Below are 57,671 nucleotides of genomic sequence, written 5' to 3' on the forward strand. Positions count from 1 at the left end.
TTAAAAAGTGCGAACTCAACCCAATGGGTTATCTCTCAAATGTCACTCATCCCTGAATATTTCTATTCATTTCGAGTGAACAAATCGCACAGCCGCCCTAGAAGTGCGGGGCTTTAAACCCAAATTTCCGGTAAAATATGACGGTTGTATTCTGTGCCAAACTGTGATTGAGCGTTATACTTTGCCCGAAATGGCTAATCTGTGGAGTGAAGCCTATAAACTAAAAACTTGGCTGCAAGTCGAAATTGCTGTTTGCGAGGCTCAAGCTGAACTGGGTTACATTCCATCTGAGGCGGTTGAGGAAATTAAGGCCAAGGCAGATTTTGATCCAAAGCGGGTGTTGGAAATTGAGGCTGTAGTCCGCCACGATGTTATTGCTTTCTTGACAAATGTCAACGAATATGTTGGGGATGCCGGACGCTATATTCACCTTGGTTTAACTAGTTCGGATGTTTTGGATACAGCTTTAGCACTGCAATTGGTTGCCAGCCTGGATATATTATTGCAACGTCTGGAAGATTTGATTCAGGTAATTCGCCAAAAAGCAGGGGAACATCGTCATACAGTGATGGCTGGCCGATCGCATGGTATTCATGCTGAACCGATTACTTTTGGGTTCAAGCTAGCTGGCTGGTTAGCAGAAGTGTTGCGACACCAAGAACGCCTGAAAATTCTCCACGAAACGATCGCTGTGGGTAAAATGTCTGGTGCGGTAGGAACTTATGCTAACGTTGAACCGCGTGTAGAAGCGATCGCTTGCCAAAAACTCGGACTCAAACCCGATACAGCCTCAACTCAAGTTATTTCCCGCGATCGCCACGCCGACTATGTGCAACAATTAGCTTTAGTAGCAGCATCCATCGAACGTTTTGCTGTAGAAATTCGCAACCTACAAAAAACAGACGTTCTCGAAGTTGAAGAATTTTTCTCCAAAGGTCAAAAAGGCTCATCGGCAATGCCACACAAGCGCAATCCCATTCGTTCAGAACGGCTGACGGGAATGGCGCGACTCGTCAGAAGCCATGCAGGTGCAGCTTTAGAAAACGTCGCTCTTTGGCATGAGCGGGATATTTCCCATAGTTCTGTAGAACGGGTGATTTTGCCAGATGCTTGCACTTTGACGCATTTTATGTTAATAGAAATAACCGACTTGGTGAAAAACCTGTTGGTTTATCCTGAAAACATGGAAAGAAATCTCAACTGCTACGGCGGCGTTGTGTTCAGTCAAAAAGTCTTGCTTGCCTTGATAGACAAAGGAAGCAACAGAGAAGATGCGTATGCGATCGTTCAAGAAAGCGCTCACGCCGCTTGGAACAAGCCAGAAGGTAATTTCCAAGGCTTGATTAGCAAAGATCCTCGCGTTACCGAAAAGTTGTCCCCAGCAGAACTAGAAGTCTGTTTTGACCCCCAGCAGCATCTGAGCCATTTAGAAGAGGTTTATCAACGGTTGGGAATTTAGGATTAATTTGCTTGGGGACTTCCAAATAAAAAAATACCCAAAAAACAGACGAAAAAACTCTCTCCTCCTCATTCCTCTGTGTCGCGCCAGTTGCTTCTCCCAAGGGGAGACGCGCAAGGGACAAGTCTCTTAACCCGCAAGGGCGCACTGGCTCCTCTGTGCGGCAGTCGCTCATGGGGGAAACCCCCAAGACCGCGCTGCCTTGCCTCTGTGGTTCGTTTCTTTGGGTAATTTATTTCTTGGAAGTCCCTTGTAGTCAGCGCTTAAGCGCTCACTAATAACCTGTTATTCAAAAAATATGCAAACTTTTTCAAAAAGAATATATAAAAATACCAAAAATCTTTAGTATTGCATTGCTGAAAACTGTTAATTTGGTGCTGGAATTTTTGATAACACTGGGTAGTATAAATAACACATATTTATTTATTTATTAGTGCTTCGAGTGCTTTCATGATTGAAATCCTAGCCACACTTTCAGCTTCGGCGGCGGCAGGAATGAGAATAGCTACACCTTTGTTGCTCGTTGGATTGTTGCAAGGTACTAGCTTGTGGTCGCAAGTTCCAATTTTATCTCACATTTCTCCACCAATATTATTAGCCTGCCTCATCTGTTGGTCTTTAGTTGAATTATTAGGCTCAAAAAAGCTATGGGGGCAAAGATTACTACAACTAGTTCAATTATTCATGTCTCCCATCGTGGGGGCAATTATGGGGTTAGCAGTAGCCAATGCAACAGCAACGCCAAGCTGGATTATTGCCTGTATTGGGGGTTCGTTAGCTTTAGTACTCCAGCTAGTTCAAGTTGGTTGGTTTTATCGGTTACGCGGCTTACCGTTGTGGGCAGTCTTTCTTCAAGATACCTTATGTGTTGCTCTAGTACTTTTTGCCTTTGGCGCTCCCTGGCAAGGAGGATTAATTGCTTTAATATTGCTCTGGTTTGCAGTTCGTAGTGCCAAGCAGTGGTATGACTGGTATCACAGGGGAATAGGGAATAGGGCAAAAAAGTGCTGAGTACTAAGTGCTGTTAGCGGATAGCTATGGTTTAGCTCATGCTGAGTTAATAGCTAGGAATTTAAATAATTCGTAATAGAGCCTCCGGCACGCTCCGCGGTTTTCATGCCCAAAGGGCTGTACGTAATTCGTAATAGAGCCTCCGGCACGCTGCGCGGTTTTCATGGCCCAAAAGGCCATACGTAAATTTTGTTTTGTAATGAAGAGTGCTTTTGTGGGGACGATTTGGGACTCGCATTACAACGTGGGATTTAGCGCAAAGTGCGGTCTTGGGGTTTCCCCCGCCGCAGGATGCGCGGAGCGCACTACAGGAGCAACTTTGCATTCGCAGTCCCCAATCGCATTACTTGCTTATTTTTAGAACCGGGGGACTTAAACCCACGGAACTAGTTAAAAAAAGTGCAAAACTAGTGACATGGTAAAATATTATTTGCTAGTCAAATAACTAATTAACTCAATGAATGAATTATTGACTCGTATTACGCAAATTCCGGGTCAATGTGGGGGTCGTCCTTGCATTCGAGGTATGAGAATTAGAGTTAGTGACATTTTAGAAATGTTAGCGGAAAATGTCACGGTTAGCGAAATTTTAGAAGACTTTCCCGATTCAGAACCAGAAGATATTCAAGCTTGTCTTCTGTTTGCTGCACGACGGACTTATTTTGTGCGGTTGACAGCCTTAAGAGTGAGGAGTTTTGTTTCTCTCCTCATCTCCCTCATCTCCCTGCCACTCTCCTCCAATACTTTTTATTGCAAAAGCCCAATCATGTGCAAGAATCCGTGACCGGTAATCAACTCGATGATTAATGCAATAAAGCCCAGCATGGCAATTCGACCATTCCATACTTCAGCACTAGTAGTCAGTCCCCATTCCCAACGCTCTTGTGGATACATTTTCACCATTTTTTTCATTTGGGCAGCTTGCGAAAGCTTGAAACTGGGGTTTCTCAGCGCATCAATGACTAATTTTGCCAGTGCATTAATAAATACTGGATGGGTATTAGGAGCAGGTACGCGGCGGAAATTATGAATTCCTGCTTCTTCTGCTACTTCTCGATATTCAATATCAATTTCTTGCAGAGTCTCGATGTGTTCTGAGACAAAACTGATAGGCACGACAACCAAATCTTTCACGCCCTTTGCACCTAGTTCTTTGAGGGCATCCTCAGTATAAGGTTGGAGCCATTCTACTGGGCCGACGCGACTTTGGTAAGCTAAGGTGTGGACATTGGGTCGATTGAGGGTCTGCATAATTAGAGCAGTACATTCCTCAATTTCTTGCTGGTAAGGGTCGCCAGCCTCTTCAACGTAGCTTTTCGGAACGCCGTGAGCGCTGAAGAAGATATGAACCTCATCCGGGTTAGGAAACTGTTGTAGTTCTTGGGCTATGAGTTCCGCCATTGCTTGCAGGTAGCCTGGTTCTTTGTACCAGGAAGGAATGACGGTGTAATCAATGGGTTGAAGCTTTGGGTCTTCTTGCCAAAGTTTTTCTAAAAGCCGGAAGCTAGAACCACTGGTACTGATAGAAAACTGGGGATATAGTGGTAATATTACCAGGTGTTCTATATTATCTTGAGTAATCTGTGCGATCGCCTCTTCTGTATAGGGATTCCAATAACGCATTCCGACGTAAATCTTGGCTTCTTGTCCTAAATAACCCAACTGTTTTTTTAAAGCTTCCCCTTGGGCTTCTGTGATCCGCCGCAGTGGAGAACCACCACCGATTTGCTTATAATTCTCTTGAGATGTTCTGGTTCGGCGTGAGGCAATAAACCAGGCTAGGGGCTTTTGCAACCAGCGAAATGGTAGGCGAATAATTTCCGGATCGGAAAATAGGTTGTACAAAAAGGGCCCCACATCCTCTAGCTTATCGGGGCCACCGAGATTGAGTAATAAGACGCCTACACGACCCATAGCAGTTAATTTCCCCCAATCTTTTCAGGTTTTTTACTAATGTTAACAATATATCTTTATTAAATATAAAGCTTAATAGCAAGGAAATATGCAATGGCAACAATTTTAAGAGATTGGAGTTACCGTTATCAGTGGCTGTATGATGGTATCTCTCGTTTAGCAGCCTTAAGTGTAGGTGGTGAAGCCCGTTTTCGACAACTTGCTTTACAAGGCTTAATAATTCACTCAGATACTCAGGTTTTAGATTTATGTTGCGGCAGTGGCCAAACAACGCAATTTTTGGTAAAATTATCACAAAATGTAACAGGATTGGATGCCTCACCCAAGTCTTTGCAACGGGCGCGGCAAAATGTACCATTAGCAGTCTATCTCGAAGCTTTTGCCGAGAAGATGCCATTTGCAGATAATCTATTTGATGTGGTGCATACCAGCGTTGCTTTACACGAGATGCAGCCTGAGCAATTGCGAAAAATTATTAGTGAAGTTTATCGGGTGTTGAAGCCAGGAGGGATATTTACACTGGTGGATTTTCATACTCCTACAAATCCGATATTTTGGCCTGGGGTATCAGTGTTTTTGTTGTTGTTTGAAACTGAAACAGCTTGGCAATTGTTGAAAACTGATTTGCCTGGATTGTTAACTGAGACTGGATTTAATGTGAATGAGCCAACTTTATATGCAGGTGGTAGTTTGCAAGTGATACAGGCTAAAAAGTGAACAATACTGCTTTATTAATGGCAGCTAAGATAACCTGCTATTAATAAAGTATAGGTAATTGTTAAGTAGGTAGACGTAATTAAATATAATAAACCTCACCCTCAATCCCTCTCCTTATTAAGGAGAGGGAAGCTGGAGGTAGAGTGAGGTTTTTTATTTAATTTGACGCACTTACTTGTATAGCACTTAAGCAGGTAGGAAGTGAAAAAATGACGCAGGAACTAATAGACCTCAAAAAGAGTATTTTGGAAGGACGTTATGCAGATGCCTTGGCAATTGTTGATGAATTAGAAGGCATGAGTAAACAAGCTATTCTGCGGAATATCCAAGCTTATTTAAGGATTTTGCTGATTCATTTGATTAAGAACCAATTAGAACAGCGATTAACAAATTCTTGGGCGGCTTCTATTCGTAATTCAATCCGAGAAATTAAAAAGCTAAATATCAAAGATAATAAAACATCTTACTACATTAATTTAGATGATTGGGAGAATTTCATAAATGAGGAAGTAATTGAGGATGCGATCGCAGATGCGAGTGATGAAGTAATGGATGGAGTATATAATCAATTTCAACTTGCTAAAATGTTAGATATAAACCAGATAATTCAGACTGCTTTGAAGTTTTTAGCGCTAACTTATTCTTATTCAGCTAAGGAGTTACCCGCAGTTGTCGCTGAAAATTTAACTCAGCTAGTCGGTGGCGAAGATTGGAAAGCAGGTAGGCGGTAAAAAAATGACACAGGAATTAATAGACCTTAAAAAGAGTATTTTGCAAGGACGTTATGCAGATGCCTTGGCAATTGTAGATGAATTAGAGGGGATGAGTAAAAAGGCAATTTTGCGGCAGATTAAATCGTTTTTAAGAATTTTATTAATTCATTTGATTAAAAATCAAGTAGAAAAACGATTAACAAATTCTTGGGCTGCTTCTATTCGCAATGCAATCCGTGAAATTAAAGAAGTCAATCTAAAAGACAATCAAACATCTTATTATATCAATTCAAATGAATGGGAAAAATTCATAGAAGAGGAAGTAATTGAGGATGCGATCGCAGATGCTAGCGATGAAGTAATGAACGGTAAATTTACTCGCTCTCAGTTGTGTGCAATGCTAGATAAAAGCCAGATATTGACTACAGCTATTAGTTTACTGGCTTTAACATATACTTATTCGTCAAAGGAATTACCAGCGATTATGGATGATTATCTCAGTCAGTTAGCTGGTGGTGAAAATTGGATAAATCGGGAAAAATAAGGCGATCGCTCTTTATATATATATTACTGAAAATGTAGCAAAGGCACTTAATATCACGGTAAACTGATCGGTAGTATTTACATTTTAGTACTGTACGGTTAACCAACAATTAAGTTTTTGCTTTCTTCAAGGTAGAGATGATGCAAGAAATAACACGCCGCAAATTTATTGCAACAGCCACCGTGGCGACAGGTTTTGCCCTCGCAGTGCAACCCATTTCTGCCGGAGTTATTACCACCGATGCTAAGGGGTTGGTAGCTGGTGCGGTGAAAATTCCTGTTAAAGATGGCGAAATTCCTGCTTATAGAGCAGCACCTGCGACTGGTGAAAATTTTCCAATTGTTCTGGTAATTCAGGAAATCTTTGGAGTACACGAGCATATTCAGGATATCACCCGTCGCTTTGCTCGGTTGGGGTATTTAGCGATCGCACCGGAATTATTTATCCGTCAAGGTGATGTCTCGAAATTAAGCAGCATAGACGAAATTCGCCCAATTGTCGCCAAAGTGCCAGATGTCCAAGTGTTATCCGATCTTGATGCTACCGTAAACTGGGCTGTGAAATCAGCTAAAGGTAATGTTGATAAATTGGCAATTACAGGCTTCTGCTGGGGTGGTCGCATTACCTGGTTATATGCCGCACATAATCCCAAGGTGAAGGCTGGTGTGGCTTGGTATGGACGACTTGTGGGCGATGCTACCGAACTTCAACCCAAATATCCTATCGATATTGCATCAAAACTGACAGTCCCCATTCTCGGACTCTATGGTGGGAAAGATACAAGTATTCCCCTTGATACAATAGAGCAGATGCGCGTTCGCCTTGCGTCTCGGAAAAGCAAATCTGAAATCATCGTTTACCCCGATGCAGGCCACGCTTTTTTTGCCGATTATCGCCCTTCCTACCACGAGAAAGATGCTAAGGACGGTTGGAAACGTCTTTTGGCGTGGTTTAAGCAAAATGGTGTTTAACAAAGTTTCGGTTTAGGAACTGTGAGATTCAAAAAAGTTCCAAATTGTTTCACTGGCGTTTAGCCCCAGCTTTGCATTGAATTTATTTAGGCTTTTGTCAGTTGAGGAACCACCAGGCCAGAAATGTCCGCCGTTTACTACCGCTAGCTGCCATACTTCTGAGTTGCCACTACAACCAGTGTAGATAGCGGTTTTCACTTTATCTTTAGAAAAGTTAGGAGATTGATTTGATGAAGTACATTGATCGTGCGATCGCCAAAAATCTACCATATCTGAGATAGAAAGCAGCGCTCCTCGTCGAGTGCGATCGTCTCCTTCATAAAGGACATCGCGATCGTTTGTACCGTTGATCGTTAACATCGATATAGAAGTTCGAGGCTGGCAATTAGATTTTAGTCTAACTGGGAGCGAACCAGCTACTGATGCAAAACCAGAAATTTTATCAGGTAACTTACAAGCCAGTGCTTGGGTAAGTATGGCACCTCTAGAAAAACCGGTGGCATAAATTTTATGGCTATCAATATTGATTTGCTGCTGAAGATGATTAATCAAAACATTGACAAACGAAACATCATCTACCCTTCCTTGAGTGTTACCTCTCAGGCTCCATTTTTGGTCAATTCCATCTGGATAAACAACAATAAATCCTTTTTTATCTGCTAATTCATTGAAGCGAGTCACATTACTGATAGACCGACCATTCCCATCATCTCCATGAAACACTAAAACTAATGGCATTGGGCGGTCTGGATTATAAGATTTTGGAGTGTACAAATAGTAAGTGCGTAACTTTCCTTGGTCATATAGTTCTCCATAATTATCACCATTCAAGATTTTTGCTTTAGTTATACTTTTTTCTTCAGCCTGAATGGAATCGCACGCTGTCAATAAACTAATTCCAAGTAGAACTATTAGAAGTTTTTTTAAAAGCCGAGAATTTTGATAGATTTTCATATTAATTAAATTGATTTATGAACAAATCTTCTTAATTATCAGTTTTCCAGTAAGTTTCGTTTGTTACACGAAACAGTTGATTTGCTGTGTTGCTCTCAGTTTAAGATACTAAAAAATAATACACAGTGGAATAAAGTCATAATTTCAGCATGACTTTATTCACATTTTGGATTTTAGCTAAGTAAGTGGGTCAAATTAAATATAAAACCTCACCCTGCCTCCGGCTTCCCTCTCCTTAATAAGGAGAGGGATTGAGGGTGAGGTTTTTCTTATGTTTAATTACGTCTACCTACTTAAAACAATTTTGCCATTGCTGTCACGGAAGGTTTGATCAACTATAGCGGTTCTCAGTTGAGTGGTGCTAATCTTTTCCCTCACCCCCAGCCCCTCTCCCAAAGTTGGGAGAGGGGAGACATGAATTCTAGTTCCCCGAATCCCATTTTTGGGAGAGGGGTTAGGGGATGAGGGCTATCAAGGTTTTTACACCTGACGGGATGCTTCCAGTTGAGTAGGTAACTGAACTGCACCCACAACCCCCTAAGAGGAAGCGAGGAGCTTGCAATTATGGGGCGCTCTATTGAGAATAGGCTAATGCAAATTATCTAATAATATTAAAGCATTAAAAAAATCTATCTCCACCTATCTAATTGCTGAAATTAAAGTAATAAAGGATATTCCTATATGACTATATTGAAAGGCATAGTTATACCATGTCCGCTTGATTAGTTATTAAACCTGAATAACCCTCAATGACCTGAATTGTCAGATGGTATGATACCCAAACAAAAAAAAGCCTCCTACTATGGGAGGCTTAAAAGTTAGCGGAGAAAACTTGTTAAACTACTGCGTAACTACAGCGATGACTCCTCCTAATGCAGAGAAAACCGCAGATACGGATGCTGTGGCAAACAGCCACCAAGCTGCTGTTGCTGCGGCTTTGCGGGTTTCTTCCGCTTGACGCTGTGCTTGATGTTTCACCTGTTCTAGGCGGCGTTGGGCTTCATGCTGTATGCGTTCTGCACGTTGTAATACTGTGTTGCGGGCCCGTTCAATTTGGTCAATGATCCGGTTGGCATCTTCCTCAGAGATGTCCTCACGCGAACTCATTATAGCCACTAGGGTATCACGGTCGAAAGAGGAGAGGCGATCGCGCAGGGCATCAAATCCCGCTTGCGGATCGTCAAAAAATGTGCGGACATCGCGCTTGATACTATCATAGTTAAGTTCCGGGCGATCCAAGGAGTTGAGATAGTTACGAATGCGGCCAAAAACGCCGTCAATTGCATCTTGAATGCCTCGTTGGATATTCCGCACTTGTTCTACAAATTGATCCCTTACGGATACAATGCTATCGGCAATCCGCGCCGCTTCTTCATCGGACATATCTTCCCGAATTTTCAGCAGGGCGATGATTGTAGAACGGTCAAAATGGGAAAGGCGATCGCTAAAAGTTTCTACCCCAACTCGCGGATCGTGTAACAGTAGTTGTAAGTCGCGTTTAATACCTTCAGGATTAAGTTCTTCCTTGCCAGTTTGGCGGAGATACTCTTCTAGATAAGCTTTGAATGTTTCAGCTCTTTGCTGTGTGCGGGTTGCTAGGCGACGAGGCGCACGCACAAAGTTACGAATCGAAGTTTGCGTGGAATCAATGATTTCATTGACTTGTTCTTCGCTCAAGTCTTTACGTTGACTAAGTAACTTCACTAGTGTATCTCGGTCTACCTGCGACAACCGACGGCGCAGTGCTACGGCTCCCTCTTGAGGATTTTCAAACAATTTGGTCAAATCTCGCCCGATACCTTCAGGGTTCAATTCTTGTTTACCAGTATTCCGCAGATAATCTGCGATCGTGGTAGTAACAGAGTCGTATTGCTCTTTGGCTTTATCTACTACAGCTTGGGGTGTGTGGCGAATGTTATACCACGACTCCTCAGCAGCATTGATGGTTTGATTAACTTGATCTTCACTCAAATCTTGGCGCTGACTCAACAATTGCACCAAGGTATCGCGGTCAAAGCGAGACAACCGCGCCCGAATTGAGCTAATTCCAGCTTGGGGATCTTCTAGTAGCTTTTTGAACTCTGCACGGATGGCATCAGGATTCAGTTCTGATTTCCCTGTATTACGCAGATATGATTCTACATTCAGCCACAGGGTTTCTGCTTGATATTGCGCCTGTTCTGCTAATCCTTTGGATTCTACCAAGACGCGATCGCGTTGTTTTTCCAACTCTTCGATAATGCTGTCTACTTCATATAGCTGGACATCATTCCGTTGCAGCAATATCGCCCGCATTTCCTGACGATCGAGGTGGGCTAGTCGCAATGTCAGGGTTTCATAATCTGCATCTGGGTCTTGCACCAGTGGTTTGAAATTCTGCTCAATACCTTCTGCTGTCAAATCGGCTTTTGGAGTAACTAGCAGATAACTTTCCACAGCCCGTTGCAAGTCTTGGACTATCTCTCTTTCTTCAATACCTGTAACTATCACTAGCACATCGCGGCGGACAGCTTCTAACTGATCTGCAATGCGCTGAATTTGGGCTTGGGTAAGCAGTCCGCGTTGTTGCAAAATATTGGCGAAATCGTTGCGCGATAGTCGTTCTAGTTCCCTGCGGACTATTCCTGGGTCAGCTGCTGGGTCGTAGAGAACATCACGAAATTCCTGGGCGATTTTTTCCTGGCTCATTTGCCAAGCATAAGTGTTATGCAGGTAGTTTTCGACATCAGCCCGAATTGGGCTATAGGGTTGTGATGGTGTTGGCAAACCTAGCTTATCTGCTTGTTGGCTGACTTTATCTTTGGCGGTGGTGAGACTACGCAAGATTTTTTCCACATCCAAATCAGGCAAATCTGCCCGTCCCATCACAGTGGCGGTTAAAGCCGATAGTGCTTGCTGGATTGTACTTTGCACTGGCCCTTGGGCTGCCTTTTGGTTTTGGTCACCTTCTTTGGAACCACCCTTTTCTGCTAATAACCGATCCAGTTTGGCATTGAGTTCATCTGTTTTGTTTTGTCCTGCTGGAAGTGATTTGAGATAATCCATTAACTCACCCAGGCGGTCTTCGGTGGGTGATTGCTGGCTCAATAACTGTTGCCAAACTTTATACAAGGTATCAGCAATCCGGCTAACGTCTTTTTTGGAAAGGTCGGTGCGACTGCTGACTAACTCGATAAACTTTTCGCGGTCGATGTTGCGAATATCTGGAGTCCCTGCGATCGCTTTTAATTGTGGATCGTTGAGTAAATTTTCAAAGTCACTCCGAATCTTTGACAAATCTAGCTCTGGAGGACGCAACTTGTCTAAGTAATCTTCTATATTCTCACGGATACTTGTAGGGTCAATGGCGCTTCCTAGTTCCCGGCGGACGGCGGCGGCGGCGGCTTCAGCTGTTGCGACAACTTGGTTATTGATAGCTTTTGCGCCCAGTGCGGCTGTGGCTGTCCCCATAATCGCCTGAAAACCGGAAGTTGCCGTATTGACGACTGAACCAATTAAGGAACCCACGGTGGTGGAACTTACCCAGACGAGGAGTAAAAAGTAAGCGCCCCAAATCACCAAGCCGAGAATCGCTCCCAATCCTGGGCTAAAGATTTCCTGGCTCAATTTTACTGCCAGAAAACAGGCAATTAATAAGGCGATCGTCACAGTGACTAATGTCCAAATCCCTACTGCTGTGCCAATTTTGCGAATGTTACCGCCCAAACTTCCGGCTTCCCCACTATCCCCACTATTTGAATCCGAGTCAGATGACTGCCCCAGGTAGGAAATACCGGCTGCAAGGGAAAGATTAGTTAGAACTAATTGAAAAGCAAAGGCTAAAATCACGCCGGAGATTAAAGCCACAAAAAAGTGCGGCCCGGAAATGAGAGCCGATGCCTGTGCTCGCGTGACGTTTGAGGTATCTAAATGCGATCCAGTCTGTGCTACCCACAATAGTGGTTTATAGAGTCCCAGCATGATTTCCGTACTTTGGAACATTGTATTTCCTTCTTCTAAGGTTTAAATTTGGGGAATTAAGATTTTCTTGAGAAGCAACTCTTAGTATTTATCTATGTTTGTACGTATGGCAATACCTAAATCATTAGCTCAGAATCGTGGAATTTGGTTATTTAAAGCATCTCTCTAAAGATTGAAAAGTGTATCCAGCGAAAGATATAACTTTTTTTATCTCTCGGTGAGAATCTTAATTAAATTACCACCTTATCTTAATCATGTATAGCTAATTTTTACTTTTTAATTGCTTATTTGTAGCGATTGATTCTATTTGAATTGTAATTTTTTCTAACTTCTTTACATTTATTTACATATTGGTTTTTGGTCACCCTCTCAAGGTGGATTTGTCTAAAAAAATACCTTTCTAATAATCGTCCAGAAGAAGTGGTTGTGGTTTGTACCCAGAGACAGAAATAAGTCTAGTTACAAACAGTTACATTAAAGTTAACAAATGAATCGTTGAGGATAAAAAAATGGCAACTCGTTATTCTAGAGATTTGCCACTATTTCCAACAGAATGGAATCGCAAATATCGCAATTAAATTCTGTTTGGCTAGACTCCTCAAGCCGAAATTCGGAACGGTCATTTTGCAATGATTGGCTTTTTTGCCTATTTATTTGGGGATTTAGCTGGCTATAGCGTTGTTCGTGACGTTTTGGGCTTAGTTGGCTATTAGAAGATTAAACACTTGAAACATTACTAGATATCGGAGAAAAAAAATGGCAACTCAAGAGACTCGTCCATCTACAGATTTACCACCTGTTGCAGTAGAATACAACGGGCGCGATCGCAATGAATTTCTCTTTGGCTGGACTCCCCAAGCCGAAATTTGGAATGGTCGCTTTGCAGCAATTGGTTTTCTAGCCTATTTACTTTGGGATTTAGCTGGTTATAGTGTTCTGCGTGACGTTTTACGCATAGTTGGCTACTAGAACATTAAACATTTGAAATTTGCACAATCGAGTTAAATATAACTCTTGTGGGGTGGGCAGGAAAGCCCGCCCAGCTTATGCAAGTTGATTTGTAAAACAGTTTACTAGATATCGGAGAAAAAAAATGGCAACTCAAGGAAATCGTCCATCTACAGATTTACCACCTGTTGCAGTAGAATACAACGGGCGCGATCGCAATGAATTTCTGTTTGGCTGGACACCTCAAGCCGAAATTTGGAATGGTCGCTTGGCAGCAATTGGTTTTCTAGCCTATTTATTGTGGGATTTAGCTGGTTATAGCGTTCTGCGTGACGTGCTACACATCATTAGTTATTAGCAGCAATAGCTAAAAAGTTAGGAGGAGCCACTGCGTTGCAGTGGCTCCTCCTTTGATAAGTAAATGGGTCAAATTAAATATAAAACCTCGCCCTACCTCCGGCTTCCCTCTCCTTAATTCCGGCTTCCCTCTCCTTAATTCCGGCTTCCCTCTCCAAAATATCGGAGAGGGATTGAGGGTGAGGTTTGATCTTAATTACGTCTACCTATTTAGTAGCAAAAAAAGCCACCCAGTTATAGGTGACTTATCTATGATTGCAATCGGATAAAAATCACTGAAATTCTTAACAGTGATTATTCATCAATACAACTGGGAATACCCAAAACAGCGCAGGGGAAATTAGAACCTAGTGCCTCAATCATTGGATGATTAACAGAGTTGCAACCCAGAAACAGAATATCAGCAGCTTCTGATTCAACAACTTTTTGAAGTTCTCTAGAAATGCAGCCAAACCGTAAATGAGATTTGAAGCAACCTTGCCATTCTTCAGCCAGACTTCGGGCTTGCCAGAGAATTATATCTGCAAGTTGTAGGGGAGTTACCACTGTCTGCAATTTGGGGTGAGTTAATACCTGTGTGGCAGACTTTGATATTTGACTGATTTGGCACTCAAATGCAGGCTGTTGTATTGGTAAGCTCAAGACATTTGAATACTGGCTTTTTGAATTGTCTTCTAGCACATAAACGGCTTGAACTGTGACTTCTGCATTAGTAGCTAAACGCGTTTGATGGGCAATCCAGAAGGCAATATCTAGTGCCGTATGACTGTTAGGAGATGCGTCATAAGCAACGATTAAATTAACTGCTTTTGTTTTTTGAGGTTTTTTAGAAAAAGGTTTTTTTGGTTCTGGCAATAGTACCATTTGTTCAATTAAGTCATCTCGGCCTGTGGCACTTTGCAGACGTGCTAACATTGGCTTAATTTGCACAGTTTTACTTCTCCCAATTAAATGAGTTAACAATGAGAAGCAGGGCGATCAATTTGAGATTTTGGACTTCGGCTACGCTCAGTCGAACGATTTTGGATTTTAGATTGAGTGACGATAACCAAAATTAAAAATCTTAAATCAATCAAGGAAACCCCAATAATAACTGTATTACAGCCAAAGTGTTGGGGGTTCCTTCCATTGCCTACGGAGTTAGCTGACGGGCTAAGACTGGAAGGTGTCTCTCTCTTAGGAGTGGTGAGTGCTGAGTTAAAGATTAATTATTCTTTACTTTTTACTCTGAAATTGCCGCTCTCTGCAAGATACGCCCCACAATATGGTTCCTCCGTTCCAAATGCAGCTTTCATGAATTTGAATTAGGCTACCCACTAGAAAAAATGATAATCTAATTTACTCGTCTTGGGCAAAATATCGATCGAGGAAATTTAGAGCGTGGTTGCGAAGTTCAAAATATTCTTTTGAGTTTCGCATGGCCGCGCGATCTCGTGGATGTTCAAAAGGAACTTCTAATATCTCTCCTATACTAGCAGCTGGGCCATTGGTCATCAAGACGATGCGATCGGACATATAAATTGCTTCGTCTACATCGTGGGTAATCATCATCACTGCCTGACGATTATTTTCCCAAATATCCAATACCTGGCGCTGCAATTTGCCACGAGTTAGTGCATCTAGCGCCCCAAAAGGTTCATCCATCAGCAACATTTTCGGACGAATTGCTAAAGCTCTGGCAATACCTACTCGTTGTTTCATCCCTCCAGAGATTTCATCAGGATATTTGTCAGCCGCTGCCGTCAAGTTTACCATTGCCAAGTGTTGATTTACAATGCTAATTTTCTCGGCACGATTAGCATTTTTTAACACTTCATCCACGGCTAAACGGATATTTTCTCGCACTGTTAACCAAGGTAACAACGAATAGTTCTGAAATACCATCATCCGCTCGGCTCCTGGCTGACGAATTTCTTGTCCATCTAGCCTGACTGAGCCGGAAGTGGCTTTTTCTAAACCAGCTACTATCTTTAGTAGAGTTGATTTCCCACAACCAGAGTGACCAATTACAGAAATATATTCATCTTCACCAATCGTCAGATTAACTCCATCTAAAACGACAAAGTTTTCTTTATCAGGTGTCGGATAAGACTTGACTAAATTTTCAATTTCTAAAAATCCAGGGCGGGGTAGAACTTCGGTCTGGGTATTAATAGGTAATGGGGTATACTCCATCATCAAAATGCTCCGGGAATAATTTAGTCAATCAATTTTGGATTTTAGATTTGCAATTTTAGATTGTTCCCGATCAAAAGGATGCTGGGCTGCTGAGGCAGAGCATAAACCAAGGAACCAAAATTCAAAATCCAAAATCCAAAATTGGCAGGGATTTAAGACATGAAAAAGTTAGTGGGAGCATTAGCCCTGATGGCAAAACTATTCAAATAGCCTACAGGATCGCTGGGGTCGAAGCCTTTCTTATCTATAAATACTTCTGGTGGTTCGACCTTGTAATCATCCTTGGGACATTTGATGCCCATTTCAGATGCTATCTCCCGATATAAATCTGTTCGCCAGCCAAGTTCGGCTAGTTTCTCGGCATTTTTGGGGAATTTCTTAATTTGTCCCCACCGTGCGGCTTGTGTCATCAACCAGATACTTCTCGATCTCCATAAGAATGTGGAGTGTTCTCCTAGCTGTTTGGGAAGGTTGTCAGGAATATCGAAGAAAATCGTGGTGTCAGCGGCTTTGATGGTGCGGTCTTTGCCGTCAAAGCCGCCATAGTTGTAATTGCCGAGAATTCCCGGACTTGTGAATTTCGTAATTGGGGCATTTTTCTTTTTGGGTCTAGCACCTGTAAAGGAACGGTCTGTAATCAGTTCGGCTACTTCTTGGCGGTTTTCTGCTTTGCTGCAATATTGACAGGCTTCAATCATCGCCTTGACTAGGGAACGATAGGTTTTGGGATATTGGTCAATGAAAGATTGCATCACCCCCAAAAGCCGATCTGGGTGTCCCAACCAGACTTCTTTACCTTGTGCGAAGGTAAAGCCGATGTTTTCATTACCTGTTATTGCTCGTGTATTCCAAGGTTCTGCAACCATGTAAGCTTGCATTGCACCAATCCGCACATTTGTTACCATTTGGGGTGGCGGAACGATGATAACGCGAAACTCTTTAAGCGGATCAACACCTGCGGCGGCGCATAAGTAACGGACAAAGTATTCATAAATGGCGGAACTTAATACTACCGCCCAAACTCTGTTTTCTGGCGGCTGCTTGTCAAAGTAGCCTCTAAAATCGCGCCCAAAGGCTTCTAAAGCACCATCGCCATATTTTTCTTGATACTCGTACCACGGACGCAGACCAAAGTCCCACATGGCTTTGTTCATTGTCATGGCGTTACCGTGGCGGTGAATGGTCATCGCTGCACATAAGGGGGCGTGGCGTGCGCCTTCAGCACCAATTCTGGCGTTGGTGACAGCACCAGATACTACGGGTGAAGCATCCAGGCGACCAAAAATTAAACCGTCGCGGGAGGTAGCCCAACTGGCTTCGCGGTTGAGTGTGACGTTCAAACCATATTTGCGGAAGAAGCCTTTTTTCCAGGCGATCGCAAATGGCGCACAATCATTAACAGGAACGTAACCAACTGTAATATCGGCTTTTTCTAGGTCTTGGGATCTAACTACTGGTTGTACAGCTAAGGCTTCTGGAGTTAGTCCTTTGGCGGATCTATCTCCTGAAATCGCACAAGAAGATAGTGCTATTCCCGCCGTTGTTGCTCCTATTCCCTTGATAATATCTCGTCGAGTCCAGTTAATATCACCCATTTTTGTAGCTCCATTGGTGATTAATTACTCAGGCTTCAGGCGCAGAGTGTCTGCTGTTTTGATAGCAGCCAAATTTTGTTAGTTGGAAGTTTTAGGGCGATGGGTTACTAATTCTTGGATTTTGCCCACGCCGTAATCTAGGATTAACCCAGTTAAGCCAATTATAAATACAGCTAAAAAGACTGAACTCAGGTTTAAACGACTCCATTCATCCCAGACAAAAAAGCCGATACCAATACCGCCTGTGAGCATTTCTACGGCAACAATTACTAGCCAAGCTATCCCTAAACTAATTCGCAAACCTGTAAAAATATACGGCAAACTTGCAGGCCAAATTATTTTTGTAATCCGTCGCCAACGCGGCATTTCTAGCACTCGTGCAACATCTAAATAATCTTTGGGAACGCTAGAAACTCCTAATGCGGTATTAATAATTGTCGGCCACAAGGAGGTAATAAAGATGACAAAAATCGCGGAAGGTTCTGCTAAATTGAAAATTGCTAAGGCGATGGGTAGCCAAGCTAAGGGCGATACAGGTTTAAAAATTTGAATGATCGGATTGAGTGCTAGCATTGCCGGTCTAGACATGCCAATTAAAAACCCCAAAGGAATCGCCACTAGCGCACCTAACAAAAAGCCTATTAATACCCTTCGCAGACTTGCAATCAACAGCCAACCAATTCCCAAGTTACCTGGGCCTCGCTGGTAGAAGGGATTTAAGATGTAGTCTAAATTAGCAATGAACGCTTCTGGTGGGGTGGGCATCAATTCATGGTTGGCAAGTGCAATAATCCACCACAACACAATTATTCCCAAAAACCCTAACACAGGTAGAATGAAGACATCTTTGAGGATAACAGGTTTTGTTTTTTTCCAAGCAGCTTGTCCGGCGATCGCTGCGATCGCGGCCAAATTTAATTGAAATATCATTTACGACCTCAACAGATTTAAGTGCAGGTACAAAGAATCCGAGCAGTACCAGCCTTGGACACCGATGAGATCGGAACATTATAAAAATGTCGTCTCTTCAGTCTCCTCTCAATGCCTACGAAGTTAGCTGACGGGCTAGGGCTGAGAGATGCCCTTCACAAGAAAGTTATGAGTTATGAGTTATGAGTTATGAGTTAAATATTAGTAACTTCTAACTTCTGACTTTCTATGAGATACGCCCCACAATTTGGTTCCTCCGCTCCAGCGTTATGCACTGTGACACGCTGGATTAGGCTGACTTACTCTATATGGATACTAAATTATGCACAATATACCATCGATCCTCAGTAAAATCCATCTATCTTATGATAATTATTGTTAATTTTAATACTAATATTAAGTGTTTAGTTTTAATTATTTGTAGTAAATAAAACTTATTATTTTAGTTGTGTTGTGGTCAACTCCTTGCACAGACCGCTAAATAATCTAGTCGAGCCAACTATCAAGAATGTTATTTGCTTGATTAATATTTTTTAATCCAAAATAGATTATGCTGAAAAAATTTTATATCCGGTTAATTAATCAGCAAACAAAATAGTATGTATAATATATTTCTTTTGGTAGGTGAAGAAAATCGGTTAATGTGGTAGATACGCGCTGTACTCGCTAAACTAATTGGATATGGAAGTTTACTCATCTATCTTCTAGCTGATATTAAACATAATGGATTTTAGTCAAGTACTGGCTGAAAAAAGGGACAACATCATCGATAAATGGATTCTAGCAGTTCTCCGGGATAGACGGATTGAAAGTGCTGATGACGTATCTTACACAGCAGTCAAGGATCACATCCCTGATGTTTTGAAAGCAATGGTGACAGTGCTTTCAAAATCTCAGGATAATGATATTCAGTCAATAGTTACTGCCAGTTTTCAGCATGGAGCTATTCGAGCGGAACAAGGCTTTGATTCAGCAGAAATTGCTAGAGAATATCATCTGCTGCGAACAGTAATATTTGATGCTCTACAACCAGATTTATTGGGGGGAACACCTGTAGAGATAATTCGTTCTATGCGTTTGATTGACGCTATCATAGACGAAGCGATCGCTCGCTGTTTCAAAAGTTATGTTGAGGAGCGGTTGCGAGAATTACAGCAGTTGCAGGCATCACTAACACTCCATAATGATGAACTCACGCGCTTGATTAGCGCCAATCAAGAGTATGTTTCACAACTAGCCCACGAATTGAAACATCCCCTAACTTCCATTATTGGTTACTCGGATCTTTTTTTACGCCAACAACGACGAAAGACTGAGATAAAAGACACTTCTGCCAATCTCGAACATATTGAGCGGGTACTACGCAATGGTAGACAATTACTCCACCTGATCGACGATGTATTAGAACTTTCGCGGTATGAGGCAGGGCAGATAAAACTCCACCTAGCACCCACCGATGTGCAAGAATTAATCAATAATGTCTGTGAAATGTTGCAACCTTTAGCAGGTGTTAAAAATTTAAAAGTCGTAGTAGATTGCGATCGCGCTCCCAAAGACTTAATCACAGATCCTTTTCAGTGCCAACAAATTGTCACAAATCTTATTAGTAATGCGATTCGTTATACAGAGTCGGGGACTGTTATTATAATGTGTCAGGTGTTGGAGAATCAAAGATGGGCGATCGCAGTTTCTGATAGTGGAATTGGCATTGCACCAGAAAACCAAGCCCAGATATTTGAACCTTACTTTCGCGTCAGTTTTAGCGATCGCCCCTATCTGCCTGATAGTACAGGATTGGGATTAGCAATAGTATCTCGCTTAGTAAAACTACTCGAAGGTGAAATTAAGCTAGTCTCTGAAGTGGGCGTTGGTTCTACCTTCACTGTAATTTTGCCCTTAGAAGTCAAGATATGAGAAAGTTTATAGTATATTTTAAAATTTATGAAACTGCATATCCCGTATGTGGCCTGACATTTTGCGGGTGAAATCCTAAAACAATTTTATTTTTAGGAATTCCTGCTGTTAGTAATTCGTAAGTCACACCATCTTCTGTGTCATCTCGTTGTACCCAGATTTTGCCATCAATAATGTCAATATGAACTAAGCAACCGTGAATTCGCTTGACACCATCCCAGCCTAGAGTTATCAGTAAATAGGTGTCATTTTCACTATCAAAGACTGCTTTACATTCAATAGCTGCATGGGAATAAGGAATTTGTGTGTAAGGTACTAATACCTCTTTAATCATGCGTCGATAATTATCTAAGGTATCCATTGGATAATCCTCTCAGTTTCTGGATTAAAAACAACTAACTTTAGATTCTCAGTTTCTATTAAAGTACGTTCATTAAAATAAGATAAAAATTATCTCTATAACAATCCTTGTTTTTTCAACTTATCTAGCGCATCTTCAGCAGCAGCTTTTTCTGCGTCTTTCTTATTGCGTCCCTTACCTTCGCCGTAAATTTTTTCATCTACCAATACTTTTGCTATGAATTCTGGCGCGTGAGAAGGCCCTCCTATTTGTTCTGTAAAATATTTGGGAGGATTTGGAGTAACGTTGCGTTGTACCCATTCTTGAAAGCGATTTTTTGAGTCTACATTAGAACGAGACACAACTATATGCTTAGAATCTACAGAATCAAATAGCGGTTGTATAATTGCGCGAACTGCTTCAATATTAGAATCATTATCTAAATAGTAAGCACCAAGGACAGCTTCAAAGGTGCTACTGATCAAATTAGGATTTTGGAAGCCTCCGTCTCGAATAGCGCCTTTTCCTAACCGCATTCTAAAGTCTAAACCTACCTCCTTTGCGAACTTTGCCAATTGCTTTTCATCTACCAGCCCCGAACGCCGCCGGGTTAATTCATCTTCTCCCATTTCTGGGTGACACTTATATAGATACTCGCCACTTAAGAAATTCAGCAAAGCATCACCGAGAAACTCTAGACGTTCATTATGTTCACCTTCTCCGGGGTTTTCATGGACATAAGAACGGTGGGTAAGCGCACGGCGCAGAAGTTTTTCATTATGGAATATTAGAACTTTGTGCATTTTTATCTTGTGTTTTGTTGTGGAAATTAACTGTTGCCAAACTGTTACAAGTTTAGACATGAAAAAACTTTTAGTAAAAGCGCAGACGCGTAGCGACTTGTCGGAAGACCTCACCTAACATCCATCAAGTTTAAAAATTATCTATGGTATTGTCTCAAAATTATAATTTATTTAAATAATATTTTAGCTAATAAATAATTTACAGTTTACTTTGCGCGATCGCATCATACAAAATACCTAAAATTTTTTTAATATCCTTAATATAATATTCACTCAAATAAATCGAAACTACATTACCTTCAAGTTTCATAAATTGCCATATCGTACCGATAGTAACAGCACCATATATCGCTTTGATTTGATTTCCACCTCTCTCGTTAAATAACTGAGCCGCTACCATTTCGGCAATACATTGGGCTAAACCAGACCTCAAATTCTCATTTTTACTTTCTACTAAAACAATCACTGGGCTACGCACAAGTAACTGCTCCGTAGAAAGACTCAAAATAAAATCACAAAGGCCATTTAGTCCTCGTTGACTATCAACACTAAAATCAACTCCAGAAAAAAAGCTTATTTCATAATTAAATTTACGTCTAATTTCTAATAAAATTGGACTAATTATCATTTCACTCCGAGCCTTTTCTGTACTTATCGCTACTGCTAAATCAATATTTTCCTTAAGAATAGTAGATAATAAATCACTACATTCATGCTCTTGCACATTTGCGAATAGTCCAGATGACTCGTTGATAACTAATTCAAAAGAATCAATAACTTCAATAAGTTTAAAATCACTATAAGCCATAAAACTTACTCTTTTGTCTTATGAATTAATTCTATAACAAAGTTTAAAAATTTAGCTTTGGCGGAAACACCCTAGCTAAATCAAGAGATAAATCAGGAAAGCAGGGAAAATTTATTACCTGATTTGACAAGAAAATTCGCTTACTTGAATAACCATATCTGCCTTGATTATCCTGATATGGTTCACTGTAAGCTTCCAAATAATTATCGAATAAATTGAATATCCAATAATCAGTAATACCCGCTTTAGCATAGAGAGGTATTTTCACATCTTGGTCATAAGCTAAAGAAGAATCTGAAACCTCCATCACCAATAACACATCAGCCGCTTTAGGGTGAGCCGACAGATAATCATCAGAACGGTTTTGAACAATTGCAAAATCCGGTTCAGGTTCGCTTTTAGGTGGTAAAGTAATGGGAGCTTGAGATTGCAAAGTAGCCTTGTCTCCCAGGATTTTGGGGAGTTCTTTCCACAGTTTTCTTAAACAAGTTTCATGAGCTTTACCTTTGGATGCCATCTCAATAATTTCCCCGTTGATTAATTCAATGTGGTCATCTTCATGAAAAAAGCCCAATTCTCCAAGCCTGTGGTATTCATCTAGTGTGAAGCGTTTAGCCTGAGCAATACTCATAACCTTACCTTTCTCTCATTGCCATAATACTTATTTTAAATGTGCCAGAAATTGGTATGCTAAAGGCCAAGACTCGCTATGAACAGCAAACAATGTCCGCGCCTACTATCAATCCCAGCATCACTGCCTTTCCTTTGAGTGCCGTAGTCGGTCAAGAAGCAATTAAATTAGCGTTGCTGTTAGCCGCAGTTGATCCTGGTTTGGGAGGAGTGGCGATCGCAGGTCGTCGCGGTACGGCAAAATCTGTGATGGCTCGTGCTATCCACGCTCTACTACCGCCGATTGAAGTTGTCAAAGGCTCAATCAGCAATTGCGACCCCAACCACCCCGAAGAATGGGACGATCAACTTTTGGCGGAGTATGCAGACAAAGACATTCAAGATGTTCCAGTCCAAATCATCCCCGCGCCTTTTTTACAAATTCCTCTAGGTATCACCGAAGACCGACTATTAGGTTCAGTAGATGTGGAAAAGTCGGTAAAACAAGGTGACACCATTTTTCAGCCGGGATTACTCGCTACAGCAAACCGGGGTGTACTGTACGTAGATGAAATTAATTTATTAGATGACCAAATATCAAATCAGCTTCTAACAGTATTATCTGAGGGACGCAACCAGATAGAACGGGAAGGGATTAGTTTTCAGCATCCGTGCAAATCTTTATTTATTGCCACCTACAATCCCGAAGAAGGCGGATTACGGGAGCATTTGTTAGATAGAATTGCGATCGCACTTTCTGCTGACGGTGTACTCGGCTTAGATCAAAGAGTAGAAGCAGTTGAAGTTGCGATCGCTTATTCTAAATCTCCCCAAGACTTCCTCAAACAATACAACGAAGACTTAGACTCCCTCAAAACCCAAATCATCTTGGCACGGGAATGGTTGAAAGAAGTCATCATCACCCATGAACAAATTGCCTATTTAGTGGATGAAGCGATTCGCGGCGGAGTTCAGGGACATCGCGCCGAGTTATTCGCCACGCGGGTTGCCAAAGCTGCGGCGGCAATGGATGGACGAACAACAGTTAATGCCGAAGATTTGCGTCGTGCGGTGGAATTGGTGATTGTACCACGCGCCACAGTTGTGCAGACACCACCACCAGAACAACAAGCACCACCACCTCCGCCACCCCCACCGCAACAGAATCAAGAAGAACCCCAGGACGAATCTGAAGAAGAACAAGAAGAACAGGAAGAACAAGAAGAACAGGAAGAACAAGAACCCCCTAGCATCCCGGAAGAATTCATTTTTGATCCCGAAGGGGTAATCCTTGATGACAACGTGCTGTATTTTACTCAAATGGCAAAGCGGCAAGGTAAATCTGGTAGTCGCAGTGTCATCTTTTCTGATGACAGGGGACGCTACATTAAGCCGATGTTGCCCAAGGGGAAAGCGCGACGCATTGCAGTAGATGCGACGCTGAGAGCAGCTGCTCCTTATCAAAAAGCCCGAAGAGAAAGACAACCAAATAGAAAAGTTATTGTAGAACAGCCTGATATTCGCTCGAAACGCCTGGTACGCAAAGCGGGGGCGCTGGTAGTATTTGTGGTAGATGCTTCTGGCTCAATGGCCTTGAATCGAATGCAATCGGCTAAAGGTGCGGTGATGCAACTGTTAACAGAAGCTTATCAAAACCGCGACCAAATAGCATTGATTCCCTTCCGGGGAGAACAGGCAGAGGTATTATTGCCTCCAACACGTTCTATTGCTTTGGCGCGTAACCGCTTAGAAAGGTTGCCCTGTGGTGGGGGTTCGCCCTTAGCGCATGGTTTAACTCAAGCTGTGCGCGTCGGCTTAAATGCTCAGATGAGTGGAGATATTGGGCAAGTTGTCCTTGTAGCAATCACTGATGGGCGGGGTAATATTCCCTTAGCGCGTTCTTTGGGTGAACAGCTAGAACCAGGAGAAAAGCCAGATATCAAAGGAGAATTATTAGAAATTGCTGCCAGAATCCGGGCTTTGGGGATGCAACTATTAGTAATTGATACCGAAAGTAAATTTGTGTCTACAGGCTTTGCTAAAGAATTATCGCAAACAGCAGGCGGTAAATATTATCATTTGCCAAAAGCCACAGATCAAGCTATTGCTGCTATGACCAAAGGTGCGATCGCTGATTTAAAATCTCGATAATTAGTCATTTGTCATTTGTCATTTGTCATTGGATTTTTGACTTAGCACGACTACGAACCAGTGGGCATTACCTGGGGTTGTAAATAGCAAATCAAATCTTGGATTCCCTTTTGCAGATAGCGCGTTACCGTCATTGGACTAGTACCAATGTTTTTAGCCGCATCTTTGCGAGAAAGTTCTTTCAGAAAGACCATCTCAACTGCCATGCGGGGCTTTTCTTCCAACATATTGATTGCACCCTGGAGTTGTTGGCGTTCTTCTTCTTGTTGCAGAAGCACATGAGAACGAGGACAAGGAAGTGCCTCACCCAAGGTTATTTGGCAATCAACATAGTTAACTGCGGTTGCGTCTAAACTCAAAGGCATCCGGTTTTGAGCAGCTAACTTGGTTTCTTGCCATTCTTGCACAGATACCCGGAGTTCCTTAGCAATTTCAGCATCCTTGGGCTGGCGACCTAAAGACATTGCCAAGTCCTTGCGAATCTTTTGCCCTTCATTATATAATTCTTGCCAACGACGGGGAATTTTTAATAGAGTACTGCGATCGCGCAAAAAGTGCAGCATCTCACCGCGAATATATGGCACTGCAAAGGAACTAAAAGCGTATCCTTGGCTAGGGTCGAAACGCTCAATTGCCCTAATCAAACCAAAATAACCGATTTGTTCTAAATCTTCATAAGGTTCATTACATTGATGGCTAAATTTATGAGCCATCTTCCGCACTAAGCCAGTATGTAACTGTACAAGTTTATTACGAAGTTTAATAGAAGGATTCTGGTGGTACAAGTGTAATAATTCTATACCATCAGTTCGTAAAGAGGACTCACTTGCTGCCATATACATTCCTTTGTTGTAACTCCTATTCCTGGAAAAATGGAGTTGCGTATATTTTCTTTTAAGCTGTCATTATTTTCCTTAGTTAGGGCAGAATAAGCCATCGTCGTTTCACTGAACTTGTGAGGGGTCGCACTCCATAATTCAGTATTTGTACGCATGATTTTATTCCGCTCACTGTTGCAGGTTATGTTTGTTTTTGAGATAAAAATTTCAATCTTGGATAATCTTTTTTGTTTAGTTGTCTCCTACCTTACGTAACCCCTTACTGGTTTCTTGCCTTAAATCTTTGTAAGAATAGAAATAGGCAGAACATTTTCCTAAAAAACAGTTTTTCAATATGAGCAATACGAGTAATTTTCGTGAAGCTATCCGTGAAGCTAAATCTCACGCCCTCGTTGGCCCAAACGTAATCGCCAACGCCCTCCCCTATGTCGGTGGTGGATTGGTGCTAACGGCATTAGGAACCTACGGCGGTTTGGGAGTTATCCGTACTAACCCCGGAATCTTCTTTCCCACCTTCATTGGTGCGGTGATTTTGGAGTTAATTTTGTTCTTTGTTGCCCAAAATGTTGCCCAAAAAGGTAATAAGGGTCTTGCACTACCCCTGTTGGCAACCTACAGCCTCTTGTCTGGATATACTCTCAGTGGCTTGGTATTTGTCGCTTTGAGATCCCAAGGTGTTGGCATTCAAGGTATTGGGTTGGCTGCCCTTGGTTGTGGCGTTACTTTTATTTTCGCCCGTCAAATTGGTTCAAATCTCTCTGAACAAGATGGCATGGCTTTGACGAAAACCATCAATCTTGGCGTTATCGCCTTGGTGGTTGTATGCCTTGCCCAATTTGGGTTTGCCATGTTTGGTGTTTACACGCCAAATTGGTTAGAAATTGCCATCTCCGGTTTAGGAGTATTCTTATTTGTTGGGGTTTCTGTTGTCGATTTTTACATCTTGCCCCGCACTTACAGCGATGACCAATATCTACCTGCTGCTTTGTCGATGTACCTTACTTACATCAACTTGTTTGTCTTTATCTTGCGGTTACTCATTGCCATTAATGGCCGCGATTAAGTAGGTAGGCACTAACAAAAGTAAAGTTTTATAAAGTAAAACCCGTGGTTAAATTTTCCGCAGCCACGGGTTTTTTATTTGTTTAATAGTAGAATATGTAGATAAGTTAAGCCTCAAGTGAGCAAAACTATGCTTGAATTCTTAAATATCAAAATCGAAGTAGAAAAGTTGTCTAATATCTTGGGTAAGGCCGAAGACTGTCTTTGACCTCAAATATTTGACTACAAGAATTCAATATTTAGATCAAGTAATTGCTCAACCGGATTTTTGGAATAATCCAACCCGTGCTTATGAAGTCCTTCAAGAAATTGAATACTCCATATTCTACAAGCATGAGCAATATCAGCGCTGGTGTTCGATTCTAGAAGATATCAAGGCTGCGTTGGAATTATTGGAATTATCAGCTGATGAGCAATTGTGGCAAGAGGCGCAAACTAACCTTACCCAACTCCAACAAGAACTCGAAACAGCAGAAATACAACAATTATTGTCTGACCCCCACGACAAAAAAGGTGCATTTCTCACTATTATTTCTGAAGTTAATAATGCAGATGCTCAATACTGGGCATATATGTTGCTGCAAATGTACTGGCGTTGGGCAAAAAGCCACAATTACCAATTTGATTTAGTAGCCATTTCTGAGGGTAATCGAGCCGGAATTAATTATGCGACTTTAGAAATTACAGCAAGTTATGCATACGGCTACCTCAAATCAGAAACAGGCATACATCAACTACAGGAGATATCGCCCTTCGATGTAACTAACAGCTTGGGGATCAGTTTAGCTAGTGTAGAAGTTATCCCAATATTGGATGAGTCCGTTGACTGGGAGATTCCAGAGAAGGATTTGGAAATTACTTGGCCTCTTCATCGGGGGAATGTCAACCGTCCACAAATATGGGTAAAGATAGTTCACATTCTTACCGGCATTAGTGTATTTTGCGACCAAGAGCGCAGTCTGATGGGAAACAAAGAGAAAGCCTTAGCTTTTCTCAAGAGTAAACTGTTTGCGATTGCACTAGCCCAAGGTGTCCAGGTTGACAAAATTCAACCCCGGCTGATAAAATCTCTATCCAACAACCTCATCCGCGAATATATCTTGCATCCTTACACCAAGGTAAAAGATTTACGCACCAATGTAGAAACACCTGCTGCGGTAGAGGTTTTGAACGGTAAAATTGATTTGTTTATCAAAGCTTATCTGCAACAGCTAAATCACACTACTTCAGTGACCCAAGAAGCGCTTGATAATTCCGAGTAATTTTTGTAACTTATATAAGTAGTACAGAAAAAATTTGCCCAACTACAGCTAAAATCAAGAAACATAAGTAGAATAAAGAGCAATTTTCCAATCCAAAGCGCTCTATCTATCATTCAGCAACTATTATGGATGTCCTAGAACTCAAACGCGAAATCGAAACATTGTCTGGCCGCCTGGGTAAAACCCAGGACTATCTTTGACGTACCTGCACTGACAGCCAAAATTCAAGACCTCGAAAAAATATCTGCCCAACCAGAATTTTGGGATAACCAAACCGAAGCCCAAGAAACCCTACAAGAACTCAACGACCTGAAAGCCCACCTCGAACAATACGATCGCTGGCACGCCAATTTAGAAGATACTAGGGCAGTTGTTGAATTGCTGGAGTTAGAAACTGATGAGGCGCTACTCCAAGAAGCGGAATCTACCATCACTAAACTGAATCGTGACCTGGATCAGTGGGAATTACAACAGTTACTTTCCGGCCTCTATGATGCCGAAGGTGCTGTACTGACGATTAGTGCTGGTGCTGGTGGCACAGATGCTCAAGACTGGGCATTTATGCTGATGCGGATGTACACCCGTTGGGGCGAAGCTCACGGCTATAAGGTAACTTTAGCTGAAGAGTCGGAGGGTGATGAAGCCGGAATTAAATCGGCAACCCTAGAAATTACCGGTCGCTATGCTTATGGTTACTTGCGATCGGAAATGGGTACACATCGCTTAGTGCGAATTTCACCTTTTAATGCCAACGGTAAGCGACAAACCAGTTTTGCCGGGGTGGAAGTGATGCCGCAGATTGATAACTCTGTGCAATTAGATATTCCAGATAAGGATTTGGATATCACCACAACTCGCTCTGGTGGTAAAGGTGGGCAAAATGTCAACAAAGTAGAAACGGCGGTGCGGATTGTTCACCTTCCCACTGGTCTTGCCGTGCGCTGTACAGAGGAGCGATCGCAACTGCAAAATAAAGAAAAAGCCCTAAATCGCCTCAAAGCAAAGCTGTTGGTCATCGCCAAAGAGCAACGCGCCCAAGAAATTGCCGAAATTCGTGGCGATATGGTAGAAGCCTCCTGGGGAAATCAAATCCGTAACTATGTATTTCATCCTTACCAGATGGTAAAGGATTTACGTACAAATACAGAAACAACGGCAATTGGTGATGTGATGAATGGCGAACTTGATCCATTCATTCAAGCTTATCTGCGCCAAGAAAATAAATTAGTAGAAAACAGCGTTCCATAATTTGTGATTATTTACAAGTGCTAAGTAATTAATTGTAATATTACTTAGCACTTGTTATTTATTTTTTAGTATTTAAGATTAGCGCGACGCCGAATAGCCCTAGACATCGCACGATTCCGTCTGATTGGGCGTTTTTAGAGAAATTTGTGAGCAATATACAGGCGATCGCTATTCTATTCCAGACCAACTGTTACAGTTATAAAAGAGTCTGTGGACAAATAACTATGAGCAACACTCCTTCAACAGAACCTCAACCTAGCTACGTAAAACTCGCCATGCGAAACATGGTGCGGAAGGGTGGAACTTCCCTAAAGCATTTTGCGTTGACTGCTGTAGGGCTTTTATCTCTCCTTGTTGGTCTTGCTTACTTAACTCACTAAGCTATCACGCAACTGGTGAGGGTTGTCATGAGTCATTTATATTTCAAAAGACAGATGACCAATTGACAAAGGACAATCTTAACGACAAACCGTAAACCTCAGACTAGGAGACTGTGTGTCCCTGAGCGTTGAACTATACGTAGAGGATGATTTTTCCGAGTTGTCCCCGACAACATCTGTAAAAATTGAGGACACTGATCCCCGAATTCCTCCTGAAACTTGGGAAAATTGGTTTAATCAGTGGTTGGAAATACTTCACCCTGATATTCCCTCAGCGCCAAGCTATGAAATCGGGCTGCGTTTGACAGATGACACGCAAATTCAAGAACTGAATGCCCAATATCGTCAACAAAATAAGCCTACAGACGTTTTAGCCTTTGCTGCTTTGGAGGTGGATTTTCCTCAAAGCAAAGAGATGCTTGCTTCTGTACCATTATATTTAGGTGATATCATTGTGTCTGTAGATACAGCACAACGTCAAGCTCAACAGCAGGAACATAGCTTACCAACTGAGCTAGCCTGGTTAGTTAGTCACGGTTTGTTACATCTCTTGGGCTGGGATCATCCTGATGAAGAAAGTTTGGGGCGAATGTTAGAACAGCAAGTGAGATTGCTGAATGCGGTAGGTATTCCTATTGACATGGAATAGGAACAGTTCATGTATTCTTTAATATTAATTTTGGGTAATACTTTTATAATACTTCTGTGGAAAATTGCTTAAAGATTGCCTCAAAGTTAATTCCGCCATTAAAATCGGCGAATGTTCCCACTGTAGCAACTCTGTTTTTGTGTTTTTAAGTCTATGTCCCAAAAAATTTCTCCATCACCAACGCCTACCTCGTTACAAACACTTGTGTCTAACGAACGGGAATTCTCCTGGAAAGTAGCCTCTAATTTATTTGTTAGTTTTAAATATGCCTGGGCTGGAATCAGCTATAGTTTTCAAACTCAACGTAATTTTCGCATTCACGTAAGTGTTTGCGCGTTGGCGATCGCTTTAAGCGTTTTTCTACATCTGCAAGCGGTAGAAATAGCGGTAATTGGTGTAACTAGTGGTTTAGTTTTGGCATTAGAGTTACTAAATACAGCGATCGAGTCTCTTGTGGACTTAACCGTTAAGCAGACATACCATGAATTGGCAAAAATTGCTAAAGATTGTGCGGCTGGTGCAGTGCTTGTTTCTGCTTTGGTAGCGGTGCTGGTAGCTGGTATGCTATTGCTCCCTCCTCTGGTAAAGTTAATTATATCGACTTTGTAGACGTGATTTGCCATCGCCAAGTGAGCCGATAAGACGATCGCACTCTGTCCGATCCTCTGGAGAACACATTATAAGCAATTCAAAAGTGAGGCGATGTCTACGACGGGCTATTCGACGTCGCGCCAAGCATCCTGGGTAAAGGATTACTTGGTAATCTTTAGCCGTCCACGTCAGCGTTATTTTTACATCTAGCGAACAAATAGCATCAGATATTTGTCTATGCTGTTTGCAACTGATGAGTGGTAAAAGCCAGGAGTTATCAGCTTTGATTATAGTTATCGATAATTACGACAGTTTTACATATAATTTAGTACAGTATCTGGGAGAATTGGCAGCAGAATTCTCAGTGGCAGATGATATTAAAGTTTTTCGTAACGATAAGATATCCATAGATGAGATTCGGGCATTAAAGCCGGAAGCCGTGGTTATTTCTCCAGGTCCAGGTCGCCCGGAAGATGCCGGTATTTCTTTAGAATTGATTGAACAGCTAGGACAAGATTTGCCAATCTTGGGCGTTTGTTTAGGACATCAAAGCATCGGTCAAGTGTTCGGTGGTAAAATAATTGCTGCTCCAGAATTGATGCATGGCAAAACTTCTCAGGTGTCTCACACTGGGGTGGGGGTTTTTCAGGGATTAGAAAATCCTTTAACCGCCACCAGGTATCATAGTTTGGTGATAGAACGTGAGACTTGCCCAGATGTGTTAGAAATCACCGCTTGGGTTGAAGATAACACCATTATGGGAGTGCGACACCGGAAGTATCCTCATATTCAGGGCGTCCAGTTTCACCCAGAGAGTGTCCTGACATCTTCAGGAAAACAGTTATTGCGAAATTTTTTGGAACAGTTACAGTCAAGAGCATAATTAATGAAACGACGACAGTTGATGGGCTATGCTGGGGCGGGATTGGTAACAGCTTTAGTTACCACTACCTTGGGTTCGGAATCTCAAGCTGACGCGGAATCTAGCGGTTTATCAGTTCAGTGGTTGGGTCATACTTGCTTTCTTTTTACTGGTGGCGGTGCAAAAATTATCGTCAATCCATTTCGGCCAGGCGGCTGTACTGCTAAGTATCGTCCACCCAAAGTTGCAGCAGATTTAGTACTGATTAGCAGCCAACTGCTAGATGAAGGTGCTGTAGACGTACTACCGGGAAATGCAAAACTCATCTACGAACCAGGAGTTTACGAGTTCAAAGACATTAAGTTTCAAGGAATTGCCATAGACCACGATCGCAAAGTTGGTAGACAGTTTGGCTCAAATACCGCTTGGAGTTGGAAGCAAGGCGGAATTAATATCTTACACTTAGGGGGAGCAGCTGCACCCATTTCCATTGAGCAAAAAATCTTGATGGGTCGTCCCGATGTCGCATTCATTCCAGTGGGAGGCAGTGCAAAAGCCTACAATGCTGAGGAAGCAAAGCAGGCTATTCAAGTGTTAAATCCCAAGTTAGTGATTCCGACCCATTACCGGACACAAGCTGCTGATACTGCTAAGTGCGATATATCCCCACTCGACGATTTTCTTACCTTGATGAAAGGTATGAAAGTGCGGCGCAGCAATGGAGATAGTATTTCAATTACCCCTAAAGATTTGCCGGAGAATGGGGAGATTCAGGTTTTGACTTACAAGTTTTGAGGAGGAGGGGATGAAGGAGAAAGGGGAGAATAATGACTCCTGACTCCTGAATTCTGATTTTAGAATGTGTACCATTCTGGGGTAAGTTTATCAGCATCGCTAATCGGATTTGGAGTTGCTGTTGTCCCATCTATAGTCCAAATGGTGTCTGCACCTCCTGTCTGATCGCGCCAGTAGATGTCGGTCTTACCATCGCCATTATAATCGCCAAGGGATGGTGTCAAAGCTACGTTTGTGGTCGGTAGGAAAGCTTGAGTAGCAACTGTTGTGCCATCCATCAACCAAGCGGTGTTTTCGCCGGTTTTGCTATTGTGCCAGAAGATGTCGGTCTTGCCATCGCCGTTGAAATCACCAATTTGAGAAGTCCAGGATGAGTCAAGTGTCCCCAGAGTACCCTGTGTGACTATGATACCATTCATCAACCAAATCTGGTTCTGACCTGTTTGAGTGTTTCTCCAGAGAATGTCAGTCTTATTGTCGCCGTTGAAATCACCAAGGGTAGGAGTCCAGGCAGCATCCTGTGATTGCAGCGCCAATTGAGTCTTTTGTGTACCATCCATAAACCAAACGCTGTCAGCGCCGGTTGTCTGATTGCGCCAGAAAATGTCGCTCTTACCATTACCGTCGAAATCAACAATGGTAGGAGTTAGCGCTGGGTCTGTTTTATCTAAAACAGTTGAACTCAGAATTGTTGTACCATTCATCTGCCAAATAGCGTTCTCACCGGTTTTAGTATCATGCCAGAAAATATCGGTCTTGCCATCGCCATTGAAATCGCCAATCTCAGGAGTCCAAGCTGGGTCAAGGGTGGTTAAAGATGCCATATTAGCAACTTTTGTGCCATCCATTAGCACAATGCTATTAGCACCGGTTGTCTTATTGCGTAATAAGAAGTCGGTTTTGCCATCACCATTGAAGTCACCAATTTTGTAAGTATAGGCGGATAGGTCAAATTTCCCTAGAGAACCCTGTTGCAAAACTTTTGTTCCATCCATCAACCGAATCATAATTTCACCGGTTGTAGGATCAGCCCAAACTTTGTCGGTTTTGCCATCACCGTTAAAGTCAGGAGTGATCGCCGCGCTAGTTATGTAAGGATTAGGATTGGGATTTGGTGACGTTTTGGTAGGCGCGGTCACTGCTTGTTGGGTAAACAATTGATCTTGTAGTGGTTGTGAATAACTACTACTCCCAAGCCCCAAATTAGTATCTATACTACTAAGAGAATTTGTCAATATTTGTGATTTTGCAAGAGAATCTGCTGCCCATTGAGTTGTATTCAAAGATAAGGGTGAGGAATTTGTAGTTCCAAGCATGGTGTATTTTTATGATTGGTTGTTATATTTTTTTAACTTTTTGTGATCATCTTTTTCTGTAACCAAATAACATTTACCAGGGTTTAAATATTTCTTTATAAATATTTTTCTTTATTAATATCATTTATTGAAGATAAATATCTATTTGTTTTAAACGATTATGATGAAATTTTCAAGTTCTATCTAAGCAAATGCAAAATATTTTTTGTGCCTTATATATATGATGATTTATAGATAAAGATTGATGACTTTATCTATTCTCGTTGATATTTACAATGTTGAATTTAAACATACATACATATTTATGTAATTGTTACTGGGCTACATAAAAATATTTACACTAGATAAATATGATGTGATTACCAATAAAATCCCCGATTTCTTAAAGAAGTCGGGGATCTTAGCTTTTCCAGATAATTGATTATTCTCCAACAATTTATGAGTTGAGTAGAAAGAAATATTGGCTAGAATAATTTAGATTAGCAACTACCGAGAAGCATGGACTGTGCATCTACTAGTTACTAAAAGTGTAAAATAACACAATAGTTTTATAAGTACATCAACTATGCAAGCAGAATATCGGCAGCGTCGCAAGCAGTTAATGGCAAAAATTGGTGATGGTACAGCCATTTTTCGCAGTGCGCCAATGGCAGTGATGCACAACGATGTCGAGTATGTTTATCGCCAAGACAGTGATTTTTTCTACTTGACTGGTTTTAATGAACCACAGGCAGTTGCAGTGTTAGCGCCACATCATTCAGAACATCGGTTTGTGCTATTTGTCCAACCAAAGGAGCGCGAAAAGGAAGTATGGACTGGTTATCTTTGTGGGGTAGATGCAGCCAAAGAAATTTATGGTGCTGATGAAGCGTACCCCATTAGCGAGTTAGATGAAAAGTTACCGCAGTATTTGGAAAAAGCCAGCCGGATTTATTATCACTTAGGACGCGATCGCACTTTTAATGACCAAATCCTGAGACATTATCAAAGTCTACTACGAACTTATCCTAAACGCGGTACAGGGCCTGTCGCCATTGAAGATACTGGCCCCGTTCTCAATAGCATGAGATTGATAAAAAGTCAAGCTGAATTGGAATTGATGCGCCAAGCAGCAGCGATCGCAGTCGAAGCACACAATTACGCCCAAGAAATCGCCGCCCCCGGACGTTATGAGTATGAAATTCAGGCGGAGATGGAGCGCATTTTTCGAGTCCGGGGTGGCTTAGGCCCGGCTTATCCTTCGATTGTGGCTTCTGGGGTGAATGCTTGCGTACTGCATTACATTGAAAATAATCGTCAAATGCAGGATGGAGAATTACTGCTAATTGATGCCGGTTGTGCTTACGGTTATTACAACTCGGATATTACGCGGACATTTCCTGTGGGTGGTAAATTTACGCCAGAACAAAAGACGCTGTATGAGATTGTTTTAGAGGCGCAAAAACAAGCGATCGCTCAAGTGCAACCAGGTAATCCCTTTAAATTAGTTCATGATACAGCAGTGCGCGTTCTCACGGAAGGTTTAGTTGAGCTTGGCATCCTCAAAGGTGAAATTGATAAGTTAATTGAAGAAGAAAAATATAAGCCATATTATATGCATCGCACCAGTCATTGGTTAGGGTTGGATGTTCATGATGTGGGTGTTTACCAGCACGGTGAAGGCAAACCGCAGATTTTGCAACCAGGCCAAATTTTGACAGTGGAACCGGGATTATATATTGTGCCTGACACCAAACTAGCAGAAGATCAACCAGAGACTGATCCTCGATGGGTTGGTATTGGTATTCGGATTGAGGATGATGTGTTAGTTACATCTGATGGACATGAGGTGTTAACTGCGGGAGTTCCCAAAGCAGTGGATGAATTAGAAAGATAAAAAATGGGGATGGTAGGGAGCATCCCGTCAGGTGCAAAAACCTTGTGTTTGCCCTCATCCCCTAACCCCGAATCCCATATTTGGGATTCGGGGAACTAGAATTATGTTTCCCCTCTCCCATATTTGGGAGAGGGGCTGGGGGTGAGGGAAAAGATTTAGCCAAAATTGGGATGCTCCCGGATGGTACGAACCATCCCCAAATTAAAATTGAGGACAAGCCATCAGAGTCGTTGTCAGAATTCCTAATATTTTGTCTATTTCTTTAATAAAGTAATCGTTCTTATCGATAAAAATGGTATTCTCACAAAGTTTGAGAAATTTCCAATCTGTTCCTGTTGTAACTACACCATAAATTTCATTGATAATATTTCCTTGTTGCTGGTTAAACAATTGAGATGCAAACATTGTGGCAATACATTGTCCTAAACCAGATTTAATACTCTCATTTTTAGCTTCCACAATAGTCACAACAGGACTAGTAATATCATATTGTTCTGGTGAACAACTGAGAATAAAATCACAGCGCCCTTCTAAGCCTTTGGCAGCATCTACATTAAACTCTGAACCAGAAAATATACTAATTTGGTATTTAAAGAAGCGTTTAACTTCAATTAAAACAGGCATAATAATTAGTTCAGAACGAGCTTTTTCTGTATTTATTGCTGTCACCAATGGTAGATGCTCAGAGAAAATCAAATTTAGATATTCACTAGGTGAAACTGTCTGCACATCGGTAAATAAATCTTGATTTTCAACAAAGATTAATTTAAAGTCTGTTTTTACTTTACTAAGATTAAAGGCGCTGTACGGCACTGTATCACCTCTCAATCATGCTTAACTGCATAGTATCATCTTGGGAGTAAAGTCCAGCGATACCAAAGGCGGCAAGTTAGGCAACTTGCGATCGCTAAGGAATAAGAATTAAATAACATACACATACAATTTATGTCCGACATACCTCACCCTGAATCCCTCTCCTTATTATTGTCGGGGAAAGCCGGATAGAGGGTGAGGTTTTATATTTAATTTGACCCACTTACTTATCTCAGATTAAGAACAGCCTTCAACAAATTCAACTTCCGGGAGTTTACCTGAGCGAAACTGAGTGACACGCTTACCATCAGTCTCGAATACCACACGATAGTTCTGGTTAGCACTGTCTTTCGGGATAAATGTCAAGTAGTGTCCGTCTTGGACGTATTTATGAGGTGTGACTTTAATTTGTCCTGGGTAAAGAGACTTGATTTGCGCTTCGGTGTCGCCAATTTTTGCACCTTTGGGGGTAGTAATCTGGGTATTTTGCCGCACATCTACTCTAGAAATGCGACCTTTTGTAACCATGAATGAAAGATTTTTGGGTTGGTTTTGTGGCTTAACATAGTAGCAATTATTATTAGGTGCATCGCCCACTAGCTTAGTACCAGCAGCCTTTGCCGCTTGGGAAACAGTCATCCCAACTCGAACACGTCCCACACCATTGATGAACAATTTTGATTGATTTGTCAGTTTTGCCTGTGCTAAAACTGTGCTGACAGTTAAAGAAGAAACTGCCAATGTTAAAAAAGCAAGAGTTAATAATTTAGCTTTCATAAATTGTGTAAATCAAAGTGGGTAGATTTATTTATACATTATCTGTGCTGCCAGTTTCGGATTTTCTAGATTGGTGATTGGCGAAATTCTGATAAGAGGATGAATGAACAAGTTTTGAATATTAGAAATCGCTACTACACAAAGCTTAGTCCACCTCCGTGGACTAACACAAAATCAAGGTCTTCAACCCACGGAGGTGGGTAAAGTCTAGTGTAGCCGCGATTTCTAATCGCCAGGGCTGGTATGAATTTAGACTTGTTCAAACAACCTCTAAGTAAGTGGGTCAAATTAAATATAAAACCTCACCCTGCCTCCGGCTTCCCCCGACAATATTAAGGAGAGGGATTGAGGGTGAGGTTTGATCTTATATTTAATTACGCATACGTACTTATTACTTCAATTAAACCAACGATATTACGGTTGAATTCAGGTAAATCTTCCGCAGGTATCCAATATTCCTGATGTATGGAACCGCCTACAGTTTTTACGGAGTAGCGACTTAAAAACTCTGCACGCACCTGAAAACGTGTCACATAGCCGATATATTCTGTGTCAGTACTTGCCGCATTCCAGTTACCGGCTATTTGTGCGGCGTATTCTTCGTTAAGTACTGGGTAGAAAATAGGCTGTTCAGGTAGTCGAAGAGGAAATTCGCGATCGCCACTTTCCCTAATCAAAGCCAGTTCTTTTAGCCCAGTAGGACGGAAAAGTGTGATTGTTTCTCTATCACCCTTGGGCAAAGGTTCTCGTGCTTGCATCCATGCCGTGGGAATACCTTCTACACCTGTAGATATCGCCACAATACCACCACCGATCGCACAAGTAGTATCTCTATCTCCCAAGCCACTTACAGTCAACCACAGTGCTTCTTCGTAGTTATCAAGGTGTTGGCCAGCACACCATAGCGCAAAGGGGACTGTATCTTGTGCTGAGACATGAGTGCCATTTCCTAGCAGAGTAGCTGCTGATTGCACTGATGTGTTTTCCGACAAATTCACAGCCTGATGAATTTTTGCCCTTACCTCGCTTTCTGGAACATAAGGTAAGACAAGGTTGAGAAAATCTTCTTTGCTGGGTAAAGAATCTTTGAGTCTCCACGCCCAAGCAGCAGCAACTGCTACGGCAACTGCACCGGCGATCGCTTCTGGATGGGTGTGAGTTACTTCGGCGCTGGCTTGTGCTTGCTTGACAACTAAATCCAAATCTTCGGCAAAGAACGCCCCTATGGGTGCGACGCGCATCGCTGCTCCATTTCCATAAGAACCTTGTCCATCAAACAGACTACTTGCCAATTTCTGCCAAGATTCACCATTGCGTATTTGCGTTAACAGCCTGTGCATTGCTGGGCCATAACCCCGTTCGCTGTCGTATTGTTTGGCAAAGCTTTCTGCTAGATAATCTTGGTTAATTTCCGCGTATTCTTGGAGAATAGACACAATTGAGAGCGCCATCTGGGTATCGTCAGTGTAGTACCAAGGTGATGCAGGGATAGCACGCGCGACAATCAGACTTTCTGCCACATCTGGATGCAGAAAAAATCGCTCTCCAAAAGCATCACCCACTGATAAACCTTCAAGGGAGGATTGAGCGCGAATTAGCCGAAGATTGTTAGTTGTTGGCATAAGTCATTAAAACAATTCGCAATTCGCAATTCGCAATTCGCAATTCGCAATTACGTTTTGTGACGGGGATTTAGACCCCGACACAAAACGTAATTGCTTGATAGAAGCAGGGGACTTAAACCCCCACCATTTGTTAATAATTAGTTTTTATCAACTAGCATCTTCCTCTTCCATAGCTTTAAAAAGAGTACTTCCAGTTTGTTCATCTGCGATAGCTCCTTGATTATCTCCCAAAGTACGACGAATTTCGCTACGCAATATATATGCTTCACCTGCTTTAGGATTTAGCTGAATTACATAGTTAGCATCTGCGATCGCACCTTTGTAATCTTGGAGTTTTTGACGACTATATCCACGAGAGATATAAGCGTAGGTATCTTTGGCATCCAATTTAATAATTTCGTTGTAATCAGCGATCGCTCCTTTATAGTCTTCCAGATGATTAAGAACTTGCGCTCGCTGGTAATAGATACCACTGACATTTTTGGGGTTAAGGCGCAAAATCTCGTTATAATCTTTTAATTTATTACGAAATATGGCACGAGTCATCCGAGATTCAATATCGTGAGGTTTTAAGCGCACAATTTGGTCATAATCTGCTAGTGCGCCTTTAGAGTCATGCAGTCCCAAATGCGCCCGCGATCGCTTTATATAAGCATTCACATCATTGGGATTTGTACGTAAAGCAGCAGTTGTCATCTCAATTTGTTGTTGTCTATTTTTTCTAATCTGCTTAATTCTTTGGTGATAATTATGAGAGGAATAAGTTAATAACTTTACCAAGCTAGGAGCCATAGCTTGCAGAGTGCCTAACATTCCACCTAACAAGGTTACACAGTATATAACTAATAGAAAAACTCTAGTTTTCCATTTACTATGGTATTCGTGCTGCTGTTGAATCAATCCCTTTACTAAGGTGTATCTTTTACTGAAAGGCAAGTTTCCATATCCGAATTGTTTCAGATATTTAAATATGAAATGCAGAATATTATCCTGACCTATGGGTGGATTTTGTCGCAGTTGTTTTTGAACTTTTTGATTAATTTTAGTGCTGCGGAAGCTGTTAGGGATACCTATAGCTATCAATATCGCAAATAACAATAACATTGGTCTATCTTTTCCGATAAATCCTAAGATAATTACACCAATGACTTTAAATAAAACACCAATGTAAGGGAAACGAGAAAACAGCAGTAAATCTGCAATTTGTCCTCCATCTAGAGGATAAACCGGGAGGAGATTGAACAAATTTAGAAATATCAGCGTCCAACTTGTTTCTCGTACCCAATCAGGATAAGCACTGCCAAAAGGTGCAAGAACCGCCAACCCAATCCCCAAAATTAACCCTGGTAATGGTCCTGCTAAAGATATCCAAAACTTTTGGGTGAGTGTGGCATCATCTTTATGGGCGGTTGCTAAAGCGCCTAAAAACGGTATGAATAAAACAGAGGTATCACGATAACCAAACAGTTTCATCGCCAATAAATGTCCGCTTTCATGGAAAAACAGTACAGCGATGAAAATCACCAGACTTTGTGGATTAAGAAAGCTTGCATAACTGGCGATAAACAACCCTAGACTACCCAACAAAAGCCAAGTGCGAAATTTTTTACCCACCAAACCGGTTTGAGTGTATTCCATTTGTTTAAATCCCTCAACTTCCAGTTCTATAGGGATTTCTTGTAAAATGCTGGAATCAGTTTTGGCTTGTTGTCTGCGTTGCTTGATGATATTTGCTGCTTTATTATTACCCTGCGTCATCGGGTTAAGCGATCGCAGGATTGTTAACCAATGTATCTGAAATAACTTTGTTCCCTTGATTGGTGATGTTTTGCCAGTCTTGGCTAAGTTACTAACATAGCCACTCATCTGTGTCTGTAGTGCTTGAGCAAAAGATTCTGGTGATAAACCACAAGGTGTTTTGCTGGTAGTTAATTGTTTGAGATGATCTTGATGAGTCTGCCATTGTATTGATACTTCGCTGGTATAAACATCCTGAACAATAGTGTTAGGAAACTCACCTATAAGTCCATGCTGTTTGCCGTTGACAGTCAGCAATAAAGTTCTATCCTTAAAAAAGGTATAAAACTCTATATCGAATAAATTGACAGGTTCGGCTAAACAACGAATAACTACTGTGGCATAGCTTTTGAGTGCTTTGTTATATAAAAGAAGTTCCCAATTTTTTTGCTGATAGGCTTTGCTCAGGGGTTGATATTGCAAATAGCTGCATGGAAGAAAGCCGAATTGTTTTAGTTCTTTAATGGGAGTTTGAAATAAATCTTTTAAATAGATAGGAACTGTATCAGCCTTTGTAATCTGGTATTTGGGATATTGAATCTGAGATTTGCAAAGTAGTAAAAAGAGAATGAGATAGCGAATAAGAATTAGTAGAACGTAAATTGCGATCGGGTAGATTAGGTATTGCATAGCAAGATCAAATTTTTAGCTATGCTTAGTATTCCCTGACACTAAATAAAAGAACTTAGTATGAATACCTAAAATAAAAATGGGTATAGTCTTTTAACCATACCCATTTCAGTGATTTTAGAACAGTGGTTACAGTTGCGGTACGTACTGCTGTTTTTCAGGGACTTCAGCGTACTCAGCCACAATCTGGCGGAATTCTTCGCCGTCAATGGTTTCTTTTTCGATGAGCAAATCGACTAAGCGATCGGTGACAGTGCGATGCTCACGGATAATCTTCTTCGAGTTTTGGTAGCATTCTTCCACGATCGCTCGCACTTGTCCATCAATGCGAGAGGCGATAGATTCAGAATACTCAGAGCGGGTTGTCCAGTCACGACCCAAGAACACTTCACCCTGCTGGCTTTCTAACGACAATGGCCCTAAGTCGGACATCCCGAACCGAGTTACCATTTGCCGCGCCATTCCTGATAACTGCTGCAAGTCTCCACCAGCACCAGTTGTGACTTCCGCAGCCCCAAAAATTACTTCTTCAGCAGCGCGACCGCCCAAAGCTCCAGTAATCCTGGCTTTCAACTGAGAACGAGAAATTAACCCTTGTTCTTCGTTGGGAGTAAACCAAGTTAAACCTTGCGCTTGTCCTCTTGGAATCAAGGTAACTTTCTGCACTGGGTCATGGTCTTTTAACAAAGTTCCCACTAAAGCGTGTCCAATTTCGTGGTATGCAATTAAGCGCTTGCTCTTGCTATCTACCAAAGGAGTGCCTTCCATCCCAGCGACTACCCGATCCACCGCATCATCAACTTCGCGCAGGGTGACAGCTTCTTTGCGTCTTCTAGCAGTCAGAATTGCTGCTTCGTTGAGTAAGTTGGCTAAGTCAGCCCCAGTAAATCCAGGTGTGCGGCGAGCGATCGCATCCAAAGATACACTAGGATCTAATTTCTTGTTCCGCGCATGGACTTGTAAGATTTCCAAACGTCCTTTGATATCGGGTGCATCGACAGTTACTTGGCGGTCAAAGCGACCGGGACGCAACAATGCTGAGTCTAGTACGTCAGGACGGTTGGTGGCAGCAATAATAATGATGCCTGTATTACCTTCAAACCCGTCCATTTCGGTGAGCAACTGGTTCAGGGTTTGCTCTCTCTCATCGTTACCGCCACCAATACCAGCGCCGCGTTGTCTTCCTACTGCGTCGATTTCATCGATGAAGATGATACAGGGGGCATTGTCTTTAGCTTTCTTGAACAAATCGCGGACGCGGGATGCACCCACACCAACGAACATTTCCACAAATTCCGAACCGGAAATACTGAAGAAAGGTACACCTGCTTCACCAGCGATCGCTTTTGCTAGTAAAGTTTTACCAGTTCCAGGAGGCCCAACTAACAGCACTCCCTTGGGAATCCGTGCGCCTACTGCGGTAAATCTTTCTGGCTGCTTCAGGAAGGTGACAACTTCTTGCAATTCTTCCTTAGCTTCTTCAATCCCGGCTACATCGTCAAATTTGACCCCGGTTTTCGCCTCCATTTGGAAACGCGCCTTAGATTTGCCGAAGTTCATTGCTTGACCTGGCCCGCCTGGGAGGTTGCTAGAACGCCGGAACAAAAAGAACAGCCCGGTAATCAATAAAACTGGAAATATAAGATTACCCAACAATCCCCAAATTGCGCCATCATTCCGCATCGGGTGAGCATCAAAACTAATGGATTTTTCTTTGAGCTTGCTAATTAACTCAGGAGCGTTAATAGGCAAATCCACCCGCCACCTTTGGACACGATTTTCGATGTCTGGATCGCTGGCTTCGATAATTGCTGTCCTACCGCCTTCGTACAGATCGACGCTGTTGACGCGATCGCCATCCAAGTATTCTAGAAAGCGACCATAGGTCATGCGCGTATTGGCTGCATTCTTACTCATGTCAGTAGGAGCGCCTGCAAAAGCCCCTTGCCAGAAGAAAAAACCAATTACCAAAGCCGGCAATGTCCAGAGTGCTACGACTTTCCAAGAGAATTTCATTTTAATTTGCCTCTAGATGCCTATACAACTCATCAGCTTCAGCAACCGAATGTTCTATCACTCTGTTACTTTAAGCTGTTAAACGGATGTCTATAAATCCATTTTGTTTAATTTGATCTCTTATATGCACTGCCATATAGCGATCGGCGCATTATGGCGATGCCAACAAGAATCTTAATCAAAGTTAACTTAATTTTAATACAATATCGCACGAGAAAAGGGAGCGCAACGGGATGCTTTCGCCACGGAGAATGTTCCTTGTGTCGTTCCATCTCTGATTAGGGGGAGTGGGGGAGATGGGGGAGCATCCCAATTTTGGCTTAAATCTTTTCCCTCACCCCCAGCCCCTCTCCCATGTTTGAGAGAGGGGAGAAATAATTCTAGTTCCCCGAATCCCAGATGACGGGATTCGGGGTTAGGGGATGAGGGCTATCAAGGTTTTTGCACATATTCCTAATACTTTACTTAACTTCTGTAATTTGTAGAGTGTAAGGAAGATACTTACCTTTTTCGTAGGAACCAACCCAAATTTGATAACTTCCAGGCAGCCATTCACCAATCATGCCGGCATTTTTGCCATCAAAATCGTCATTGCACCAAGTACCACCAGGCCCCTTGATAATGATGGTGGTGTCTTCAGGGCTTTGCACTTGCAGCTTTAGATAGTCAAATTTACTTGTTAGCGCTAATGTGTGGTCTGGTGTTTCATCAACAAACCCGGTGCAAGGGCCAGTAGCTGTTTCGCTCCTCCCACCTACTTTACTCCCAGATATTGAACCACCACTCATGCCGCGAACTGTCAGGGGATCTGGAGAAAACTGAGGGCCAATGGTGACATCTCCAAATATCGTTGGCGCTTCCTGAGCATCAACGGCAGCATTTACTATCGATGCGATGAACAGCGTAACTATCATGAACGATAATCTCATCCCTCTATTGAGCGCTTTTGTCGGCATTGTAATTACGTTCGCTTCTAAGTGTTTTTGAAGACATGAATTTTACACACCAAGTTCCCAACGTGAGGAGAATTGACTACCTATTTTAGATTTGAAAGTGGAGATAATTCATTAGTAATTAGTCCATGATTTCTTGTTCTTATAGTTGCTCTATTACTCGAACAATCCAAAATTTTTGGGTGAAGGTGGGGAGTGGGAAATTAATTATTGTCCCTCACTCCCTCACTCCCTCATCACTCCCCACTAAAAGACCCATCTAAAAATTGTTGTAATCGCTAACTAGCTTGTGTTATTGCCTTACTCAAGCGTGACTTATCTAAACCAATCTGATTTAGTAGTAACCAAGATTGGATCAAGTCGGGGCCATGAACATCTCCAGTTAAGGCTGCTCGGAGCGATCGCATTACTAAGCCTTTTTTGACTTTTTGCTCTTTCACCACTTGTTTAATAATATCTTGAGCGGCGGCTTCTGAGAGTTGCGGCTGATTTTCTAAAGCTGTGACAATCGCCTCAAGGACAGCAGTAGAACCTTCTTGCTTTAGTTGTGTACTACCTTCGTCGCTAAATTCAACTGTATCGCTGAAAAACAGTTGGCTTTGAGGTACTGCATCTACTAAACGAGTCAAACTCTGGCTAATTAAAGTTACAAGCTGTTCTAACCAGGGGCGTTCTCTTCCACTATCAAATTTATACCCAGCCGCTTGCCAATAGGGTATGAGTAAATCTGTGAGTTTATCTACTGGCGTTTTGTGGATATACTGACTGTTCAACCAATCCAGCTTGTCCCAGTCAAACTTTGCACCTGCTTTATTTACACGCTCAAAGCCAAATTCTTTAGCTGCTTCTTCTAAGGTAAATATTTCTTGCGTCGAGTCTGGTGGCGACCAACCCAGCAATGTCATGTAATTTACCAAGCCTTCAGCAATAAAGCCCATTTGCTGAAAGTCAGAAATGGAAGTAACTCCATCCCGCTTAGAAAGCTTGCGTCCTTCCATGTTCAAAATCAGCGGCGTGTGAGAAAACTCTGGGATTTTTGCACCCATTGCTTCATACAACAGAATTTGCTTGGCGGTGTTGGCGATGTGGTCTTCTCCGCGAATGACATGGGTAATTTGCATATCTATGTCATCCACTACAACGACAAAGTTGTATAAAGGTTGACCGCTACTCTCTTCTGAGGCGCGGGCGATGACCATATCACCACCTAAATCGCTACCTCGCCAAGACATTTTTCCCCTTACTAGGTCGTTCCAGACAATTTCCCGCCCATCTTCGATTTTGAAGCGAATTACAGAAGAACGACCTTCTGCTTCAAATGCGGCGCGTTGTTCTGGCGTGAGGTTGCGGTGACGGTTGTCATAGCGAGGAGCTTCGTTTCTAGCTTTTTGGGCTTCTCTTAGAGTTTCTAGTTCTTCAGAAGTTGTGTAGCAGCGATAGGCTAATCCTTGATCTAGCAATTTTTGCACTGCTTCCTTATAAATATCTAGGCGTTGAGATTGGAAAAATGGCCCTTCATCCCAGTTAAGCCCTAGCCAACGCAATCCTTCAAGAATATTGTCGGTGTATTCGGGACGCGATCGCTCTAAATCTGTATCTTCTACTCGCAAGATAAACTTCCCGCCGTGGTGACGGGCAAATAACCAGTTAAATACAGCCGTTCTAGCTGTACCAATATGTAAATTTCCGGTTGGACTCGGCGCAATTCTGACTCTGACAGTCACAGTTAATTCTCTCTTTTGCAAAGCATGATAAATGTAGCTTATATTCAAACCCTGAATTCTGAGTCAATCCCTTTGGGGAATTCAAAATCCAAAATCACCCAACTTCAGTGATTTACTACTCATAACTTTAGAACGGGACTGACGGGGCTCGAACCCGCAACTTCCGCCGTGACAGGGCGGTGCTCTAACCAATTGAACTACAGTCCCTTGTTTGGCAACTTTGCTATTATCACTATTTTTTTTCTACTTGTCAAGTGTTTTGGAGTTGGAAATTAAAAATTCTTTTTGTCCCGTCTCTCCAAGGTGCGAATTTTTCCTTAAAACCGTGATAATACAACCTGTGGCTGTGATTCCAGATGCTGCAATATGCGGGATTGCATTTGTTTATACTGCTGCTTTAATAGCTGTTTGCTCAACTCGAGTTGAGAAGCGGGTGGTAGACTATGAATTTGTTGTACCCAGCTTTTCAACATTTCTCGCTGAGTTGGCTGGATGCGACTGCTGAGAACGTTGATGCAAGAATGTGGTGCTTCCAGAGTAAAGAAAATCAAAGGATAGTGTTCATTTTCAGCCAACAAACTTACTAGCTTTAGATTTTGGGGATTTTGCATATCTAAATAGCATGGTAGCCATTTAGGAGCCAATTGGCGATTGTAGAGTATAGTCACCCACAACAGCATGGGGTGAGGGGATGTCATGAAGATAAACTGGTTGTAACGGGTAGAAAGGGCATAGTTTTTGATTTCTTGTTTAGGCAACATCAACCATAGCGCTGTTATAGATCCCTGTGGGGTGTCTAGAAGCTGGGGAAAAACAATTTCTTGAATTGGTTTCTTTTCAGGCCATAGAACTTTGCGACAGCTTTGTTCTACTGTGATTGGTAAACCTAAATCTATTGGACGGCTAAGGATAGAACTAGAGGGTACTGTAGGTATACTGGGACAATTAGACTCTTCTAAACTGTTTAAGACTTGCAAAATTTGAGCGATATTTTGGGGGCGATCGCCAGCTTTTTTTGCCAGACAAGACATGATTAAATTATTTAGCTTTTGAGGGATTTTAAGAGTGGGTTTAACCTCTGCGATCGCTTTTGGTTGCTCAAAGTGATGTGCTTTATACCAAGCCCCAAAGTAATCAGTTTCTGGTTGCCAAGGTTTTTTGCCTGTGAGCATTTCAAACATCATTACACCCAGACTATAAATATCAGAGCGGCTATCTAATTTTTCCCCATCTAGCTGTTCTGGAGAACAGTAGGGTAAAGTGCCATTAAATCCGCTACATGTACTAGCTTTTGATGCATAATTCAAAAATCTAGCAATCCCAAAATCGAGAATTTTAACTAACTGGCCTAATATCGGATCGGGAATAACTAATATATTGGCAGGTTTGATATCTCTATGAACTAACGGGCAAATTTTACCATCAATATTAATGCCTTGATGGGCGCACTGTAAGCCCAAACAAATTTGGCGGGAGAGAGTCAAAAACATTGGCAATGGTAGCGGAATTAAATCCTTTAAACTCTTACCACATAGATATTCCATGACGTAGTATGGTTTTCCTTTCTCATTCACACCATAATCATGCGCCCGTACTATATGTAAACTCTTTTGACTCAAAGCTGCACTCATTAAAGCTTCACGAGCAAAGTCTTGTTGCATCTTAGTATCAACAACAGTTTGAGTCAAAAACTTGATAGCAACTGGTATGCCTCCTAACAAAATATCATTTGCTAAAAAAACTTCACCCATACCACCGCTACCAATTAATTGCTTGAGTTGATAACGATTGGCAAGTAAGCCCGTACTACTTGGAGATGTAAATAAGCTCTGATTCACTTTTTTTACCTCTGCTGCTGAGTCTATTTATTAGTAATACACACATAAAAATATGATTAAATAATGGGAGAAACTATTTTGATTTTGATAGCAAAATTTCAAGAACGTGATAAAAGTTTTAAAAACATATCCCAAAATTTATCCATCCAATTTTTGAAACCTTCTATCTCAGTTTTTTCAGATGCGGCTAAGTTTTGTAAAATGTCTAACTTCAGCTTTTCATAAATTGTTTTTAGAATATTTTTGGCTTGATTAGACAGAATTAATTCATTTGAATGTTGACTAATGTCTAAGCAATCTATAAGTTGCTGGCGCTGTTTAGGCGTAAGGCTTAAAGTTTTTACATGAGAGCATTGGGTTGGATCTTCTATGGCAAAAAATAGTAGATGATAGTAACCTACTTCCGCTAAATTCCGTACTATCTTCTGGGCTTTATTATCTTTCAAATCCAGAAAATAAGGTAGCCATTTAGCCATAGAAGGCTGGGCATCATATAGTACTGTTACCCACAATAGCATCGGGTAAACATTCATTTGACTAATAAATTCAGTACCATGTATTTTATCCAAAAATTTTGTAATCTCTTGTTTGGGTAACATTGCCCAAAAAGTTGGTATAGCTCTTTGAGGCGTTTGTAGTAAATGGGGAAACCCAATTGGCGCAATTGGTTTATTTTTAGGCCAATTCTTTTGTAAACATTCTTTTTCTGATAAGAAAGTTGAAGGGATTAATTGAACCGGAAATGAAAGTTTAATAATGTCACTGCTATTGCTAGGAATACCATCATTAATCTGAAGATTAACTTTTTCTAAACCTTCTAATATTTGGTTGATATTTTGAGGGCGATCGCTTACTTCTTTAGCTAAACAATTCATCACTAATTTTTCTAACACCTGCGGAATTTTGACTTGCGGATTCACTTCCTCAAAGATAGGTGGAATTTGAAAGCGATGCGCTTGATACCAAGTACCAAAGGAGTTACTTTTTGTCTGAAATGGATGCTTTCCTGTCAGCATCTCAAACATTAGTACTCCCAAACTGTAAATATCAGAGCGGACATCTAGCAATTTTCGCCCTTCCATGTGTTCTGGAGAACAGTAAGGCAAGCTGCCAATAAAAGAATCTGTCAGAGTCATCCCACTTCGCTCTGTTAAAAACTTGGCAATACCAAAATCTAGTATTTTAACATTTTCTCCTTGTTTACTATCTTCAGTAATGAATATATTTTCTGGTTTTATATCCCTGTGAACAATTGGATAAATCTCTCCTTTGAGGCTAATACCTTGGTGAGCACATTGTAAGCCTAAACAAATTTGATTACAAATATTTAAGAACTTCGATATTGTTAAGGGCTGAATTTTGACAATTTGTTTGAGATTTTTTCCTTGCAGGTATTCCATTACATAAAAAGGAGTTTTATCTTCGGTAATGCCATAACTTAATATGCGAACAATATTTTTACTTTTACGACCCAATTGAGCGCCAATAAAAATCTCTCTAGCAAAGCGTTGGGACATCTGCTGGTTGGCCAAACTCAGTGATAAAATTTTGATTGCGATCGGCATACCACCTTTAGCAGTATCTTCTGCTAAATAAACTCTACCCATCCCACCTTTGCCAATCAAATGTTTGATTAAATAGCGATTATTTAAAAATTGCCCAATGTAATCGTCTAGCCCTGCTTTTTGCCCTACCATATTCTCAATTTTAGTTGGTGACATAAAAATCATTTATGAAAAATATTGTTGGCAAAATACTTTAATAAGTCTAGGTAATTATTAAATCTAAATTTAAAAAATATCGACAATTAATCATATCCTGTAATCATGTTTAATCTATTTGTAAAAATTCCTATATATTGTGTAACATATTTATTAAGCAATACGGTTGAGAAATTACACGGAAACTACAAAATAACTAGATAAACTTACCTAGTAGATTCCGTGAATACACAGTAAAAAGTAAATGGCAGTAAAACCCTGATACCTCTGTACAGCTAACGGTTGAGATTCGGGAGTAAACGGCGTAACAATCTGATTAGCGGTGTTTCAATTTTAATTTTAAAGGCTAGTATCTGGGTGCGTTGCAGGGAGTTAAAATTGTTATCACTGATGAGAATTAATGATTGCTGACCATCGGGTAGTTTAGGCCCAAGAGTTAAGCCTTCTATATTGTCTAGTAGTACATCTAGGGTTCTCAAATCTAACAGCAGTTTTTTCTGAACTGGTTTAATATTCTTGGAGTCAACTGCTAAAAGGCTGTCAATCTGATGAATATCATCAGCTTTTTCTAAAGAAACTTGAAACAGGGAAATAGCAAATCCTAAACCAGTAAATGACCTTTCTAAACTTAGGAAGTGTCCTTCATTATCCAAAGCAAGTAAATCAGGTAATCCACTAGCGAATTTGCCAGTCACATTCAAAAAGGGGGAAACTGGTTCTGTTTGGTAAAGAAATTCCTTTTCTGGTTGGTTGTTGAGCAAGTTGTATTGCAAAATTCGGCAAGGACTACCGATGTTAGCTTTCGCTGCGACACCATCTTGAATTAGAGCATTTTCGGTGGCTGTGAATAGATGCTTTTTATTGGGTGTGATGGTAAGGCTTTCAAAAGCCAAATTGTTGCGGATACCTTGTTTACCACTTTTATCGGGCAAAAATTTGTTTGGTATGGGAAGTGTTGTAATTTCTCTACCAGAAGATAAGGAGAACTCTTTAATAAAAGGATTAATTAATTTTGCAACATCGCCTTCTGAAGAAATAAATACAGTTGCTTTATTAGTTAAGGCAATACCTTCTGTATCAGTTTCACCAGGGCGAAATGTTTGACCATTTTCATTTAATAATGTAGTAACACTGATGGGAACAACTTTACCTTTTTGTAGGGAACCTTTACTTAAATCAATTTTCAGGGTATAAAAACGGGCGGCAGCTTTTTGCCCACGGTCATCGGAAATAGCATAATAAAGCTTGTTTTTGGCATTATATGTAATTCCAGATAAACCTCCAATTTCAGTTTTTTGTAAGGTTAAACCTTTTGCTAAAGTAGCTTCACCGAGAAAGTCTATGCTACTGATTTCAACAGCATTTATGGGTAAAAAGTTAAATAAAATGATGATAATTATAATTGCGATAAAGAAGTAAATAATTCGGGGAATTTTGAAGATATTTTTAATTAGCTGCATATATTTTTTGTGGAAGTGGTAAAATTATAAATAAGAGATCGCGCTGAAGCAAGCAGGGTTTATATCTGTACACCGCTACAAATAACATGTATTCTAAGCAATTGAAAACCTTTAAAAATCCGAAATTAGTTAAGCTAGCCGCAAACCATATTGATCCTGAAAAAAGTTTACAAGCCAGTTTTTAACTTTGAGGGTAGCGCGACAGTCATCTTCGTTGTAGCTTTGGATAATTTCTAGTAAGGTGCGATCGCCTGTTTCTAGCCACTGATCGTACCAGTAAATACACTTTGCACCACTAGCGTCTTTTTCTTGCCACTCAAATCCTAACCAACGAGCGATCACTTTCAGGGCATAACTTTCTACAGGCAATGCTACACTTTGGGTTAATTGTTCATATACATCGACAAATCGACTCAGTACCGGACGCACTGAGGAGGAAGGAGTGTTGTAAAGCTTTGCCAACCTTTTAACTGTATCAAACTCGTAGACACAAAAATGGTAAATTGGCGCTTCGGGATATTGCCAAACCAAATCTAAAAATTGCTGCCAAATTAATTTTTCGTCTTCTGGTTTATCTGCTAAAAACGAATAAAACTGTTCTGTATTGGCAAGTCTATCAACGACCAAAACCCCTAAAAGATAATTTAAATCCAAGTCTGGTTGTGCTTCAATATCAAAATAAAGCTCTATGGGTGCTGTGAATGTAATATCTTTTATTGGTAGCGGGTAGGGTAATATTAACGGTCGTTTTTCCAGTGCAGATTGAGCTTGCACTACTAGTTTGGGGGCTACTTCACGGTCAAAACCAACTAGGTTTTCTAAGGCGCTGGGACTGGTGTTAGCGAGAGATTCTAGTGTGGTGATGGCTACGTCTTGCAGTTGAGTGTAGCGAATGGGTGTTACACCTGGTAATAGTGAGAGATGTTTTTCAGATTGAGCGATCGCATAACATTGACTATACCAATGGCAAAGGTTGCACTTTTGCCGAGAAATAAATACCTCTGGCGGATTCGGTAACTCTAAAACTTCAACAAAATCCTCTAGAATTTGCTGCATCCGTGGTGTCCATTTGAGCAAATCCACAGGATAATTTTGAGCTTTGGTACGCAATATCAGCCAAGCTGTTTCTGCTGCAAAGCCCTGGATTGTTACCAATACCTGGGCATGAAATGCGGCAACAACTTGATATTCTTGCTTAGGGCGCTTACCGAGTTCAATACTAGCCGGAACATACATCCAATCACCAAAACAGGATTTTCCTGGGCGTTTGACGAGTAAATCTGGACGACTTAGCAGAGTGTATCCTTGAGAATAATTTGCTAACAGTACTCCCTTATAGATATACTCAACCCCACGCTGCATCAATTCTAAAGTTGCTGCTTCTGCCGCTTCCCAGTTTCCATAAGAGTAATCTGGTTGATGATAAGTCACCTTTGCCAAAGCACTCAGATGATGAGCGATTTTATCCTGTTGCAGTTTTTGCAGCAACTCATTGGGAGCATCACGCTGACTTTTGTCACCGTGGATATCTAGAAAAGTCCGGCGTTTACAGCGTTGGTATTGCAGTAGGAGTTCAGCATTAATTAGCATTCTTTTAAGTTAACAAGAATTAGTACAGTCTGGGAGTAACTCAGACAACTAATAATGGAGTGGGAGAATGGAGGGGATGAGGGAGATGAGGGGGATGAGTAAAAAATAACGAATAATCAATGACTTTTGACTAATCCAAAATCTACAATCTAAAATCTAAAATTGGTATGACCAGTACTTCTGTTACACAAACCAGGTTGCATAGCCATCGAGAGCAATTTCCGGCTTTGGCGAATAAGACTTATTTCAATTATGGGGGACAAGGGCCGATGCCCCAAAGGGCAATGGATGCGATCGCCCAAACTCAAGCTTATGTTCAGCAAATAGGCCCATTTGGTAATGAGGCGTATGGCTGGATAGCGCCCCAGACTCAAGCTGCAAGAGAGGCGATCGCTTCGGAGTTACATGCACCAAGCGAAACAATTACTCTTACGCAGAATGTCACTGTTGGCTGTAATATCGCCATGTGGGGCATTGAGTGGCGGGCTGGCGACCATATACTACTTTCAGACTGCGAACATCCAGGCGTAATTGCCACAACCCAGGAAATCTCACGAAGATTTGCGGTGGAAGTTACCACCTGTCCCCTGAAGGCAACTTTAAATGAGGGCGATCCGGTAAAAGTTATTGCCCAGCATTTGCGCCCTAATACCCGTCTTGTACTATTAAGTCATGTTTTCTGGAATACTGGTCAAGTTTTACCTCTTGATAAAATTGCCGAAGTATGCAGAAATAATCATTCTCTTTTACTGATAGATGCTGCCCAATCTGCTGGTTTGTTGCCTTTAAACTTGACAGAATTGGGTGTAGATTTTTATGCTTTCACTGGTCACAAATGGTTATGTGGGCCTGCGGGTGCTGGTGGCTTGTATGTCCGACCAGAAGCACGAGAAAGCCTGAAACCTACCTTTATTGGTTTGAATGGCATTGTTGTGGATAGTCAATCTCAGCCTGTGGATTGGCTTCCAGATGGGCGACGATATGAAGTGTCTACATTAGCTTATCCGTTGTATGTTGGGTTACGGGAGGCGATCGCAATCCATCAGCAATGGGGAACCTCTCAGGAACGTTACGAGCAAATTTGCCATAACAGTGATTACCTCTGGCGGCGGTTAGTGGCGTTACCTGATGTCAAGTGTCTACGAACTTCCCCACCCGAAAGCGGTATCGTCTCGTTCCAACTCATAAATAATCAGCCCCAAGCTAATCTCAAATTAGTGCAATTTTTAGACTCACAAAGAATATTAACTCGGACAATTGCCGATCCTAGTTGTATACGAGTTACCGTCCATTACTTTACTTTAGAATCGGAAATCGACCAATTGATTGAGGCGATTAAACCTGATTGCTAATCGGGTAAGTCCTCTTGTCAATAGGTTTTGAGACGCGCTCCCCCTGGGAGACCTTTGGCAATGGTGTAGTTCTTGTTACTGCTATGTCCATGCTTCTGCATCAGTTCTAGAATGGTGGTCTAGGAGCTTGGATATAGATCCCACTAAACTTAGGCACGATCCTGATTTGCTCGAAAACGCCCTTAAATAACTTTACTAAGGTTAGCATAACTGATGTTAGCTCTACTTAGATTCACACTGCTCAAGTCAATTCCAAAGAGGTTAGCACGACTAAGCTCAACTCCTGAAAAGTCTCTTTCACCTGCGGCATAGCGTTTGAGTAATTCATCTCGGTTCATAAGAGCGATCGCTACATTTCTTTAATAATACAAATATACTATTGATTAAAGGGGATAAAGAGCGATCGCTTTATTGCTGAGTCATAAATGCTATGATTAGCACCAACGATTTTATGACTCAACTTTCAATACCTGTAATTTGTTCCATTCCTAGCGGCACAGCCTTATAGTCTATTCGCAACGAAAATTAGGCATTTTTTTACTTGGAGTACTCTAATTACCACCCTACTCTGTAAGTACTCAATTAATAAGCCCACCATAACTACAATTTGTTATGGAAATATTTTTTGGATAATACGTACTTCTAGCAAGCGTGGGTAAAATAAATTTTAATGTGTAATATTTTCTAAAATTTTAGCCCACAATTTTCTGTGTTCATCCTTTACATCTAAATCAGTCTCTATTTGTTCAGTATAATTTTTTAAAAACTGGTTTGGATCTGAAAGTAGACGCAGATAATACCGTAGACTTTGGTTCAAACCATTAATAATTATTTGACAACCTGTATTTTGACGTACTTTTTCTACTATTTGCATTACCTCATCTGTCTGCTCCTTATTAATGTATGGTTCAGATGTAGATAGAATGTAATATCTATCTACAGTGTATCCAGCAAATTTTTTAGGCAGTATGCTTACCATGTTAGTTGTGATTGGTCGTTCTGATTTTACCTCAACTCCCTCAAAAGGAGTTTCATCTAATCGGTCTATTTGGACATCACCAATCCAACTATCCTTGTCATTTGCAGTATGCCTATTAGGTGGATTTCTCAGTGTTTTATCTTGATAACGTGCAAGTTCAGTAACTAGACATTTATAGACTGCTTGGATAGCGAGTACAGGAAGACGAGCACGCCCATTTCCTGTAGCATTTTGATGATGCTCAATGACAGCATCAAAAATTTGTTGTATTGTCAGCCCTTGTGGTTGAGGATATTCATAAACAACCTTTTGCTTCATCCTTAAGTCCAATACCATAAGCAACACAATACAAGGAAATGGATCTACTCCATCTACTTGAACCGCATGTAATATACCTAGAAATGCCTCTCGATTACCCTTACCACGAGGTTTCGCTAAATAGTCTAGAGTATAGGGGTAAGGTCTTTCAAAATTCCTGCCACTTTCTGCACCACTTGCAGCACAAGCTGTCAAACCATGAAGCTGCAAAAAAGGAGTCACATGGATTTGATCGGTTGAACGATTGGAATAACCCCCTGGAAGTTCTGTTTGGCTATAACGAATATCCTGATTGGGATATACTACTTTTTCAACTAAGCTCGTTATCAATATACTATACAAATATTTATTTTGGTTGAAATTACTTATGATAGTTTCTATTGCTTCAACAATAGTTTTATTAAGGGGAATTTCATTACCGTCTTGTTTTGTTTTCAACGGATGATTGAGAGAGTAATTTTGCTGTTTGTAAGTTTCTATTGACTCATCTATATTGATAGAATTAACCATTCTTTGGGCTTGATTGAATGCTTGAGATAGAATATTTGTATAATTACTTTTCTTCGTCATAAAACCTGCTCGACTGTCTTGAACTTTACTTTTCCACTTTACTGAAATCTGTTTATTTATGTTGATAGTAAATGGATAGCAACAACGAAAGTATCCTGGTGGGATTGTTTGATTGGTTTCATGAACTCTAACATCAAAACGTAATTCTCTCAATTCCTGAACAACTTTAGCTAAATCAAAGCTTTTGTCTGAAGGGTAGATATTTTTTAGTAATTCTTCTGAAAGTACTTTTTTTGTAGATTCAAATTTGCTGAATTCTTTAATAAATTGCATGAGAAAAGAAGATGTTTTATTAAAAATATCTAAATTAAGTGTAAAAGTTGGATGAGGCTCTGTAAAATGTCCATAAACATCCATCATAGTTTTGTATCCTGAACTCCGACTCAAACAATCTTCAATTGCATCCCAAGCTATCGGTATATCTTTATCTGAGCCTGATAGTAGTGTACAGATAATCTTTCTAAGACCATCACCTATTAGATGATCAAATGTAATTTGATATTGTAATAAAGGCGTATTTATAAAACTTCCATTTTGATAATGTGAGACATAAATTGAACATATTTCTTCAGCACGTTCAAAGGAAAATTTATAGATATTTCCAGTTTGGGGAAGAGTAAGCTGTGTTATCTGAATTCTAGATTTTGGAGATAGATAGTTGAACAAAATAGTATCATTATATTTAATTAGATTGCCTAAAAATTCTTTTTTACTTACTAAAAAATATTCCGAATCTTCCAACAAGTTTAATTGGAGATATTCAGTATTCTTCAAGCGCTTCACTCTTGTGGATTTTGCTCGGTGAGCCTTACGAGCATCAAAAGATAGTTGATCTTCTTCATCAAGTAGATCCATGCATAAATCACTTGCAAATAATTGTTGTAAAACAGCCATTGCTAGTTTTTCTGCAAAATTAGGTGGAACAGAGTTACCTATTTGCTTAAGAATTGTGTTTAAACTACCAGCAAATTCATAATCGTCTGGAAAGGTTTGTAAACGCTTAAATTCCTGTAAAGTAAACTTGCGGTTTTTCCAGTGAAAAGGGCCTGAATATGCACCAAGTTGTGCTACGATTGTCCTCACCGGTTTATGTGGATCAGCCTTATATAGAAAATCAGAGAATCTTGATCGCCAAGCAAAGATGGGGTTTGTATATCCCATTTCTTTGGTAAAGTAGTGATAATTCATACCAGGAGGCACTTCCGTTAAAAGTTTTCCATATTTACCTGAATAGTGGTGTTCCGGTTCAGAGGGATCTTGTAGATCAACTATTGCTTCTAAGGCACTAATATGAGAATGATTATTTGGTGAGTCTGAACCATATATTGGTCTAGGAAACTTGAATTTCCCATGTTGAATACCAACCAAAATTAAGCGTTCCCTGTGTTGGGGAACTCCGTAATCTGCACAATCAAGAACACGATAGTAAAGTTTATATCCAAGATTTTCAAAGGCATTGGTTATAACTTGCCAATCTTTTCCCTTATTAGCACCTAAGATTCCCCTAACATTTTCAAACAGAAATCCCTTCGGTTTGTAATACTTAAGTAGGCGACAATAATGCTCAAATAAACTTCCTCTTTCATCTTGAATTCCATCTATACCTCCTGCACGTCTTCCAATAGCTGAGAAACTTTGGCAGGGTGGGCCACCAATGATAAAATCAACTCGTTCAAGAGAAATTTCACTCGGTTGTAAATCTCGAATATCACGGTGTAAAACCTGGCAGTTAGATTTTGAATATCGACCTAA

46 protein-coding genes, 1 tRNA gene, 1 pseudogene and 2 riboswitches (1 of these 50 running past the window's edge) are annotated in these 57,671 nt (G+C 41.2%); of the genes and pseudogenes, 21 read left to right on the forward strand and 27 right to left on the reverse strand.

The features are described from left to right. The first annotated feature begins 163 nt into the window (after nt 1-163). From purB to V7K73_RS01825, 3 genes and pseudogenes are all read left to right on the forward strand, one after another. Nucleotides 164-1,459 (forward strand): adenylosuccinate lyase, encoded by a 1,296-nt coding sequence (gene purB, locus V7K73_RS01815; RefSeq protein WP_334876598.1) that lies wholly within the window; start codon nt 164-166, stop codon nt 1,457-1,459. Between the two features lie 450 nt (nt 1,460-1,909). Then, a complete protein-coding gene (locus tag V7K73_RS01820) occupies nt 1,910-2,470 on the forward strand; it encodes a DUF4126 domain-containing protein (protein ID WP_334876600.1) in 561 nt (186 codons plus the stop codon). A gap of 448 nt (nt 2,471-2,918) precedes the next feature. Further along, a pseudogene (locus tag V7K73_RS01825) lies at nt 2,919-3,149 on the forward strand (DUF433 domain-containing protein); the annotation flags it as partial. Between the two features lie 68 nt (nt 3,150-3,217). Here the strand turns inward: V7K73_RS01825 and hemH are convergent. Further along, nucleotides 3,218-4,384, reverse strand: coding sequence for a ferrochelatase (hemH, locus tag V7K73_RS01830; protein ID WP_334876602.1), 1,167 nt, complete (start codon nt 4,382-4,384; stop codon nt 3,218-3,220). A 93-nt stretch (nt 4,385-4,477) separates the two neighbouring features. Here hemH and V7K73_RS01835 point away from each other — a divergent pair, with 93 nt between their 5' ends. From V7K73_RS01835 to V7K73_RS01850, 4 genes are all read left to right on the forward strand, one after another. Further along, a complete protein-coding gene (locus tag V7K73_RS01835; protein WP_334876604.1) occupies nt 4,478-5,101 on the forward strand; it encodes a class I SAM-dependent methyltransferase in 624 nt (207 codons plus the stop codon). 209 nt (nt 5,102-5,310) lie between these two features. Further along, nucleotides 5,311-5,832 carry a DUF29 family protein gene (locus tag V7K73_RS01840; protein WP_334876606.1) on the forward strand — a complete coding sequence of 174 codons (522 nt, stop codon included), beginning with the start codon at nt 5,311-5,313 and terminating at the stop codon, nt 5,830-5,832. A 4-nt stretch (nt 5,833-5,836) separates the two neighbouring features. Further along, entirely contained in the window at nt 5,837-6,358 is a 522-nt protein-coding gene (locus tag V7K73_RS01845; RefSeq protein WP_334876608.1) for a DUF29 family protein, read from the forward strand. A 140-nt stretch (nt 6,359-6,498) separates the two neighbouring features. After that, nucleotides 6,499-7,329 carry a dienelactone hydrolase family protein gene (locus V7K73_RS01850; protein ID WP_334876882.1) on the forward strand — a complete coding sequence of 277 codons (831 nt, stop codon included), beginning with the start codon at nt 6,499-6,501 and terminating at the stop codon, nt 7,327-7,329. 12 nt (nt 7,330-7,341) lie between these two features. On the opposite strand, the gene V7K73_RS01855 is transcribed toward V7K73_RS01850, so the two are convergent. Both V7K73_RS01855 and V7K73_RS01860 read right to left on the reverse strand, forming a co-directional pair. Beyond that, nucleotides 7,342-8,217 carry an extracellular catalytic domain type 1 short-chain-length polyhydroxyalkanoate depolymerase gene (locus V7K73_RS01855; RefSeq protein ID WP_334876610.1) on the reverse strand — a complete coding sequence of 292 codons (876 nt, stop codon included), beginning with the start codon at nt 8,215-8,217 and terminating at the stop codon, nt 7,342-7,344. A 906-nt stretch (nt 8,218-9,123) separates the two neighbouring features. After that, nucleotides 9,124-12,264: an MFS transporter gene (locus V7K73_RS01860; RefSeq protein ID WP_334876612.1), complete on the reverse strand. Its 3,141-nt coding sequence runs from the start codon at nt 12,262-12,264 to the stop codon at nt 9,124-9,126. 735 nt (nt 12,265-12,999) lie between these two features. Between V7K73_RS01860 and V7K73_RS01870 the strand changes: the two genes are divergently transcribed. Beyond that, a complete protein-coding gene (locus V7K73_RS01870) occupies nt 13,000-13,212 on the forward strand; it encodes a high light inducible protein (protein ID WP_334876614.1) in 213 nt (70 codons plus the stop codon). A gap of 124 nt (nt 13,213-13,336) precedes the next feature. Beyond that, on the forward strand, nt 13,337-13,549 hold the full coding sequence (locus V7K73_RS01875) for a high light inducible protein (protein WP_334876616.1): 213 nt from the start codon (nt 13,337-13,339) through the stop codon (nt 13,547-13,549). Nucleotides 13,550-13,842: 293 nt separating this feature from the next. On the opposite strand, the gene V7K73_RS01880 is transcribed toward V7K73_RS01875, so the two are convergent. From V7K73_RS01880 to ntrB, 4 genes are all read right to left on the reverse strand, one after another. Next, complete coding sequence (locus V7K73_RS01880) at nt 13,843-14,463, reverse strand: universal stress protein (protein ID WP_334876884.1); 621 nt, start codon at nt 14,461-14,463, stop codon at nt 13,843-13,845. Between the two features lie 199 nt (nt 14,464-14,662). Beyond that, a riboswitch (cyclic di-AMP (ydaO/yuaA leader) is annotated at nt 14,663-14,869 on the reverse strand. A gap of 17 nt (nt 14,870-14,886) precedes the next feature. After that, complete coding sequence (locus V7K73_RS01885; RefSeq protein WP_334876886.1) at nt 14,887-15,723, reverse strand: ABC transporter ATP-binding protein; 837 nt, start codon at nt 15,721-15,723, stop codon at nt 14,887-14,889. A gap of 155 nt (nt 15,724-15,878) precedes the next feature. Continuing rightward, entirely contained in the window at nt 15,879-17,321 is a 1,443-nt protein-coding gene (locus V7K73_RS01890) for an ABC transporter substrate-binding protein (protein WP_334876618.1), read from the reverse strand. 78 nt (nt 17,322-17,399) lie between these two features. Beyond that, on the reverse strand, nt 17,400-18,251 hold the full coding sequence (gene ntrB, locus V7K73_RS01895) for a nitrate ABC transporter permease (RefSeq protein WP_334876619.1): 852 nt from the start codon (nt 18,249-18,251) through the stop codon (nt 17,400-17,402). Between the two features lie 97 nt (nt 18,252-18,348). Further along, nucleotides 18,349-18,557, reverse strand: a riboswitch (cyclic di-AMP (ydaO/yuaA leader). Nucleotides 18,558-18,974: 417 nt separating this feature from the next. On the opposite strand from ntrB, the gene V7K73_RS01900 reads away from it, so the two are divergent. Next, entirely contained in the window at nt 18,975-20,165 is a 1,191-nt protein-coding gene (locus V7K73_RS01900) for a sensor histidine kinase (protein WP_334876621.1), read from the forward strand. Between the two features lie 25 nt (nt 20,166-20,190). On the opposite strand, the gene V7K73_RS01905 is transcribed toward V7K73_RS01900, so the two are convergent. From V7K73_RS01905 to V7K73_RS01920, 4 genes are all read right to left on the reverse strand, one after another. Continuing rightward, the gene (locus V7K73_RS01905; RefSeq protein WP_334876623.1) at nt 20,191-20,526 is read right to left on the reverse strand and encodes a XisI protein; all 336 of its coding nucleotides are present in this window, start codon (nt 20,524-20,526) and stop codon (nt 20,191-20,193) included. 95 nt (nt 20,527-20,621) lie between these two features. Continuing rightward, a complete protein-coding gene (gene rnc, locus V7K73_RS01910; RefSeq protein ID WP_334876888.1) occupies nt 20,622-21,308 on the reverse strand; it encodes a ribonuclease III in 687 nt (228 codons plus the stop codon). A 199-nt stretch (nt 21,309-21,507) separates the two neighbouring features. Next, nucleotides 21,508-22,116: a hypothetical protein gene (locus V7K73_RS01915; protein WP_334876624.1), complete on the reverse strand. Its 609-nt coding sequence runs from the start codon at nt 22,114-22,116 to the stop codon at nt 21,508-21,510. Between the two features lie 43 nt (nt 22,117-22,159). After that, a complete protein-coding gene (locus tag V7K73_RS01920) occupies nt 22,160-22,747 on the reverse strand; it encodes a Uma2 family endonuclease (protein ID WP_334876626.1) in 588 nt (195 codons plus the stop codon). A 92-nt stretch (nt 22,748-22,839) separates the two neighbouring features. Here V7K73_RS01920 and bchD point away from each other — a divergent pair, with 92 nt between their 5' ends. Next, nucleotides 22,840-24,876 (forward strand): magnesium chelatase ATPase subunit D, encoded by a 2,037-nt coding sequence (gene bchD, locus V7K73_RS01925; RefSeq protein WP_334876890.1) that lies wholly within the window; start codon nt 22,840-22,842, stop codon nt 24,874-24,876. 50 nt (nt 24,877-24,926) lie between these two features. Here the strand turns inward: bchD and V7K73_RS01930 are convergent, their stop codons facing one another. Then, nucleotides 24,927-25,712 carry an RNA polymerase sigma factor SigF gene (locus V7K73_RS01930; protein WP_334876628.1) on the reverse strand — a complete coding sequence of 262 codons (786 nt, stop codon included), beginning with the start codon at nt 25,710-25,712 and terminating at the stop codon, nt 24,927-24,929. A 337-nt stretch (nt 25,713-26,049) separates the two neighbouring features. On the opposite strand from V7K73_RS01930, the gene V7K73_RS01935 reads away from it, so the two are divergent. The 8 genes from V7K73_RS01935 (at nt 26,050) to V7K73_RS01970 (ending at nt 32,564) form a co-directional block, all read left to right on the forward strand. Then, entirely contained in the window at nt 26,050-26,778 is a 729-nt protein-coding gene (locus V7K73_RS01935) for a Bax inhibitor-1/YccA family protein (RefSeq protein WP_265272475.1), read from the forward strand. A 129-nt stretch (nt 26,779-26,907) separates the two neighbouring features. After that, a protein-coding gene (locus V7K73_RS01940) for a PCRF domain-containing protein (RefSeq protein WP_334876630.1) occupies nt 26,908-28,039 on the forward strand; the annotation gives its coding sequence in 2 pieces (ribosomal slippage) (nt 26,908-26,982 and nt 26,984-28,039; 1,131 coding nt in all). Between the two features lie 125 nt (nt 28,040-28,164). After that, nucleotides 28,165-29,287 (forward strand): peptide chain release factor 2 gene (gene prfB, locus V7K73_RS01945; protein WP_334876632.1). Its coding sequence is split into 2 segments (ribosomal slippage): nt 28,165-28,236 and nt 28,238-29,287, totalling 1,122 coding nucleotides; the frame shifts between segments, so codons are not numbered across the junction. A 224-nt stretch (nt 29,288-29,511) separates the two neighbouring features. Further along, on the forward strand, nt 29,512-29,667 hold the full coding sequence (locus V7K73_RS01950; RefSeq protein ID WP_100899181.1) for a DUF3285 domain-containing protein: 156 nt from the start codon (nt 29,512-29,514) through the stop codon (nt 29,665-29,667). A gap of 121 nt (nt 29,668-29,788) precedes the next feature. Continuing rightward, nucleotides 29,789-30,316 carry an rRNA maturation RNase YbeY gene (ybeY, locus tag V7K73_RS01955; RefSeq protein WP_334876892.1) on the forward strand — a complete coding sequence of 176 codons (528 nt, stop codon included), beginning with the start codon at nt 29,789-29,791 and terminating at the stop codon, nt 30,314-30,316. Nucleotides 30,317-30,469: 153 nt separating this feature from the next. Continuing rightward, nucleotides 30,470-30,925, forward strand: a complete 456-nt coding sequence (locus tag V7K73_RS01960; protein WP_334876635.1) for a diacylglycerol kinase family protein — start codon at nt 30,470-30,472, stop codon at nt 30,923-30,925. A gap of 265 nt (nt 30,926-31,190) precedes the next feature. Next, nucleotides 31,191-31,790 (forward strand): anthranilate synthase component II, encoded by a 600-nt coding sequence (locus V7K73_RS01965; RefSeq protein WP_334876894.1) that lies wholly within the window; start codon nt 31,191-31,193, stop codon nt 31,788-31,790. A 3-nt stretch (nt 31,791-31,793) separates the two neighbouring features. Further along, nucleotides 31,794-32,564 carry an MBL fold metallo-hydrolase gene (locus V7K73_RS01970; protein ID WP_334876637.1) on the forward strand — a complete coding sequence of 257 codons (771 nt, stop codon included), beginning with the start codon at nt 31,794-31,796 and terminating at the stop codon, nt 32,562-32,564. 59 nt (nt 32,565-32,623) lie between these two features. On the opposite strand, the gene V7K73_RS01975 is transcribed toward V7K73_RS01970, so the two are convergent. Then, on the reverse strand, nt 32,624-33,880 hold the full coding sequence (locus V7K73_RS01975) for an FG-GAP repeat domain-containing protein (RefSeq protein ID WP_334876639.1): 1,257 nt from the start codon (nt 33,878-33,880) through the stop codon (nt 32,624-32,626). 565 nt (nt 33,881-34,445) lie between these two features. Here V7K73_RS01975 and V7K73_RS01980 point away from each other — a divergent pair. Further along, a complete protein-coding gene (locus V7K73_RS01980; protein ID WP_334876641.1) occupies nt 34,446-35,756 on the forward strand; it encodes an aminopeptidase P N-terminal domain-containing protein in 1,311 nt (436 codons plus the stop codon). A 201-nt stretch (nt 35,757-35,957) separates the two neighbouring features. Here V7K73_RS01980 and V7K73_RS01985 read toward each other — a convergent pair whose 3' ends face one another. The 12 genes from V7K73_RS01985 to V7K73_RS02040 all read right to left on the reverse strand — a co-directional run bounded on the left by V7K73_RS01985 (nt 35,958) and on the right by V7K73_RS02040 (nt 52,700). Then, entirely contained in the window at nt 35,958-36,569 is a 612-nt protein-coding gene (locus tag V7K73_RS01985; protein ID WP_334876643.1) for a hypothetical protein, read from the reverse strand. Between the two features lie 237 nt (nt 36,570-36,806). Next, nucleotides 36,807-37,346 carry a hypothetical protein gene (locus tag V7K73_RS01990; RefSeq protein WP_334876645.1) on the reverse strand — a complete coding sequence of 180 codons (540 nt, stop codon included), beginning with the start codon at nt 37,344-37,346 and terminating at the stop codon, nt 36,807-36,809. 374 nt (nt 37,347-37,720) lie between these two features. Continuing rightward, a complete protein-coding gene (locus V7K73_RS01995; protein WP_334876647.1) occupies nt 37,721-38,968 on the reverse strand; it encodes an ADP-ribosylglycohydrolase family protein in 1,248 nt (415 codons plus the stop codon). A gap of 150 nt (nt 38,969-39,118) precedes the next feature. Continuing rightward, on the reverse strand, nt 39,119-41,398 hold the full coding sequence (locus tag V7K73_RS02000) for a site-2 protease family protein (RefSeq protein WP_334876649.1): 2,280 nt from the start codon (nt 41,396-41,398) through the stop codon (nt 39,119-39,121). Between the two features lie 129 nt (nt 41,399-41,527). After that, nucleotides 41,528-43,414 carry an ATP-dependent zinc metalloprotease FtsH2 gene (ftsH2, locus tag V7K73_RS02005; protein WP_334876651.1) on the reverse strand — a complete coding sequence of 629 codons (1,887 nt, stop codon included), beginning with the start codon at nt 43,412-43,414 and terminating at the stop codon, nt 41,528-41,530. A 461-nt stretch (nt 43,415-43,875) separates the two neighbouring features. Beyond that, on the reverse strand, nt 43,876-44,370 hold the full coding sequence (locus V7K73_RS02010; RefSeq protein ID WP_334876653.1) for a hypothetical protein: 495 nt from the start codon (nt 44,368-44,370) through the stop codon (nt 43,876-43,878). A gap of 275 nt (nt 44,371-44,645) precedes the next feature. Further along, nucleotides 44,646-46,091 (reverse strand): glutamate--tRNA ligase, encoded by a 1,446-nt coding sequence (gene gltX, locus V7K73_RS02015; RefSeq protein ID WP_334876655.1) that lies wholly within the window; start codon nt 46,089-46,091, stop codon nt 44,646-44,648. Between the two features lie 133 nt (nt 46,092-46,224). Further along, nucleotides 46,225-46,298, reverse strand: a tRNA-Asp gene (locus V7K73_RS02020). Between the two features lie 110 nt (nt 46,299-46,408). Next, on the reverse strand, nt 46,409-47,929 hold the full coding sequence (locus V7K73_RS02025) for a serine/threonine protein kinase (protein ID WP_334876657.1): 1,521 nt from the start codon (nt 47,927-47,929) through the stop codon (nt 46,409-46,411). Between the two features lie 98 nt (nt 47,930-48,027). Continuing rightward, entirely contained in the window at nt 48,028-49,650 is a 1,623-nt protein-coding gene (locus tag V7K73_RS02030; protein WP_334876659.1) for a serine/threonine protein kinase, read from the reverse strand. 275 nt (nt 49,651-49,925) lie between these two features. Further along, the gene (locus V7K73_RS02035; RefSeq protein WP_334876661.1) at nt 49,926-51,110 is read right to left on the reverse strand and encodes an esterase-like activity of phytase family protein; all 1,185 of its coding nucleotides are present in this window, start codon (nt 51,108-51,110) and stop codon (nt 49,926-49,928) included. A 129-nt stretch (nt 51,111-51,239) separates the two neighbouring features. After that, nucleotides 51,240-52,700, reverse strand: a complete 1,461-nt coding sequence (locus V7K73_RS02040) for a TM0106 family RecB-like putative nuclease (protein ID WP_334876663.1) — start codon at nt 52,698-52,700, stop codon at nt 51,240-51,242. A gap of 167 nt (nt 52,701-52,867) precedes the next feature. On the opposite strand from V7K73_RS02040, the gene V7K73_RS02045 reads away from it, so the two are divergent. Then, entirely contained in the window at nt 52,868-54,052 is a 1,185-nt protein-coding gene (locus tag V7K73_RS02045; RefSeq protein WP_334876665.1) for an aminotransferase class V-fold PLP-dependent enzyme, read from the forward strand. 182 nt (nt 54,053-54,234) lie between these two features. Here V7K73_RS02045 and V7K73_RS02050 read toward each other — a convergent pair whose 3' ends face one another. Beyond that, nucleotides 54,235-54,390 (reverse strand): pentapeptide repeat-containing protein, encoded by a 156-nt coding sequence (locus V7K73_RS02050; RefSeq protein WP_334876667.1) that lies wholly within the window; start codon nt 54,388-54,390, stop codon nt 54,235-54,237. 329 nt (nt 54,391-54,719) lie between these two features. Further along, on the reverse strand, nt 54,720-57,671 hold the 3' portion of the coding sequence (locus V7K73_RS02055) for a DNA cytosine methyltransferase (protein WP_334876669.1). 132 nt of this gene lie beyond the right edge of the window; 2,952 of the gene's 3,084 nt are visible here — the last part of the coding sequence; its start codon lies beyond the right edge, outside the window; its stop codon occupies nt 54,720-54,722.

The organism is Nostoc sp. (assembly GCF_036916975.1).
In the GTDB taxonomy this organism is placed as follows: domain Bacteria; phylum Cyanobacteriota; class Cyanobacteriia; order Cyanobacteriales; family Nostocaceae; genus Nostoc.

Excerpts from the sequence above, each read along its gene's own strand:
- V7K73_RS01930 (WP_334876628.1), bottom strand. The coding sequence starts at position 25,712 with ATGGCAGCAAGTGAGTCCTCTTTACGAACTGATGGTATAGAATTATTA.
- rnc (WP_334876888.1), bottom strand. The coding sequence starts at position 21,308 with ATGCACAAAGTTCTAATATTCCATAATGAAAAACTTCTGCGCCGTGCG.
- V7K73_RS01860 (WP_334876612.1), bottom strand. The coding sequence starts at position 12,264 with ATGTTCCAAAGTACGGAAATCATGCTGGGACTCTATAAACCACTATTG.
- V7K73_RS01900 (WP_334876621.1), top strand. The coding sequence starts at position 18,975 with ATGGATTTTAGTCAAGTACTGGCTGAAAAAAGGGACAACATCATCGAT.
- hemH (WP_334876602.1), bottom strand. The coding sequence starts at position 4,384 with ATGGGTCGTGTAGGCGTCTTATTACTCAATCTCGGTGGCCCCGATAAG.
- V7K73_RS02035 (WP_334876661.1), bottom strand. The coding sequence starts at position 51,110 with ATGCAGCTAATTAAAAATATCTTCAAAATTCCCCGAATTATTTACTTC.
- bchD (WP_334876890.1), top strand. The coding sequence starts at position 22,840 with ATGTCCGCGCCTACTATCAATCCCAGCATCACTGCCTTTCCTTTGAGT.
- V7K73_RS01950 (WP_100899181.1), top strand. The coding sequence starts at position 29,512 with ATGAGCAACACTCCTTCAACAGAACCTCAACCTAGCTACGTAAAACTC.
- V7K73_RS01980 (WP_334876641.1), top strand. The coding sequence starts at position 34,446 with ATGCAAGCAGAATATCGGCAGCGTCGCAAGCAGTTAATGGCAAAAATT.
- V7K73_RS01975 (WP_334876639.1), bottom strand. The coding sequence starts at position 33,880 with ATGCTTGGAACTACAAATTCCTCACCCTTATCTTTGAATACAACTCAA.
- V7K73_RS02030 (WP_334876659.1), bottom strand. The coding sequence starts at position 49,650 with ATGTCACCAACTAAAATTGAGAATATGGTAGGGCAAAAAGCAGGGCTA.
- V7K73_RS01935 (WP_265272475.1), top strand. The coding sequence starts at position 26,050 with ATGAGCAATACGAGTAATTTTCGTGAAGCTATCCGTGAAGCTAAATCT.
- V7K73_RS01990 (WP_334876645.1), bottom strand. The coding sequence starts at position 37,346 with ATGAAAGCTAAATTATTAACTCTTGCTTTTTTAACATTGGCAGTTTCT.
- ntrB (WP_334876619.1), bottom strand. The coding sequence starts at position 18,251 with ATGATATTTCAATTAAATTTGGCCGCGATCGCAGCGATCGCCGGACAA.
- V7K73_RS02045 (WP_334876665.1), top strand. The coding sequence starts at position 52,868 with ATGACCAGTACTTCTGTTACACAAACCAGGTTGCATAGCCATCGAGAG.
- ftsH2 (WP_334876651.1), bottom strand. The coding sequence starts at position 43,414 with ATGAAATTCTCTTGGAAAGTCGTAGCACTCTGGACATTGCCGGCTTTG.
- V7K73_RS02050 (WP_334876667.1), bottom strand. The coding sequence starts at position 54,390 with ATGAACCGAGATGAATTACTCAAACGCTATGCCGCAGGTGAAAGAGAC.
- V7K73_RS02010 (WP_334876653.1), bottom strand. The coding sequence starts at position 44,370 with ATGCCGACAAAAGCGCTCAATAGAGGGATGAGATTATCGTTCATGATA.
- V7K73_RS01835 (WP_334876604.1), top strand. The coding sequence starts at position 4,478 with ATGGCAACAATTTTAAGAGATTGGAGTTACCGTTATCAGTGGCTGTAT.
- V7K73_RS02040 (WP_334876663.1), bottom strand. The coding sequence starts at position 52,700 with ATGCTAATTAATGCTGAACTCCTACTGCAATACCAACGCTGTAAACGC.
- V7K73_RS01870 (WP_334876614.1), top strand. The coding sequence starts at position 13,000 with ATGGCAACTCAAGAGACTCGTCCATCTACAGATTTACCACCTGTTGCA.
- V7K73_RS02000 (WP_334876649.1), bottom strand. The coding sequence starts at position 41,398 with ATGCAATACCTAATCTACCCGATCGCAATTTACGTTCTACTAATTCTT.
- V7K73_RS01960 (WP_334876635.1), top strand. The coding sequence starts at position 30,470 with ATGTCCCAAAAAATTTCTCCATCACCAACGCCTACCTCGTTACAAACA.
- V7K73_RS01970 (WP_334876637.1), top strand. The coding sequence starts at position 31,794 with ATGAAACGACGACAGTTGATGGGCTATGCTGGGGCGGGATTGGTAACA.
- V7K73_RS01920 (WP_334876626.1), bottom strand. The coding sequence starts at position 22,747 with ATGAGTATTGCTCAGGCTAAACGCTTCACACTAGATGAATACCACAGG.
- V7K73_RS01850 (WP_334876882.1), top strand. The coding sequence starts at position 6,499 with ATGCAAGAAATAACACGCCGCAAATTTATTGCAACAGCCACCGTGGCG.
- V7K73_RS01995 (WP_334876647.1), bottom strand. The coding sequence starts at position 38,968 with ATGCCAACAACTAACAATCTTCGGCTAATTCGCGCTCAATCCTCCCTT.
- V7K73_RS01845 (WP_334876608.1), top strand. The coding sequence starts at position 5,837 with ATGACACAGGAATTAATAGACCTTAAAAAGAGTATTTTGCAAGGACGT.
- V7K73_RS01875 (WP_334876616.1), top strand. The coding sequence starts at position 13,337 with ATGGCAACTCAAGGAAATCGTCCATCTACAGATTTACCACCTGTTGCA.
- V7K73_RS01880 (WP_334876884.1), bottom strand. The coding sequence starts at position 14,463 with ATGTTAGCACGTCTGCAAAGTGCCACAGGCCGAGATGACTTAATTGAA.
- V7K73_RS01885 (WP_334876886.1), bottom strand. The coding sequence starts at position 15,723 with ATGGAGTATACCCCATTACCTATTAATACCCAGACCGAAGTTCTACCC.
- V7K73_RS01915 (WP_334876624.1), bottom strand. The coding sequence starts at position 22,116 with ATGGCTTATAGTGATTTTAAACTTATTGAAGTTATTGATTCTTTTGAA.
- V7K73_RS01905 (WP_334876623.1), bottom strand. The coding sequence starts at position 20,526 with ATGGATACCTTAGATAATTATCGACGCATGATTAAAGAGGTATTAGTA.
- V7K73_RS01840 (WP_334876606.1), top strand. The coding sequence starts at position 5,311 with ATGACGCAGGAACTAATAGACCTCAAAAAGAGTATTTTGGAAGGACGT.
- V7K73_RS01820 (WP_334876600.1), top strand. The coding sequence starts at position 1,910 with ATGATTGAAATCCTAGCCACACTTTCAGCTTCGGCGGCGGCAGGAATG.
- V7K73_RS01890 (WP_334876618.1), bottom strand. The coding sequence starts at position 17,321 with ATGGGTGATATTAACTGGACTCGACGAGATATTATCAAGGGAATAGGA.